The organism is Tahibacter sp., from assembly GCF_032229445.1.
GTDB lineage: Bacteria > Pseudomonadota > Gammaproteobacteria > Xanthomonadales > Rhodanobacteraceae > Tahibacter.
The window spans coordinates 1-57203 of record NZ_JAVTWC010000017.1 but is presented as its reverse complement, the minus strand read 5'-3'; the positions used below and the strand labels follow the sequence as shown (position 1 = coordinate 57203).

Sequence of the window (57203 nt, the reverse complement as noted above, 5' to 3'; positions counted from 1 at the left end):
TGTTCGGGTTGGCCGGGTTGTTCGGATTCAACGGGCTGTTCGGGTTGGCCGGGTTATTCGGATTCAACGGATTGTTCGGGTTGCTCGGATTATTCGGATTCAGCGGGCTGTTCGGGTTGTTCGGATTGTTCGGGTTGCTGAGGCTGTTCGGATCGCGCCCCCTCTGATTTGCCGACGGGTTCGTCGGCAGGCCAACCGGAGGTGCGGCCGGGGCGCTGTTCTGCGCCGGGTTCGGTGTGCTCAGGGTCGACGGACGCGCGGGCGGTGAATCCGTGGTCACCGGCGGAGCCGGAGCGGGTTCTACCGGAGTCGCGGAGGTGGCCGGCGCCAGCGTCGACGGTGCGGCGGCCGGTGCTGCCGGCGCAGCGCCACCGGCCGGTGGCGCAGCACCGCCCTGGGCGTGGACAGTGGCGATGCCCAGCGCGAGCTGCAGGGCGAAGAACAACGGTACAGTGCGGCGGATGCTCATGATGGGGTCCTCGTCAGGGGCTGGCAGCGCGTCGTGGCGCTGCAGTCAGAAATCCTCGTCGTATTCGATGGCGACCTCGCGATCACGCGCGAGCGCCTCGGCGACGCTGCGGACGCGATCATTCGCGAGTGCGTTGGGCACACGTATCTCGATCTGGTGGAAGCCTTCTGCCTTGTCGTCGGGCAGGCCGGCAGAACTCGAGTCCTCGTCGTCCATATGCGGCATGAGATCGCCGATCTCTTCGACATGCTCGACCCCTTCGATGGCGGTGAGCAGATTGATGAGTTCGTTCGCGACGTCGTCGTTGCCGGTGAGCTGGAGCCGGATCATGGGCATGGCTCAGCGCGCTCCGTCGGCCGAAATGTTGAGGTCGTAGCGACCGGGCATGCGCTTCCACGCCGCGCGCACCGGCGGCGGACCCTGCGGCGGATCCGGCTGCGGCGGCTCGGGCGAAGGCGTTTCACCGGGCGGCTGCGGTGTCGGATCGCCCGGCGTCACCGGGCGGTGGAAGCGGATATCGAGAGTGCTGCTCATGTGCGGCTCCTGCTGGATGGCTTGCACGTCTCCCGCAAGCGGCGTGCCATGGCGAAATCCTTTCCGATCCGGCCTGTTGCGGAAACCTTGGCGTGCAGCACGCGGCCGCAGGGCGCACGCGCGTTGCGATCTGCAAGGGCTTAGGCCCGGTGCGCGCTGCCAATGCGGCTCATGGCGGTGTCATGCTCGCGCTCGCCAGAAATATAAAAAGATCTACATATGCATATTGAAGCGCAGGCGGCATGGCGGGCTCGGGCATGCGGGAGGCGGGCGGCTTGATGTCTTACATGCCGCGAAGCGCCTGTTTCGCCCGGAGGACGCGGAGGGCGTTGCCAGCGGCCGGGCGTTGACTGCGACCGGTGGTGGGCGATTCATCGATTCCGGGGTGCGCGGAACGGCCGGCAACGTGCACTGGGCGCATCGCGCCTGGCATCGCTCGGGGATCGCACGTTCTCGAGCGGATGCCAGATGAATCCCGCGCGCGACGGGCGCCGCTCCGGCGCTGTACCGCGACCGCAGGCCTCGGGTGCGCATCGCCTCGTGTTCCGCCGGCGGTGACGCTGAGCGTTTCAGCGTTTCAGCGCGTCTGCGCGAAGACCGTGATTTCCTCGCGGTCGTGGTAGAGCTGCTTGGCGCGGATTTCCAGCTCGCGTCCGGCCGCCGCGACCGTTTCGCGCATCGCGTCGAAGGCTTGCTGTACCTCGGCGTAGCGCTTTTTCATGGGCAGCTTGAGATTGAACACACTGCGTTGGCACCAGCCCTCGGCGAGCCAGTCGGCCATGCGCGCGGCGACGCGGCGCGGCTGCTCGACCATGTCGCAGACCATCCAGTCCACGCGCTGGCGCGGCTGGAAGCGAAAGCCGTCCTCACGCTTGTGCGCGACGAGGCCGGAGGCCATCAGCTGTTCGTCCATCGGGCCGTTGTCGACCGCGGTGACGTGCAGGCCGCGGCGTACCAGCTGCCAGGTCCAGCCGCCCGGCGCCGCACCGAGATCGACGGCGGTCATGCCGGGCTTGAACCAGCGCTCGCGTTCGCCCGTGCCGATCAGCACCTGCAGTGCTTCATCGAGCTTGAGGGTGGAACGGCTCGGCGCCTCGCGCGGAAACTTCAGCCGCGGTATGCCCTGCGGCCATGGCGCGGCGTGATCGATCAGCGCCAGCGCGAGCAGGCAGCGCTCGCCGCTCGGGAACAAGGCGTGCAGACGCCAGGGACTGGCGGGATCCAGGCCACCGTCGCGGCGCAGGTGCTGCACGAACGCGTTGTTGAAGCTGCGGCAGAACGCAGTCAGCGGCTTGGCGTCGTCGCTATCGGGCGTTTCCACCCAGACGTCACGGACGCCGAAGCCCGGCGGCAGTGCGGCGAGCAGTGGCGTGAGACGGTCTTCGCGCGGCAGTCCCTTGAACTGGCCGATCACCGCGAGCGTCTGGCGCGCAAAGATCAGGCGCGACCAGCTCAGCAACCTCAGCAGCGCATCCGGCGCGCCCTGCTGGGTCAGGACGAATTCGGCAAAGCCCGCATTGCGCTCCGTGCGCGCAAAACCGGCGACACCGGCGTGGGCTGCCGTGGCATCGAGTTCCTGCGCGGCTTCGCTTTCGAAACCGGCCCGGCAGTAGACCACCACGCCGCTGGCGAAAGGAGCGCTCGTGATGATCTTGGACATGGCGGGACCTCGTATTTTTTTGAAAACGCCGACACCGTCGGATGCACGTTTGGTTCGCTGCGCGCCCTTCGATCAAAGGGCAGGCCGAACGCAAGGCGTCGAGCCCGGATTCGCAAGGGCCTGCCGCGGATGTGGCACGGTCCGCCCGGGCCTGCTCAGTACATCAATCCACCACGCGCGCTGTACGCGGCCAGGGCGCTGCGCGCCTCGTCGCGCAGGATGTCGCGCCGCACCTGCACGCCGCGGCGCTCGAGTTCGCCGATCCAGTCCGCCGGCAGCGGGCCTTCGTCGAACTCGGTCAGTTCTTCCACATCCTCGCTGCGCGCGCCGATCAGCAATTCGTCGATGCCGGCCCAGACGCTGGCGCCATAGCACTGGCAGCACGGCTGCGCGCTGGTGGCGAGGGCGTAGCGCTGGCCGTCCTCGTTGAGACGGAAGCGCTGGGTACGGGCCTGGGCAGTCATGAACGCCATCATCTCCGCATGCGCCACCGAGCAATTGTGCGGCACCACACGATTGACGCCGACGGCGATCAGCCGTCCCTCGCCGTCGAAAACGGCCGCGCCGAACGGTCCGCCCGTGTCGAGTTCGACATTGCGCCGCGACAGGCGGATCGCGAGCCCGACCTTGTCCGCGTCGCTGACATAGCGCGCGGCGGTATCGACTTCGTCGTTGATCCAGGCGGGCAGGGTGAGATGGACTTGGGCGTAGAGCATTGAGATTTCCCGCGCTGGTCTGACAAATCCCTGCCTTGCTGGCGGAGGGCGGATCTGACGATGTTGTTTTTCTTGTGCCGGCTCGGTAGCAAGCCCACACCGGCGCAGCCACATCCTTGCGTGCCTTTCCGGACGATCAGCCCTTCGCCTTCGCCCACGAATCCCGCAACGTCACCGCGCGATTGAACACGGGCTTGTCCGCAGCGTGGTCGTAGCGATCAGCGACGAAGAAACCCAGCCTTTCGAACTGGAACGCGGTCTCCGGCGCGGCGTCGGCAGCGGCCGGTTCGAGCCAGCCCTGCACGACACGCCGGGAGTCCGGGTTCAGATGATCGCGATAGGCCTTGCCGTCGCTGTCGTCATCCGGATTGGCGACGTTGAACAGGCGATCATAGAGGCGGATTTCCGCCGCAACCGCGTGCTTCGCGCTGACCCAGTGGATCGTGCCCTTGACCTTGCGCTCCGCGCCCGGCAGTCCTGGCCGCGTATCTGGATCCAGCGTGCAATGCACGGTGTGGACGTTGCCGTCGGCGTCCTTGTCCAGCGATTCGCACTTGATGATGCCGACGCCACGCAGACGCACTTCGCCGCCGGGCACGAGGCGATGGAAGCCTTTCGGCGGCACTTCCATGAAGTCCTCGCGCTCGATCCACAGTTCGCGCGAAAACGGCACTTCGCGTTTGCCGAAGCTTTCGTTTTTCGGGTGATTGGAGAACGCCAGCGTTTCCGCATGGCCGTCCGCGAGATTGCCGATGACGAGCCTGAGCGGATCGATCACGGCGAGGCGGCGCGCGGCGTTCGTATCGAGTTCCTCGCGCACGCAGCCTTCGAGCACGGAAAATTCGATGACGCTGTTCTGCTTGGTGACGCCGACGCGGTCGCACAGCAGGCGCAGCGCGGCCGGCGGAAAGCCGCGCCGGCGCACGCCCGACAGCGTCGGCATGCGCGGGTCGTCCCAGCCGGCGACCAGGTTTTCGTCGACCAGTGTCATGAGCTTGCGCTTGCTCATGACTGTGTAGTCGAGATTCAGGCGCGAGAACTCGATCTGCTGCGGTGTGCTGGCCGGGGCCTGCAGACCGCGTGCGGCCAGCGAGGCGGCGAGCTGCGGATGCCGCGGCAGGTCGATCTCGCGCAGGCACCAGTCGTACAGCGGCCGGTGATCTTCGAACTCCAGCGTGCACAGCGAATGGGTGATGCCTTCGATCGCGTCGGAGATACAGTGTGCGTAGTCATACATCGGATAGATGCACCACGCGTTGCCGGTGTTCTGGTGCTCGACGTGGCGGATGCGGTAGATCGCCGGGTCGCGCAGGTTGATGTTGCCCGAACTCATGTCGATCTTGACGCGCAGGGTGCGTGCGCCGTCGGCGAACTCGCCGGCGCGCATGCGCCGGAACAGGTCGAGGTTTTCTTCGACGGCGCGCTCGCGGAACGGCGAATTGCGGCCGGGTTCGGTGAGCGTGCCGCGATACGCGCGCACCTCGTCGGCGGACAGGTCGCAGACGAAGGCCTTGCCGTCGCCAATCAATTTTTCCGCGCACTGGTAGAACACGTCGAAATAGTCCGAGGCATGGCGCAGCTCGTCCCATTCGAAACCCAGCCAGCGCACGTCCTGCTGGATCGACTCGACGTACTCGATGTCTTCCTTGGTCGGATTGGTGTCGTCGAAGCGCAGATTGCAGCGGCCGCCGAATTCGCGCGCGATGCCGAAATTCAGGCAGATCGACTTGGCGTGGCCGATATGCAGATAGCCGTTGGGCTCGGGCGGAAAGCGGGTTGCGACGCGGCCGGCGTGCTTGCCGGAGGCCTGGTCGTCGATGACGATCTGGCGGATGAAGTGATTGTGCAGCGGGGCTTCGTTGGTCATGGAGTCGCGGCTGCGGGCCGCCAGTGTCTCGGGTAAGACCGGCAAGTCTAACCCGCCCGGCCCGCTGGCCGCACGGCGTGGGGAGCCGGATCTACCGGCCGCGGTAGTGCAGGCGCACCGGGCCGCGCGCGTCGAGAATGTTGACATGTTCGCCGTTCTGCAGAATCTCCAGCAGCCCTTCGCGCGCCAGTTCGACCGCGACGAGGCGCACCGGACGCATGAGTTCGCGCCATTCCATGCACAGGCTATCGGCCAGGAGGCGTGCCGCATCGGTCGGGCAGAGGCCGCCGCCGCCGTCGGCGCGCAGCAGTTCCAGCAGGCACTCGCGCGTGCGCACCGCGAGCGAATCGTCGTAACGAAAGCGCGAAGCGAACGGAGGCCAGTTTGTGTCAACGGCCATAGGAGCTCAGGGTGGAAACCGAAGTGAGGATGGCGCTACGTACGCGGAGCAGTTGTGCTCGGGATCACGCTGCGTGGAGCTTGTGCGCCGGCAGCGCGATGAGGAAGTAGGGCAGGTCCATGACCGGTGCCTCGCGCCCGAGATGCAGCAGCGCGATCGACGCCTGGCCACGGTGGTGGGTGGCATGGTTGAACACATGCAATAACAGCGACGCGTACGGCAGCGTGAACGCCGTGCCCTGCAGGTTGCGATAGGTCAGATCCCCCGCGACCGTGGCGGCATCCAGCGCGTCGACGAACGGGCGCCAGCCGCGCGCGAACGCGACGAGACGCTGTTTCAGGTGATGGCGCTCGGGTTCCAGCTCCTGGTCCAGCCCGGTGGCCGGAAACACGCTGTGCTGCAGGCGCGACTGCCACAGGTGCTCGACCAGCAGCAAATGATTCAAGGTGCCGTGCACGCTGCCGAAGAACTGGCCGCTGTCGCGGAAGTAGTCGATGTCGTCGAGCGCGTCGACTTGCGTATACAGCCGCTCCAGCGCCCAGGCATGGTAGTCGGCCATCAGGCGCAGATGCTGGTGCAGATCCATAGGCGGCCGCTGATGAACAAAGGCCGCAGGATACGCGCTTTGACCGGGCCGGGGCCGACAGATAGCGTTGGACCATGCAACCGGAGGGTACGCATGCGTATTGTCTATCGGGCGGAGAACATCATCGACGCGCACCTCGTGCGCAATGTCCTCGAAGGCGCCGGCATCCCCGCGCACGTCGGCGGCGAATACCTGACCGGCGCCATGGGCGAACTGCCGGTCATGGGTCTGGTCAGCGTGCTGGTGGCCGAGCACGACTGGCCCGCAGCGAGCCGGCTCGCTGCGGAAATCGATGCGGAACTCAGCGAACGGCGCAGCGCGACCGACTTCGACAGCGATCCGCTGGCCGACCCGGCCTGAAGCCATAGCCCGCCGCCATAAGCTCAATCACACGCGTGCGGGTGATCCGGGCCGGAAGCAGTTGACGACACTTATGCTCATCCCTAGCATAAGCGGCCCATATATGCTCACTCGGAGCATAAGAGGTCGTGATGGCAACTCTCTCGGTTCTTCCCGGTGTCGTCCCGGAACTCACCCCGGCCCTCCTCGATCGCTACGCCCCGCTGTACCAGCGCGTCCGCGGCGTGATTCCTGAACTGGAATGGCAAACCCACCTCCCCTGGATCGATGCGATCCACAGCCTGAAGAAGCAGCGCAACGCGGTCATCCTTGCGCACAACTACCAGGCTCCCGAAATCTTTCACACCGTCGCCGACATCACCGGCGATTCGCTCGCGCTGGCGCAACAGGCCGCGCGCGTGGACGCGAAGGTGCTGGTCCAGTGCGGCGTGCATTTCATGGCCGAGACCTCGAAGATTCTCTGCCCGGAAAAAACCGTACTGATACCTGACACCGAGGCGGGCTGCTCGCTGGCCGAGTCGATCACCGCGCAGGACGTGCGGCTGCTCAAGGCGAAATACCCGGGCGTGCCGGTGGTGACCTACGTCAATACCTCGGCCGACGTCAAAGCCGAGTCCGATGTCTGCTGCACCTCGGCCAACGCGGTACATATCGTCGAATCGCTCGGCGTGGACAAGGTCATCTTCCTGCCCGACAAGTACCTCGGCCAGTACGTGGCCTCCAAGACCCGGGTCAAGGTCATCCTCTGGGAAGGCGCCTGCGAAGTGCATGAGCGCTTCAGCGGCGAAGAACTGCGTTCGTATCGGCGCGCCCACGGCAACGTGCGCATCCTCGCGCATCCGGAATGCCCGCCCGACGTATTGCTCGAAGCCGACTTCGTCGGCTCGACGGCGGCGATGGTCACGCACCTCGCCGAGCGCCGGCCGCACCGCGTCGTCATGATCACCGAGTGCTCGATGAGCGATAACGTCTCCGTGCAATTCCCCGACATCGAGTTCACGCGCCCGTGCAACCTCTGCCCGCACATGCGCCGCATCACCCTGCCGCGCATCCACGACGCGCTGCTGCACATGCGTCACGAAGTGCAGGTCGACCCGGCCATCGCGGTGCGCGCGCGGCAGGCGGTGGAACGCATGCTGGCGTTCGGGCGCAGGGAGGCGGCGTGAGTGCAGCGGAAGACACCGTGGTGCTGTATCGGCCCACCGGTCCGCGGGAACTGGAGCTGGTGCGTGCGAGTGGAAACACACGCTGGCCGCCACGTCTGCCGGATCAGCCGATCTTCTATCCGGTGACCAACGAGGATTACGCGATCCAGATCGCGCGCGACTGGAACGTGCCCGCAAGCGGCAGCGGCTACGTCACCCGTTTCCGGGTCCGCTCCGCGTTCATGCAGCGCTACGCGCTGCAGAAGGTCGGCGGCCGCGAACACACGGAATGGTGGGTGCCAGCGGAAGATCTCGAAGAACTCAACGACAACATCGTCGGGATCATCGACGTGATTCACGAGTTTTACGCGTGAACGCATCGCGGGGAAGGCCATGCACTTCGACGTAATCGTCATCGGCTCCGGCATCGCCGGTCTTTCGACCGCGCTGGCCGCGGCGCCCAAGCGCGTCGCGCTGATCACGCGCGGCGCGCTCGCGTGCGACGGCGCGAGCCGCTGGGCGCAGGGTGGCATCGCCGCGGCGCTCGCCGCCGGCGACAGCGCCGCTGCGCACGCGCGCGACACCTTGACGGCAGGCAATGGGCTGAACGACGTGGCGGCCGTCGAGGTGTTGACGCGCGGCGCGGCCGGGGCGATCGACTGGCTCTCGGCCTGCGGTGTTGGCTTCGACGGATCCGGTGACCATTACAGCCTCGGTCGCGAGGCAGCCCACTCGCAGGCCCGCATCGTGCACGCCAGCGGGGACGCGACCGGTGCCGTCGTCATGCAGGCCCTGGCGCTTGCCGCGGGTGCGGCCGCGCATGTGCACTGTTTCGAACACCATTGCGCGAACGCACTGCTGCGCGACGGCGCGCGTATCGCCGGCGTCGCCGCGCACGGTCCGCAGGGCGTGCTTGCGCTGACCGCCGACGCGGTTGTCCTCGCGACCGGCGGCATCGGCGCGCTGTACCGGTATACGACCAATCCGGATACCGCTGATGCCTCGGGGCTCGCGCTCGCACTCGACGCCGGTGCCGCAGTGTCGGACATGGAATTCGTGCAGTTTCATCCGACCGCGCTGCGTACGCGCGACGAGCGCGGCGGCCAGTTGCCGCTGCTGACCGAAGCCTTGCGTGGTGCCGGTGCGGTGCTGGTCAACAGCGCGGGCCGGCGCTTCATGGCGGCGGTCGCGCGCGACGCCGAACTCGCGCCGCGTGACGTCGTCGCCCGCGCGGTCTGGGCCGAACTGGAGCGCGGACAGCGCGTATGGCTCGATGCGACGCGCGCGGTCGGCGCGGATTTCCCACAGCGCTTTCCGACCGTGTTCGCCAGTTGCGCGTCCGAAGGCCTGGACCCTCGCCGCGAAGCGATTCCGGTCGTGCCGGCGCAGCACTACCACATGGGTGGCGTGCGTGTGGATGCACAGGCGCGTAGCTCGCTGGAAGGCCTTTACGCGGTCGGTGAAGTCGCCTGCAGCGGTGTGCATGGCGCCAACCGGCTGGCGAGCAATTCACTGCTCGAAGGGCTGGTGTTCGGGCGCGCGCTCGGCCAGCGCCTCGCCGCGCAGCCGCGCCGGCGCGAAGCGTCGCCGATCGACGTGGGAGCACCGGAAACGGACGGCATAGCGCCCGCATTCGATGCCGCGATCCGCGACCTGTTGTGGCGCCACGTCGGCCTCGTACGCGACGCGCCGGGGCTGCAGCACGCGCAGCAGTCGCTACAATCCTTGCGCGCCAGCGCGCAGACACGCGCCGAGCGCCAGCGCCTTGCGGTCGCCGGGCAGATCGCCGCGGCGGCGCTGCACCGCCGCGACAGCATCGGCGCGCACTTCCGTCGCGATACGGCGCAGATGCGCGCCGGCTGAGCCGAGGTCGCGTCGCCGTTTGGGCTGGTCGGATCAGTGCGGGAACCGGGAACTCAGCCGTAACCCTGCCACTGCCGCGCCGGCGTGCTGCCCGCACTTCGCCAGGGACGGGTGCTAGGCTTGTGAGCTGCCCTCGCCGTAGCGACCAAGCCGCGGCGTGAACCCGCTGCGGCACTCGCGCCGCAGCATCCTGCCGCGAGCCGAATCCATGCCGAGCGCACCGCGTCCCACCCTGGTCATAGGCAACAAGAACTACTCCTCCTGGTCGCTGCGGCCGTGGCTGCTGCTGCGCCATCACGGTGTCGACTTCGAGGAAGTGCGGCTGCCGCTGGATACGCCAGAGTTCTATGCCGCGATCGGCACGTATTCGCCGACCGGCCGCGTGCCGGTGCTGCGCGTCGACGACCTCGTGGTGTGGGATTCGCTCGCGATCCTCGAATACAGCAACGAGCGCTGGCTGGACGGCGCCGGCTGGCCGCGCGACATGGCTGCACGCGCGCGTGCGCGCGCCGTCAGCGCGGAAATGCATTCGGGCTTCGCGAATTTGCGCACGCAATGTCCGATGGACTGCGTCAAGCGCAGCACGGCACCGGTCAGCGTCGACGTGCTGCGCGACATCGAACGCATCGGGGCGCTCTGGCGCGACTGCCGCGCGCGCCACGGCGCGAACGGTCCGTTCCTGTTCGGCGAATTCAGCATCGCCGACGCGATGTATGCGCCGGTCGCGCTGCGTATCGTCAGCTATGCCATTCCGGTCGGACCGGTCGAACGCGACTACATCGACGCGCTGCTTGCGCTGCCGGCACTGCGCGAATGGCTGTCGGACGCCGACGCAGAGCAGCGCGCGAGACGGGAATCGCGGTGAACGAGGCCGCGCGGCGGCCGGCGGTCGCGGCCATGGTCGCCGGCGCCGCGCTGATCTCCACGACCAGCATCTTCGTGAAATGGGCCGACGTCGAGCCCACTGTATCGGCCTTCTACCGCATGGCCTTCGGCGGCGGCATGCTGTTGCTGATGCTGCTCGTGCAGCGGCGCTTTAGCGGCGTGAGCCGGCGCGACGTCGCCTGGATGCTGTTTCCCGCGGTCGCGTTCGCCGTGGATCTCGTGCTGTGGCATCGCTGCATCCGCGATGTCGGTCCGGGCCTGGCCACGCTGCTCGGCAACTTCCAGGTCTTCGTCATGGCCCTGGCCGGCGTCTGGTTCTACCGCGAGCGGCTGGGCTGGCGCTTCGCGGCCGGACTCGCGCTCGCGTTCGCCGGCCTGTGGCTGCTGGTCGGACGGCACTGGCAGGCGGTCGACGCGCAATATCGCGAAGGCGTGTGGTTCGGCATTCTGACCGGCATCGCCTATGCGGCCTACATGCTGAGCTTCCGCCACGCGCAGAAGGAAAAGCTGGCGCGTTCGCCGGCCGAACTGCTGTGCCTGAATTCGCTGCTGTGCGCCGGGGTGCTCGCGCTGATCATCCTCGCGGAAGGCAACCGCTTCGTGATTCCGGATCTGAAATCGCTGTCCGCGCTGCTGAGCCTAGCGCTGTTCGGCCAGGTGCTGGGCTGGCTGCTGATCGTGCGCGCGATGCCGCAACTGCCGGCCTCGCTCGTCGGACTTCTGCTGCTGTTGCAGCCCGGCCTGTCGTTCGTGCTCGACGTGATCCTGTTCGGCCGCGCGACGGCGACGCTGGACTGGGTCGGACTCGCCGTGTCGCTGGCCGGCATCTTCCTGGCCGGTGCGTTCACGACCGGGAAGGCCGAGCCGGCCCGCGTCGCGTGACGGCGCTTGCGCGGCGCAGGGACGCCCCCATCTGCAGCGCATTCCATCGAAGGAGAACCCGCATGCTCGGTATCGGCGCCTGGAAGCAACGTCTTGTCGATCCGGCCGCGGCCTTGCCCGGCCGCGATCAGCCGCTGCCACTGGACAACCGTCACTACGTCACTGGCCAGCCCCTGCGCGGCGAATTCCCCGGCGCGCGCCGCGTGCTGTTCGGCATGGGCTGCTTCTGGGGAGCGGAGCGCAAGTTCTGGTCCATTCCCGGCGTGCTGACGACGGCGGTGGGTTATGCCGGTGGTTACACGCCAAACCCGACCTATGACGAAACCTGTTCCGGCGAGACCGGCCACAGCGAAGTCGTACTCGTGGTCTACGACCCGACGGTGGTGGCGTTCGAGGCGTTGCTGAAGGTGTTCTGGGAAAACCACGAGCCGACGCAGGGCATGCGCCAGGGTAACGACCGTGGCACGCAGTACCGCTCGGCGATCTATGTCGGCGACGACGACCAGCTCGCAATCGCGAACGGTTCGCGTGACCGGTTCCAGCAGGCGCTTTCCGCGGCCGGCCACGCCGGCACGATCACTACCGAAATCGCGCGCGATCAGCCGTTCTACTACGCCGAGGACTACCACCAGCAATACCTGGCGAAGAACCCGAACGGCTATTGCGGTCTCGGCGGAACTGGCGTCAGCTGTCCCGTCGGCCCCGCGGCCGGCGCCTGAGCCGGCGATTCTCCCGTCCCGTGCCCTGATTCGGACACAACTCCCGGTCTAAATACCCGACAGCCCGGACTGGCAACCGCTTGCCTGCGAACGGCGAAGCGGGAACCATTGCGGAGTGCGGGGCAAGCGAGACTTTCCCCGTCCGGTCGAGCAAGAGGCAGGAACCTCTTGCCCGACAGCGAGCGTGGAAACCTCTGATCAGGTCGATAACTGCTTTTGATTCCGGAGCCCCCTTGAGTCAAGGGGGTGAAGAGTGATCGCTTAGAACCGCAGGTTCTGATCATTCTGAGCGCCCAAGGGGCCGGACCGGCCAAATGCCTGCGTAGCAGGCGTTTGGCGGGGTTGTGGAGATCTGGTGCTGAGTACAAAAGCGATCGTGCCGGGACTTGTTCAGAGGTTTTCTTAGGGCGTTGCACTGCGGCGTACGTCACGCCGTCCACGACTGGGGAATTACATGGATCTGCTTCGCGCCTTGGCGCGCCTGCCGCTGCTGCTCGTCGCCTGGCATTTGCGGCTGCTGGCATTCGTATTGCGCATGCTTGGCATGCTGCTGGCCATCGTGGTCGGCCGCGTGTCCTGGCAGGCACCGGGCTGGATGCTCGCCGGCGAACGCGCCGGTCTTGCCGGCTGGGGCGCGATGCAGCGCAATCCGGGGCGCGTCGCGCTGGTGCTGGGTGGGATCGCGATCATCGGCGGCGGCGGATGGCTGGCGTACAAAGTGGAAAAGGAACGTCCGAAGCCTCCGCAGCCTGTCGCGGTGACGCTGCAGGTTGGCGCGCCGGCCCTGACCGACTACGAAGCCGAGCCGGTCACCGTGCACACGCTGGACCTGAATTTTTCCCAGTCGGTGGCGCCGCTCGCGCTGGTCGGCAAGGAAGCTGGCAACGGCGTGACCCTGAAGCCGGCACTGGCCGGCAGCTGGACCTGGGTCAACGACCGCCTGCTGCGTTTCACGCCGGCCGGTGACTGGCCGGTCGGCGAGAGCTTCAAGGGCAGCTTCGACAAGGCCGTGCTGTTCGCGCCGCAGGTGCGCGTCGCCGCCGACGGTTTCGAGTTCGCGACCGCGAGCTTCACCGTAGCGGCTGCCGGCAGCGAGTTCTACCAGGATCCGCAGGACGCGGCGCTCAAGAAGGGCATCGCCAACCTGCGCTTCAGCCATCCCGTCGACGTGGCCGCTTTCGAGAAGCATATCGAGGTGTATCTGCTCGGGCCGAAGAACAGCAAGACGCCGCAGAAATTCGTCGTCAACTACGACAAGACCAAGCTCAACGCCTGGGTACATACGGCACCGCTGGCTGGCCTGCCGAAAGATGCGACGACGCTGGAATACCGCATCGGCAAGGGCGTGGCCGCCGCCGCGGGCGGCAAGCCCAGCGACAGCGAGATCGCGACCAATGTCGGCGTGCCCGGCCTCTACAGTCTGGGCATCAGCGGCGTGGAGCCGACTCTCGTCGACAACAGCCAGTTCGAGCCCGAGCAGGTGCTGCTGGTGAACTTCTCCCACGCCGTGGGCGAAAAGCCCGCGAGCGGCGCGATCAAGGCCTGGCTGCTGCCGCTCACCAATCCGTACGCGCCGGAAGGCCAGCGCGAGCAGGTCTGGAGCTGGAGCGACGGCGCGATCGACGAGCGCGTGCTCAAGAGTGCCGAGCCGCTGGCGCTGGAACCGATCGCGGCGGAGCTGGATTTCTCCGAGCAGCAGAGCTTCAAGTTCCGCGCCGATCCGGGCCGTTATATCTATGTGCGCGTCGGCAAGGGACTCAGCGCATTCGGCGGCTATCTGCTGGCCGACAACGCCAACAACGTCGTGCAGGTGCCCGACTATCCGCGCATCCTGCGCTTCATGGCCGAAGGCTCGCTGCTGTCGCTGTCGGGCGAGAAGCGCGTCGCCGTCGTGTCGCGCAACGTGCCCGGCATGAAGCTCGAGATCGCGCGCGTGCTGCCCGACCAGTTGCAGCATCTGGTCAGCTTCAACAACGGCACCTTCGCCCAGCCCGATCTTGGCGCGCTGTCGCGCGACAAGATCACCGAACGCTTCGAGCAGAAGCTCGCGTTTTCGTCGGACGATCCGACCAAGGCGCATTACGAAGGTGTGGATCTTTCCCAATACCTGTCCAGCGGTCGCCGCGGCGTGTTCCTGCTGCGCCTCAACGACTACGATCCGGCGACCGAGCCAGCGCCCAAGCCGACGGGCGAAAACGCCGATGCGGGCGTGAGCGCACCGGAGCCCGGCGAATCCTACGACGGTGAGGGCGACTACGAAGGCGAGGGCGAGTACGGCGGCGGCTACGACGGCGACGGCAGCGAGTATTCCGAGATCAGCGACGCGCGTTTCATCGTCGTGACCGACCTGGGCCTCATCGTCAAGAAATCCCTCGACGCGAGTCTCGACGTCTACGTGCAGTCGATCGCGAGCGGTGCGCCAGTGGAAGGCGCGAGCGTGGAAATCCTCGGCGAGAACGGCCAGACCCTGCTGCGTGCGACCAGCGACGCGACCGGACATGCACACCTCGACTCGGTCGACGCGTTCACACGCGAAAAGACGCCGGCACTGTTCCTGGTCAGGAAAGGCGAGGATCTGTCGTTCCTGCCGATCGCCAAGCACGACCGGCGCCTGGACTTCTCGCGCTTCGACGTCGGCGGCATCAAGAACGCGCGCAGTGCCGGTCAGCTCACGGCCTACCTGTATTCCGACCGTGGCCTGTACCGGCCCGGCGATACTTTCCATATCGGCATGATCGTGCGCGCTGCGGACTGGTCGCGTGACCTGTCCGGTGTGCCGCTGCAGGCCGAGATCCTCGACGCGCGCGGCCTCAGCGTCGACAAGCGCCTGCTGCGCATGGGCGCAGTCGGCTTCGATGAACTCGCCTTCACCACGCAGGAAACCTCGCCGACTGGCAGCTGGACCGTGAACCTGTCGTTGATCGACAAGGACAACAACCCGCAGCTGATCGGCTCGACCACGGTGCAGATCAAGGAATTCCTGCCCGACCGCATGAAGGCGACCGCGCATCTGTCGCAGGAAGTGGTCGAGGGCTGGATCAAGCCCGACAATCTGAGTGCGCGCGTCAGCCTGCAGAACCTGTTCGGTACGCCGGCGCAGGATCGTCGAGTCGAGGCGACGCTGACCCTGTCACCGGTACTGCCGCTGTTCCGCAGCTGGCCCGAGCACGCGTTCTTCGATCCGCAGCGCGCCAAGGAAGGCTATAGCGAACCGCTCGGCGAGCAGACCACGAACGCCGAAGGCATCGCCGAATTCCCGCTGGATCTGTCCAAGTACGGCACGGCCAGCTATCGCCTGCATTTTCTCGCCAAGGGCTACGAGGCCGAAGGCGGCCGCGGCGTCGCGGCCGAGACGGCGAGCCTCGTGTCGTCGCTGGACTATCTCGTCGGCGTCAAGGTCAACGACAACCTCGACTATGTCGCGCGCAGTGCGGAACGCCAGGTCAACCTCATCGCGATCGACAACACCGCCAAGCGCATCGCGGTAGACGGGCTCAAGGCGGTGCTCGTGGAGCGCCGCTACGTCTCGGTGCTGACCAAGCAGGATTCGGGCGCCTACAAGTACCAGTCGCGGCTCAAGGAAGTCGCGGTGAAGGAAGAGCCGCTGAAGCTCGGCGCGAACGGCCTCGACTTCCGCCTCGCCACGGACAATCCCGGCGACTACGCGCTGCTCGTCAAGAACGCACGCGGCGACACCTTGAACCAGGTCAGCTATTCGGTGGCCGGCGAAGCCAACGTCGCGCGCTCGCTGGAACGCAACGCGGAACTGCAGCTCGCGCTGTCGAAGAAGGACTACGCGCCTGGCGAAGACGTGGAGATCGCGGTGCGCGCGCCGTATGCCGGCGCGGGCCTGATCACGATCGAGCGCGACAAGGTCTATGCGCACCAGTGGTTCACCTCGACGACGACGGCCTCGGTGCAGAAGATCCGCGTGCCCGCGGATTTCGAAGGCAACGGCTACATCAACGTGCAGTACGTGCGCGATCCGTCCTCGGCCGAGATCTTCATGAGCCCGCTGAGCTACGGCATCGCGCCGTTCTCGGTCAACCGCGATGCGCGCCGCAACACGCTCAGCGTGACGACGCCCGCGCTGATCAAGCCCGGCGAGACGCTGACGATGAAGGTCGCGACCGGTGGCCGCACGCGCGTAACACTGTTCGCCGTTGACGAAGGCATCCTGCAGGTCGCGCGCTACAAGCTCGGCGATCCGCTCGACCATTTCTTCCAGAAGCGCATGCTGGAAGTGTCGACGAGCCAGATCCTCGACCTGATCCTGCCGGAGTTCGCGCGCCTGACCGGCATGGCTGCGCCGGGCGGCGACGCCGACGGCCTGCTCGGCAAGAACCTCAACCCGTTCAAGAAAAAGCGCAAGCCGCCGGTCGCCTGGTGGTCCGGCATCGTCGACGTCGACGGCGAACGCGAATTCCGCTGGACCGTGCCCGACGATTTCAACGGCAAGCTGCGTGTGATGGCGGTAGCGGTGTCGGCCGATCGTATCGGCCGCTTCGAAGGTTCGACCACGGTGCGCGGCGACTTCGTGCTGTCGCCGAACGTTCCGGCCATGGTGGCGCCTGGCGACGAGTTTGACGTCAGTGTCGGCGTGGCGAACAACCTGACCGGCCTGAACGGCAAGACCTCGGCGATCGCGGTGAAGCTCGAACCCAGCGCGCAGATCGAGGCGGTCGGCGCCGCGGCGCAGGAACTCACCCTCGGCGAAATGCGCGAAGGCGTGGCCGTGTTCCGTTTGCGCGCGAAAGGCGAGCCCGGTGCGTCGACGCTGATCTTCAGCGCGAGCAGCGGCGACAAATCCGCGCGCCAGGCGGTGGATCTGTCGGTGCGGCCGGCGGTGCCGTTCCGTACCGAGGTCGCCATCGGCAACCTCGGCCGCGGTGACAAGAAGATCGAGCCGCTGCGCGACATGTTCGACGCGCACGCCAAGCGCGAGGCGAACGCCTCCTACGTGCCGCTGGTGCTGGCCCGCGGCCTGTCGGCGTATCTCTCCAGCTTCCCGCACCGCTGCACCGAGCAGTTGCTCAGCGCGGCCGTGCCGGCACTGGTGTTCGACACCAATCCGGAGTTCGGCAAGCTCGTGCGCGATCCGGGCGACCAGCGCACGACGAAGCAGGCCTTCGCCGAGCTGCTCGCGGTGCTGCGTTCGCGCCAGAACGATGCCGGCGGCTATGGCCTGTGGACTGCGACGCCGGAATCACAGCGCTACGTGTCGGTGTATGCGACGCAGTATCTGCTCGAGGCGAAGGAGCGCGGCTGGGACGTGCCGCAGGACATGCTCGACAAGTCCAACGCCTATCTCAACCAGCTCGCCGCGGACGAAAGTGACGGTTCGCTGCCGGGCTTGCGCGAGCGCGCGTTCGCGATCTACCTGCTGACGCGCCAGGGCAAGGTCACGACGAATACGCTGGCGTCGGTGCGCCAGCGCCTGCAGGAACGTCATGCGGATACATGGATGCAGGATCCCGTTGCGGCGTACATCGCATCGAGCCTGCAGCTCATGAAGCAGCAGGGCGAGGCGCTCAAGCTCATCGTCGGACCGGAGAAGGTGCTCACGCGCACGGCCATCGAAAGCGGCTGGCGCTACGAGCGCTACTTCGATCCGCTCGTGCGCGATTCGGCGACGTTGTATTTGCTGGCCAGGCATTTCCCCGAACGCGCCAAGGCGCTGCCGGCGGCAGCGCTGGAGAACGTCGTACGGCCGCTGTCGCGCGGCCTGTTCAACACCTTGTCCTCGGCCACGACAATCCTTGCGCTGGACGCCTATGCCAAGCAGATCGGGACGATGACCGAGGACAAGCTGCATGTGTTTGAACTGGCCAAGGACGGCGTGGCCAAGTCCATCGCCAAGGCCGACGGGCTCGTGCTCAGTGCCAACTTCAGCGCCACCGCGGCCGGCGTGCGCATCACCAACGAAGCCGATCTGAACGCCTGGTACAGCGTTTCACAGGGCGGCTTCGACCGCGGCGCTCCGGCGCAGGAAATCAGGAACGGCCTGGAAATCGTGCGCGAGTACACCGATGCCGACGGCAAGGCCATCGCCGAAGTCGAACTCGGCCAGGAAATCCTCGTCAGGCTCAAGATCCGGTCCACGCGTGCCGACGGCGTCGGCGACACGGCCATCATCGACCTGCTGCCGGGCGGGTTCGAAGTGGTGCAGGAAATCCCGGCCGCGCCGGCACCCGAATCGGAAGATGGAAGCGCACCCGCGCCCGCAGCGACGACCTGGCGCAGCACGGTAGGCCTGCCGAATTCGACCTGGATGCCGGACTACGCCGATGTGCGTGACGATCGGGTCGTGATCTACGGCACGGCCACGCCCGACGTGCGCGAGTTCATCTATCGCATCAAGGCGACCAACGTCGGTCAGTTCGTCGTGCCGCCCGCCTATGCCGAATCGATGTACGAACGCTCGGTACAGGCGCAGTCGCTCGGCGGCAGGATCACGGTGGCCAAGTCGAAGTGACGGTTTAGCCGGCAGACCGCATCGTGAGTCTGGCCATGCAAGCGGTGCAGACAGTCTGGCGACTGATCCTGCGCTGGCAGAACGCGCTGGTCGCGATCGCGCTGCTCGCATTCGTGCTGACCGGCATCCGCCTGTATCCGCATGCGCCGCTGTCGGCGCATGCGGATTCGTCCACGGCCGTCCTCGGCGCGAACGGCGAACTGTTGCGCCTGACCCTGAGCGCCGACGACAAGTACCGCCAGTGGATACCGCTGCGCGAGATGCCGCCGGCACTGGTGCAGGGCGTGCTGCTGCACGAGGACGCCTGGTTCCGCTGGCATCCGGGCTTCAATCCCGTGAGCCTGCTGCGCGGTGCCTGGATCAGCTACGTTCGCGGCGGCAGCCGGCAGGGTGGTTCGACCCTGACCATGCAGCTGGCGCGGCTCATGTACCGGCTCAACACGCGCAGCCCGAGCGGCAAGGCCGAGCAGGTCGCGCGTGCGATCTGGCTGGAGTTGCGTTATTCCAAAGATGAAATACTGGAAGCGTATTTGAACTACGCGCCCTACGGCCGCAACGTCGAAGGCGTCGCCGCGGCCAGCCTGGTCTATTTCGGCAAGCGGCCGCAGGACCTGTCCCTGCCCGAAGCGCTGACCCTCGCGGTGATTCCGCAGGATCCGACGCGGCGCCTGCGCGACGCGGCGGAAGGCGGCGAGGATCGGCTCAACCGCGGCCTGCGCGCCGCGCGCGACCGGCTCTATGCGCGCTGGCGCGAGGCGCACGCGGCCGATGCGCTGACCGATGCGCTCATGAGTCTGCCGCTGGATCTGCGCTCCCCGGCACAGTTGCCGTTCGTCGCGCCGCATGCGGTGGAACAGGTGCTGCGCGAGGCGCAATGGGAACACCACCTGCCACCGCGGCTGGAGACGACCCTCGACGCCGGCCTGCAGCGCACGCTCGAGCGGCAGCTGCGCGAGACCCTGCAGCGCGAAGGCGCGCGCGGCCTCGACAACGCCGCGGCCATCCTTGTCGATACGCGCGACATGGGCATCAAGGCACTGGTCGGTTCGGCCGACTACACGAATGCGGCGATCGCCGGCCAGGTCAACGGCACGACGGCGAAGCGTTCACCGGGCTCCACGCTCAAGCCGTTCATCTATGCGCTGGGCATGGACCAGGGCGTGCTGCATCCGCGCACGGTGCTGCGCGACGTGCCCAGTTCGTTCGGGCCGTTCACGCCGGAAAACTACGACGGCCGCTTTCTCGGACCGGTCACCGCGACCGATGCGCTGATCCGCAGCCGCAACATTCCAGCGGTATGGGTCGCCTCGCAACTGGCCGAACCGAATCTCTACGAGTTCCTCCGGCGCGCCGGCATCACGCGTATGGCCAGCGAGCGCCACTACGGTCTCGCGCTCGTGCTCGGTGGCGGCGAAGTGACGATGCAGGAACTCGCCACGCTGTACGCGATGCTTGCCAACCATGGTGTGCTCAAGCCCTTGCGCCTGCGCGCCGATTCGCCACAGACCGACGGCGTACGCCTGCTCAGTGAGGAAGCGAGCTTCATGACGCTGGACATGCTGCGGCAGAACCCGCGTCCCGATGAGGCGACCACGGCCACGCCGGCGCGGCTGCCGATTCACTGGAAGACCGGCACGTCCTGGGGTTTTCGCGATGCATGGACGGCGGGCAGCTTCGGACCCTACGTGCTGATCGTCTGGATGGGCAATTTCGACGGGGCAGGCAATCCGGCGCTGATCGGTGTAGAGACCGCGGCGCCGCTGTTCTTCCGTATGGCCGACGCGATTCTGGCGCAGGATCGCGGCCTGGCCGAGCCGGCCTGGACCGTTCCTGCACAATTGCGCAAGGTGGAAGTGTGCCTGGCCAGCGGCGACCTGCCCAATGCCTGGTGCCCGCAGCGCGGCACGACCTGGTTCATCCCTGGCAAGTCGCCGATCCGCGTCAGCAGCGTGCACCGGCCCGTGACGATCGACGTGCGCAGCGGCAAGGCCGCGTGTCCGCCGTTCGATCCGGCGACGACGCGTACCGAGGTCTACGAGTTCTGGCCGTCGGATCTCGCCCGCGTGTTCGCCCAGGCGGGCATCCCGCGGCGCAGGCCGCCGCCCGACGCTGACTGCGGGATTGCCGGCAGCGGCGATCCGCCACGCATCACCTCGCCGCTGCGCGGCGCGGCGTATACGGTCCGCGCGCGGCGCAGCGAGGATTCGGCCGAGGCGCGCGTCGCGTTCAGCGCCACGGTCGATGCGGGCGTGCGCGAGCTGTACTGGTTCGTCGACGACGACTACGTCGGCGCTGCCGGCAGCGGCGAGACCGTGTTCTGGCAAGCACGCCGCGCGGGCCGTCACACCGCCCGCGTCGTCGACGACCACGGCCGCAGCGATACGCGCGAACTGCGCGTCGTCGCCGTCGATTGACGAACCTACAGCAGGCCTTTTGTCAGCTTCCTGAGCTCGTCCGCGAGCGAGGCGAGAAAGCCATGCATCGCCGAGGATTTGCGCCAGACCAGCGCGATGCGCCGGCTCGGTGCCTCGCCGCGGAAAGGCAGCATATGGATCGCTTCGGACTGGACCACGGGCGGGCGCACGGCCAGCAGCGGCAGCAGCGTGATGCCGACATTGGCCGCGACCATCTGGCGCAGTGTCTCCAGGCTGGTGGCACGGAAACCGTCGCGTTCGTTGGCGCCGGCGAGCTGGCACACGTCGAGCGCCTGATCGCGCAGGCAGTGACCGTCTTCGAGCAGCAGCAGGCTTTCGCTTTCGAGATCGTCGAGACTCAGCGCGTCGCGCTCGGACAGACGATGCAGGGTCGGCACCGCGAGCAGGAACGGTTCGTCGAACAGCACGTCGGCGTGCAGCTGGTCGTCGTGCAGCGGCAGCGCGAGCAGGGTCGCATCGAGGCGCCCTTCGCGCAGGCGCTGCAGCAGAATCTCGCTCTTTTCCTCGATGAGCAGCAGTTCCAGGCGCGGAAAGCGTGCGCGCAGGCCGGGCACCACATGCGGCAGCAGATACGGCCCGAGGGTCGGGAACAGGCCCAGGCGAAGCGTGCCGGATTCCGGATCCTTGGTGCGTCGCGCGATCGACCTGATCTGGTCGACCTCGTCCAGCACATGGCGGGCGCGTGCCGCAATCTCGCGCCCGACCTCGGTCAGCAGTATCTTGCGCGGGGTGCGTTCGACCAGAGCTACGTCGAGCTCGTCTTCGAGCTTCCTGATCTGGGTCGACAAGGTCGGCTGGCTCACGAAGCTGGCGTCCGCCGCGCGGCCGAAGTGCTTGTGTTCGGCCAGCGCGACCAGATAACGCAAGTCACGTAGGTTCATGGCAACCTCATAGCCGGGATCTATCGTTGCGATGGTATCAATTGATTGGCTAGATGAGAATGCGGGCCGTATTCTGCGGTCCGTGCGTTACCCCTCCCTTCGCACGAAGGGAATCGCTTTCAAACCCCCTAAGGAGTGAACCATGCTCAGCGTTGGTGAAAAGTTCCCCCAGTTCAACGTCAAGGCCACCGTTTCCACCGATCTCAAGAACGCCTTCGTCGACATCAACAACGACACCTACAAGGGCAAGTGGCTGGTCGTGTTCTTTTATCCGAAGGATTTCACCTTTGTCTGCCCGACCGAGATCACCGGCTTCGCCAAGCACAACCAGGCTTTCCTGGACCGCGACGCGCAGCTGCTGACCGGCTCGACCGATTCGGAGTTCGTGCATCACGCCTGGCGTACGCACCACAAGGACCTCAGCACGCTGCCGTTTCCGATGCTGGCCGACATCAAGCGCGAGCTGACCTCGGCGCTGGGCATCCTCGACAAGGACGCCGGCGTGGCCCAGCGTGCGACGTTCATCGTGGACCCGCAGGGCATCATCCGCTTCGTCTACGTGACCGACCTGTCGGTCGGCCGCAACCCGGAAGAAGTGCTGCGTGTGCTCGACGCGCTGCAGACCGACGAACTGTGCCCGTGCAACTGGCACCAGGGCGAAGACGTCATCAAGGTCGCCTGATTGACACGTAAAGCATGAAGCGGAGTGAGAAACGAGAGGGCGGCCCGTCTTCTCGTTTCTCCCCTTCGCTCCCGGTTCGACCAGGCCATTACGGCGGGCCGCGGCCTGGCCCGCTTGCCCCCTCGCTTCTCACTCCGTTTTCCCTCTTTCCCGCAAAAATGCGCGTATCGCGCAGGAATCTAGGGAAATAATCCATTTGTACCCATTGTTCTGCGCGCGGACCCGCTTCGCGGCTGGACGTAAAGGAGCGCCCCATGAGTGTTGCCGAACTGAAATCGCAGATCCCGGACTATGCGAAGGACCTGCGTCTGAATCTGGACTCCGTGCTCAGCGAAGGCGGAGCACCGGGCCTGAGCCGCAAGCAGATCGCGCTGATCGCGCTGTCCTCGGCGATCGCCTCGCGGCACGAGCCGCTGGTCGCCGCTCTGGCCGCCGAAGGTGCCGAGCATGCGAGCGAGGCCGAACTCAACGGTGCGCGAACGGCGGCGGCGATCATGGCCATGAACAATGTCTACTACCGCTTCACGCATCTGGTCAGTGACACGGACTATGCCTCCCTGCGCGCCGGCCTGCGCATGAACGCGATGGCCAATCCGGGTTGCGACAAGGTGGACTTCGAACTGTGCTCGCTCGCGGTCTCGGCCATCAACGGTTGCGGCATGTGCATGGATTCGCATGAGAAGACCCTGCGCAAGCACGAACTGACTACGCAGGCGGTGCAGAGCGCCGTGCGTATCGCCGCGGTGGTACACGCCGTGGCGGTGACGCTGGAACAGCGCGGCTAGCGCAATTGACCGGCCTGCAAACAAGAAACGCGCCTCGAAGGCGCGTTTCTTGTTTGCAGGCCTACCGGATGCCTGGCTCGCCAGCGGCACCTCGCGGTGCCGGTCGGGTCACAAGGGCAGGGTAGTCGTGGGTGCTCAGGCGAACTCGAGATTCTTCTCGAAGCTCTTGAGTTCGTGGCGCGACAGCGCGAGGTTGGACTTGGAGCGGTCGAGCACGACATAGAGGAACAGCTTGTCGTTGCGTTCCAGCGGGCGGATCAGGTGGTACTGGCGTTCGAGGCTGATGAGGATGTCCTCGATCGTGTCGTTGAGCTTCAGCGATGCGGCTACGCGTCGCTTGGCCTTGACCACCTCGGCGTTGCCGCTGGCGGCGAGATCCAGGTCGACGCCACCGCCGCCCTGCTTGGCCAGCGCCATGCCGCTGTCGCCATCGACGAGGGCTGCGCCGACGAAACCGTCCATGTTGGAAAGGGGAGAGAGATCGAGCTTTGCCATGATGTTCCTCGTTGCATTGGGTTGCCCGCGGCCGGCGGGCTACGGTTCATCAGGTGACGGCCGCTGCCGCCGCGGCGGCTTGGTAGCGGTCGAGCCATTCGTCCAGCGCGCGGCCGATCTCGGCCGCGGTCGTGCGGGTTTCGTGCAGGAGAATGCCGAGGTTGGTCGTCGGCCTCGCCAGCGTGGAGACGACGAACAACTCCTTGCGGCTGGGTACGCGCTGCGCAAGCAGCGTGCCGTTGAGTGCGCTCACGACGACGTATTGCGACCGGTCGATACGGACTTCGCGGCCGATAGTCTCGCCGAGCGCGACCATGGAGCCGATCATCGCGGCGATGCGCGGTGGATCGGCTTCGTTGTCGACGACGTGCGAAACCAGGCGCCCGTCCACCGTGGCGATGACACAGCCGATCGCCGCCGGGATGCGCTGATGCAGAGAGCGAACGGCCGCGTCGATGGTCGTCTTCAGGGCCAGTGGCAGGTTGCGGGAGATCTGTGTCATTGCGCCCTTGCTCCTTGCACCAGCTGCAGCCATTCGTCCGCGTCGCCTGCGGAATTGACGCGGTCCACGGACTGGATCTGTTCGAACAGGACATCCAGCACGCCGATCACGTCGTCGCGCCGGCGCACGTCGGCATCGATCACGGGCAGGAATTGCCCGCGTGAGGCGACGGCGTTCAAGTAGTCGTCAAGGCTGGGATGCGGATGGCTGTCCAGACGCCCGACCGCGACGACGATGCGGCCAGTGCCGATCTGGCTGCCGAACGCGGTGAGGAAGTCGGCCAGGTCGGCCAATGGATCAGGACGCGAGTTGTCCAGCAGCACGACCACGCCCAGTGCGCCCTCGGCCAGCAGCGGCCACATGAATTCGAAGCGGCGCTGGCCCGGAGAGCCGTAGAGGCGCAGCTTGTGTCCGGTGTCGAGCGTCAGCTCGCCGTAGTCCATCGCGACCGTGGTCTCGGCCTTGTTCGATTCACCGAAGTCGGTGTTTTCGACTTCGGTGCTGATCGGCTCGATCTCGCTGATCGAGCGGATCGCCGTGGTCTTGCCTGCACCCATCGGGCCGGCGAACAGCAGCTTGATCTCGCTCATGGCCGACCCATGCCCAGCGTGCGCCGGATCGCCGAAATGATTGCCTGTTCGTCGCCGCCGCCGGCGACGGAGGCGGTCCGCGCGGTCGTCGGCTCGGGTGGGGGCGTTGCCGCTACCGCGACGCCGCCCTCGTGGAAGAACTCGCAGGCCAGGCAGGCGTTGAGGAAACCGTCGACCACGGCACGTGGCGCGAGCGCCAAGGTCTGCAGTGTCGCGCGATTGTTGCCGCCGCTGCGCAGATGCTTGATGAGTTCCGCGAAACTCTTGTGGCCACCGGCGGCGAGATACGGCCAGCCCTTGAGTCGCAGGGCGTTGGGCGAGCGCAGGGCCGGCAGTGCGCCGAGGGTTCCCGACTGCAGGCCCAACTGCCATAGCAGCGGCTTGAGCGATACCGCGGCCGCCGCCGGCACCGCGGCCACCGGTGACGGATTCAGCGACCAGCCGTCGCGCAGCATGGCTGCAATCAATTGCTCCGGCGTCGTTGCCTTGCTGCGTTCGGCAAGTTGCATGCTGGCATGTCGCGCATTGAGCAGCGCGACGACGCTGCCACCGATATTCAATTCCACGGGCGGCGGACTGGCCTGCGCGCGCAGCTCGCACCAGCGCTGCAACCACTGCAGGGCCATAGTCGACTTTTCCTGCGCCGGGCGTGCGCGCAGCAGATCCGCGATGCGCACCAGCGCCGATGCCATCGCGCCGGTGCGCCAGGGACCTTCTATCGTGACCATGTCGACTGTGCCGTCGCTACGGCGCACCTCCGCGAGCAGGTTCGGCGATATACCCTGGCTGCCGTCGCCGAGAATGCGCACGGTCACGTCCGCGTTGGCGGTATCGCTCAGATACCACTGCAGACCTTGTGCCTGCTGCTCGTGCAGCACGCCTTGCAGCATGCGTTCGACCAGGGACTTCAGATACGTCGGTAACGCAACCGCAATCGAGAACGGCGCAGCGTCGTGCATTTTCATCATGGTGAAGGCCACTGTTGCGACAACCCCTGTTGCATCGTTCGGGCGAACGCGTCCGTCGGAGAGCGCCTCGCGCGTCCGAGCCCGGTCCGGTGATTTCAACTGCCTTGCCATGCAGGTATTTCGCGCGGAACAGCCTGGCGATATCCCTGCGGATAATGGCGATCAATCATTTCCGTCGGGCGGCATACGACGCCCCGACGATTTCATTGTGTACCGTCCAGATCAGAAACGGCTCACATAAAAATGTAAACAAATGAGAAGGTGGGTGCGTCTGCATGCCTAAGCGCGGGACGGCAGGCAGGCCTTCGTTGTACCTTGGTCCAATTGCGGACGGGCCTACTCAAACGCCAAGGGCGTTTGAATAATTGAGGCTATTTCCGGGGTTTTCGGAACGAAGCGACGGAAAACGCCGCAGGGTCGGGCTATTCGCCCGGACTGCGGGGCCTCGCGCGTTAACCGGTGTTCGCCGTATTACCCGCGCTGCGCGCGCCAGATCAGATGCCGTGAACCCTTGTTTCCATGCGCGCGCACCGGGATTTCCTCGACCGCGAAGCCGCATTTGCGCAAACGCGCGCTGAAAGCCGGGTCCGGACCGGCCGACCAGATCGTCACGACGCCCCCGGCGCGTAGCGCCGTCCGGATGCTGCCGAGGCCGTTGGCGCTGTAGATCCACGCATTGCCGGGGTGAGTCAGGCCGTCCGGGCCGTTGTCCACGTCGAGCAGGATCGCGTCGTAGGCATTGCGCTCGCGGCGCAGCAGTTGCGCCACGTCGGTTTCGCGCACGACCGTGCGGGCATCGGCCAGCGGATGTCCGGCGTGCGCGCCGAGCACCTCGCGGTTCCAGGCAATCACGCCGGGCACGAGTTCGGCCACGACGACCTCGGCGTCGTCGCGCAGTTGCCGCAGCGCGGCGGCGAGAGTAAAGCCCAGGCCCAGCCCGCCGACCAGGACGCGCGCCTTGGGCCGCGCGGCGATGCGGGTGCAGGCCAGCTCGGCCAAGGCGTCCTCGGAGCCGTGCATGCGCGTGGACATGAGATCGCCCGTGCCGGCGATCTTGATCGAGAAATGCTCGCCCTCCCGGAACAGGCGCAGTTCGCCGCCGCCGGGGATGGGTGCCGTGTCGATCAGTTGCAGGCGTTTGGCATTCATTGGACAGGACGGGCGATTGGGGGCGGCGATGATACGGGTGCCGGCAGGAGGGGGGCAGGCCAGGCTTAAACCTTTTGCGGTCCGCGATGCATCCGATCGCCTTGCGGATGTATCCGAAGCCCAGACCCTTGAAGCCAGCGAGCGAGCCATGAAACGAATAACCCTGACCCACCGTGTCGCCGCCGTCCTTGTCACCGCGTTCAGCGCGAGCGCGTTCGCCGACGACTGCGCGTTCAATGCCAAGCGTGACCTGGACGTGCCTGCCGCCGGCCTGAGCCGCCTCACTCTGCAGACCCAGGCCGGCGACCTGCGCATCGTCGGCGTCGCCGGCCTGGCCACGATCGAACTGCGCGGCAAAGCCTGTGCATCGAGCGCCGAGCAGTTGGAGAAGCTGCAACTGCAGCACCGCAGCGGTGGCGACCGGCTCGAGGTGAACACCATCGCGCCGGAAGAGATGGAGATGAAACTGTTCGGGTCCAACTACGCCTACATCGATCTCGAGGTGCGGATGCCCCAGGCACTGGCGCTGGAGCTGACCGATTCGTCCGGTGACATCGAGATCAGCGATGCCGGCGCGATCGATCTCACCGACAGTTCCGGCGACATCACCATCCGCGACCCGCGCGGTGACGTGCGCGTTCGCGACACCTCCGGCGACATCGAGATCGACGAGGCCCAGGGCAACGTCGTCGTGGCCAGCGACAGCTCCGGCGATATTGAGATCGAGGGTGCGCGCCGTGACGTCACGGTGGAGGGGGACAGCTCCGGGGACATCGAGATCAGGAAAGTCGGGGGCAATGCCCGCGTCGGCCGGGACAGTTCCGGCGACATCCGCTTCCGCGGCATCGTCGGCGACGCGGAGGTCGGCATCGACAGCAGCGGCAGCATCTACGCCGACGGCGTCAAGGGCAATTTCAAGGTCGGCAGCAAGTCCGGCGGGCGCCGCGGCATCGAGTATTCGGATATCGGCGGCAAGGTCAGCCTTCCCGACCACGACTGACGCGCGACCCTCGCCGGCGCTTTGGCGCGGCCGCCGCCAGTGCTAGCCTCCGCCGGTCGCGTGGAGGGGTATCGATGGACGGATGGCGCCTGCTGGGTCGTGTCGTGTTGTTCGCCTGGGCGGCTGTGGCCAGCGCCGCGCCGCCGGGGCCTCCGCTCGGCAAGCTGCCGGATACGGCCGAGCCGCTGCACTATGCGCTGACCTTCCGCGTCGATCCGGCCGCGGAGGGGTTCAGCGCCACCGCGGATATCCGCATCGCGCTCAAGCAACCGGCCGATCACGTCTGGCTGCACGCGCAGGATCTGGACATCCAGCAGCTCGACTGGCGTGACGCGGAGGACCACGCGCACCCGGCGCGATTCCTGCCGGCATCGGATACCGGCCTGGCCCGGATCGACTTTGGCAGGACGCTGCCGGCGCAGGAGTTGCGCCTGCATTTCGCCTACCGCGCGCACTACAACAGCCGCCTCGAAGGGCTGTACCGGGCGCGCCGCGCGGACAAGCCTTACATCATCACGCAGATGGAACCGATCAGCGCGCGGCGCGCGTTTCCAGGCTTCGACGAGCCGCGCTTCAAGACGCCATTCGATGTGCGCATCGAGATCCCGCCGGGCCAGCAGGCCGTGGCGAACGCGGCACAGACCGGCGTTGAACCGCTCGCCGACGGCTGGCGCCGGTTCACGTTCCGCACCACGCCGAAGCTGCCGACGTATCTGCTCGCGCTCGCCGTCGGCCCCTGGGACATCGTCGACGGCAAGCCGATTGCGGCGACGGCCTGGCGCGAGCAGCCCATACCGCTGCGCGCGATCGCCCCGCAGGGCGAGGGTCACCGGCTTACCGAAGTGCTGGCCGCGACACCGGAGATCATCACCGCGCTGGAAGACTACTTCGGCTATCCGTACGCGTTCGGCAAGCTCGACCTGCTCGCCGCGCCGGATTTCAGCGCGGGCGCGATGGAGAATCCGGGGCTCGTCGTCTTCCGCGAGGCGCTGCTGCTGCTCGATGCCAATACGCCGGCTTCCCTGCGCCGTGCGTCGTTCGAGGTCAACGCCCACGAACTCGCGCATCAATGGTTCGGCGACACGGTGACCATGCCGTGGTGGGACGACCTCTGGCTCAACGAGGCCTTTGCGACCTGGATGGAGGGCCGCATCACACAGGTCCTGCGCCCGGCGCAGCGTGCGGACTTGCAGAGCATCGTCGCGGCGCAGGAGGCGATGGAGGCCGACAGCCTGGCGAGCGCACGCCGCGTGCGCCAACCGATTGGCGACAACGGCGATATCGAAGGCGCCTTCGACAGCCTGACCTACGGCAAGGGCGCGGCTGTCCTGGGCATGTTCGAAGCGTGGCTCGGCGAGAAGACCTTCCGCGACGGCTTGCGCCAGTACATGCGCAAGCACGCGTTCGCGAGTGCTACCTCGGACGATCTGATCGATGCACTGCAGGCGGCCGGTGACCAGGATGCGCGCACGGGCAAAGCCATGCGCAGTTTCCTCGACCAGCCGGGCGTGCCGCTCGTGCGCACTGAACTGGTCTGCGACGGCGGTAAGGCGCGTCTGAGGCTGCGCCAGCAGCGTTTCTTTCCGGCCGGTTCGAGCGGCGACGCGCAGGCGCAGCGCTGGGGCATTCCGTTCTGCGTACGCAGCGGCAAGGGCGATGTCGCGGTGACGCAGTGCCAGTTGCTCGACCAGCCCCGCGCGGAAATGGTGCTCGACGGCGGCGACTGCCCGGACTGGTACCTGCCCAACGCCGAAGCGCGCGGCTACTACCGTATCGCGCCGGCGCCGTCCGACCTGAAGGCGCTGACTCGCGTTGCCGGCAAGCTCAATGATCGCGAGCAGCTCGCCTTTGCCGATGCGATCAAGGCAGGTTTCGAGCAAGGCGATGTCGATGCGGCCAGCGTGCTGGAAGCGATCGACACCCTGGCCGTGGCAAAGACGCGGGAGGTCGCCATTGCGCTGCTGCCCGAACTGGTCTGGATACGCCGCAACCTCGCCGACGACCGCGCGCGCCAAGCGATCGACAGCCACGTGGAGCAGATCTACCTGCCGCGTCTCGTGCAACTCGGCTATGTGCGTCGTGCCGGCGAAAGCGAGGACGATGCGCTGCTGCGCGCGGATCTGGCCGAACTGCTGGCGCGCAAGGTCGACAGCAAGCGCGTGCGCGCCGCATTGCTGGAACAGGGCAGGTCGGTGCTTGAGGGCGACGGCAAAGGCCGCCTGCGTTTCGGCGCGGCCAACTACGACCTGCTCGGCACGGTGCTCGCGGTGACGGTGCAGGAGCTTGGCGCGACCGCGGTCGATGCGCTGATCGCCGAGCTGGCCAGGAACAGCGATGCCAACCTGCGCATGAGCATGGTCATGGCCCTGGGTGCCACCACCGATCCGGTACAGGGCGAACGCGTGCGTGAGTTCGCGATCGGTCCGGCCGCCAAGGTCAGCGAGACCGCTCGCCTGCTCGGCGTGCATCAGTACGATCCGCGCAATCGCGCGGCGCTGTGGACCTGGTTCCAGCGCCGTTATGCGCAGGTCGTTGCGCACACGCCGGTCTTCATCCACGGCGACCTGCCCGAACTCGTCAGCGAGGGCTGGTGCGACAAGGACCAGGCCGTGCGCGTGGCGCGCTTTTTTGGGCGCAACGCTGACACGGCCAGCGGCACGGCGCAGGGGCTGGCACGCGCGCAGGAGGCAATCACGCTCTGCGCGGCCCGGCTTGCCCGGCAGGGCACGGTCGGCCTTGCGCGATGGCTGGAGCGGTGAGCGGCGAACGACGGACTGCGGGGCGCGCGAAGACTTGCGGATGCGGTCGCAGTCTTTTGTGCGCGTCGCGTTCGCCGCACGCAGCCGCGCTCTACAATCGCCGCATCAGGTCCGGGGGATTGCGCCGATGAGCGAAGCCGACAGCAGCCGCAGCGTGTTCGCGCAGGTGCCCGAGCGCAACACCTCCGACAACATTCTGCGCACGGCGCAGCAGCACCATGTCCAGCTGTCGGCCATGGCGGACACCAAGGCCAACATCATCATCACGGTTTCGTCGATCGTGCTGACGCTGTCGTTGGGCAAGCTCACCGAGCCGGGCCTGCGCGTGGCGGTGCTGATCCTCATCGGCTTCACGCTGGTCGCGCTGCTGCTCGCGATTCTTGCGGTGCTGCCGAAATACCGGCCGCTGCGCCTGCACAGCGAAGAACTGCCGTCGCACTTCAATCTGCTGTTTTTCGGTCATTTCTCCGAGATTTCGCGCGAGCGCTTCCTGCAGGAAATGGCACGCACGCTGGAGCCCGGCGGCACGATCTACGAGACGCAGGCCAAGGATCTGTATTCGCTGGGCCTGTACCTCGCGCGGCACAAGTACCGCTACCTGCGCCTGAGCTACCTGTTCTTCCTCGCGGGCTTCGTATTCGCCTGCGGAGAGCAGGCGGTGCAGATGATGCTGGGATGAGCATGGACCGCCCGAAGGACGACAGGGACGATCAGGTCAGGCTGCTGGCCTTCGCGCTGTTTCAGATTCGGGTACTACTCGCGGGGCATGTGAGCTTCACTGGCGATCGGGAGCGGATGATTCCCGCCGACGAAGGGACGCGGGTCGCCGCCAATCTCGCCTACGCACTGCACAACCCGGCTCTGGCGATCATGGCTGGCGAATCGTTCGATCTCGATCTGGCGTTAAAGCAAATAGAGCGCGTGGACCGCCTTTTAGGCGCGGACACGATAGCGGCGCTGGAGCACGCGTTCCCGCATCTGCGGCGAAATGTGCGCTAACCCGTGATCGCTGCGATGCCTTCGGTTTAGCCGCTCCTGCGCGGTGAAACCCACATCGTGATGTCAGCGTCGAACACGGCCTCGTTCTGCGCGTCGCGCACTTCGACTTTCGCGTGCAGCTCCTGCGCCTGGGTCGGTTCGGTGATCAGCGGCACGAGCGCGGTGGCGGTCATCACCCCGCTGGCTTTTTTCAGATAGCGCACGCTCATGCCCTTGGGAATCCAGCGTGTGCCGGCGGGGATGGTCGCGTCGGTGGCGAGGCCGCCGGCCAGCTCTGCCATGTTGCACAGCGCGATCGCGTGCACCGTGCCGATGTGGTTCTGCACGCGGCGGCGCTGGCGGATGCGCACGACGCAACGCCCGGCCTCGAGCAGGTCGACGGTCGGCGAGATGCTGCCGAAGTAGGGTGCGCGCCAGCAGATCAGGCGTGAATACAGCCACCGGCCGGCGGCGGAACGCCCGAGTTTGTGGAACAGGCTTAGTGCTTCGGAGGCCATGGGCAGTGACAGTGGAGAGGCGAGAGGAGTGAGGAAACAGTGGGAGAAGCGGCGGCAAGTGCGTCTACTCGTCGCTCACTTCTCCCCACTCTTTCCTGCCTTCAGGCTACCGAGCGCAGCACGGTCTTGCCGTGTTTTACCGCTGCTTCGAGTTCACGCGGATCGAAATCATCCACGCTGATGAACTCGAACGTCGCCGTGCGCACGCGTTCCAGCAGCTTGCGCTCTTCGCTCGTGACACCGCCGCCGGCCTCGACTTCAGCCAGCTGGCCGTTGTAGTCGTAGGCTTTCACGTTGAGCGTCTTGACCGCCTTGAGGAACTTGCGCTCGACCGGTTCGGCCGCGATCACGTCGGCGAGCAGTGCGTTCATGCGGCCGATGGGATTGTTTGCATTCGGCGTAAGGTATACATCGCCAGCGAGGCGGTCGCGCGTCTCGTTCGGCGCGCACAGGATGGCTGCCACGCGCCGGCCGAGGCGATCCGACGGCGGCACTTCGCGCCGGCCCAGCGGAAAGATCAGCGTGCGCAGCAGCCACGCGATCGGACGCACCGGAAAATTGCGCAGCACGCCGTCGAGCGCCATCTGCATGCGCCAGACGCAATCGTGGAAGGCCCAGGCCAGCAAGGGCTGGTCGGCGACCGGGCGACCCTGGTCCTCATAGCGCTTGAGCATGGCCGAGGCGATATAGAGGTTCGACAGCACGTCGCCGAGGCGCGCGGAGATCTTCTCCTTGAACTTGAGCTTGCCGCCGAGTACCAGCATCGAGGTATCGGCCATCAGCGCGAGCGCAGCCGCGTAGCGATTGAGCTTGCGGTAGAAGCGGCGCGTGTACTTGTCGCCCGGGGCCGAGCCGATCTTCGCGTGAGTGACGCCGAGCACGAAGCTGCGCACGGCGTTGGAAATCGCAAACCCGATGTGGCCGAACAGCGCCTTGTCGAACGCCTTGATGCGCTCGGAATAGTCGCTGAGCTGGGCTGCCTGCATTTCCTTGAGTACGAACGGATGGCAGCGGATCGCGCCCTGGCCGAAGATCATCATGCTGCGCGTCAGGATGTTCGCACCTTCGACCGTGATCGCGATCGGCGCGCCCTGCCAGGCGCGGCCGGCGTAGTTGCGGGGGCCGAGGATGACGCCCTTGCCGCCGTGCACGTCCATGACGTCCTTGGCGATCTCGCGGCCGAGTTCGGTCGCGTGGTACTTGCCGATGGCCGAGGGCACCGACGGCTTCTCCCCGCGATCCACCGCGGCGGCGGTCGCGCGCGACAGCGCGCTGATCGCATACGTGTAGCCGCCGATGCGTGCGAGTGCTTCCTCGACGCCTTCGAAGCGGCCGATGGCCATGCCGAACTGCTTGCGGATGCGCGCATACGCGCCGGTCGCGATCGCACCGATGCGCGCGGCGCCGGTCGCATTCGACGGCAGCGAGATCGCCCGGCCTACCGACAGGCATTCGACCAGCATGCGCCAGCCTTCGCCGGCCATTTCCGGTCCGCCGATCAGCTGCGACAGCGGCACGAACACGTCCTTGCCGCGCACCGGACCGTTCTGGAACGGGATGTTCAGCGGCATGTGGCGGCGCCCGATCTCGAGGCCCTTGGTGTCGCGCGGCAGCAGCGCCAGCGTGATGCCGAGATCGTCGGTATCGCCGAGCAGCTGTTCCGGGTCGTACATGCGGAAGGCGAGGCCGACCACCGTCGCGATCGGCGCCAGCGTGATGTAGCGCTTGTCGAAGGTCAGGCGCACGCCGAGCACGTTGGCGCCGTTCCACTCGCCCTTGCAGACGATGCCGTAGTCCGGGATCGACGTCGCATCCGAACCCGCGTAGGGACCGGTCAACGCAAAGCACGGGATCTCCCGGCCGTCGGCCAGACGCGGCAGGTAGTAGTCCTTCTGGTCCTTGGTGCCGTAGTGCAGCAGCAGTTCGGCCGGACCCAGCGAATTCGGCACGGCCACGGTGGAGCCGATCGTCGTCGACACGCTCGCGAGCTTCTGCAGTACCACCGAATGCGCCAGTGCCGAGAACTGCAGGCCGCCGTATTCGCGCGGAATGATCATGCCGAAAAACTTGTTCTTCTTGAGAAATTCCCACACGGCCGGAGGCAGGTCGGCCAGTTCGTGAGTGATCTCCCAGTCGTTGGTCATGCGGCAGAGTTCTTCCACCGGGCCGTCGAGGAAGGCGCGTTCGTCAGCCGAGAGCGTCGGCACTGGCTCCCGCAGCAACTGGTTCCAGTTCGGCTTGCCGCTGAACAGTTCGCCTTCGAAACCGACGGTGCCGGCTTCAAGCGCGATTTTCTCTGTTGGTGACAGCTGTGGGGTTATCTTCTGGTAGATCGTGAGCAGCGGCGCGCTGAGCCGCGTGCGGCGCAGGTCGGGAAGATTCAGTGGCACCGCCACGAGCGCGAATACCAGCAGCGTGGCCGAGGTCGCCACCCAGTGCGCATCGGCGAGCACGCCGATCGCGACGATCGCGACTGCGGTCGCGATGCTCCAGGTGCGCAGGCTCGCGCGCCGATAGGAGCAGACCAGCGTCACGACGAGCGCGGCCAGCAGGGGAAGCCAGTGTTGCATGGTGAACTCCTCAGTAGATCAGTTCCGTCCCTGAGGCAGGGTCCGGACGAAGGAAAGCACAGCATCGGTGAACAGGTCATTGCGGTCGCCGGCGACCATGTGGGTGGCACGCGGCACGACGACGTGGCGCGCCTGCGGCACGAGGTCGAGAAATTCGGAAATGGTGGATTGCGAGACGACATCGCTGTCACTGCCCGAGAGCAGCAGCACGGGAACACGAATCTGGCGCGCCGCTTCGATCAGCGTGCTCTGGTGGCGTTCGCCGTTCTCGGCGATGCGCTCGAGCAGGGCCGGATCCCAATGCCAGCGATAGCGGCCGTCTTCGCGCTGTACCAGCAAGGACTGCAGGCGTTGCGGCGAACGCGGCTCCTGCCTGTGCGGCAGATACACCGCAATACTGGCGGCCGCTTCATCGAACGAGGCGAAACCATCGGGATGCGCACGCATGAAGGCGAGGATGCGCTCGACGCCGGCGGTTTCCCAGCGTGGCGTGATGTCGACGAGGACCAGGGCGCGGAACAGTTGCGGATTGCGCGCCTGGGCCAGCAGGCCAACCAGGCCGCCGAACGATGCGCCGACCAGCACCGGTAACGAGCCGGCGAAGCCGGCCATGAGGTTCAGATCGCTGACGAACTGGTCAATGGCGTACTCGCCGTCCGCGAGCCAGTCGCTGCTGCCGTGGCCGCGCGCATCGGCGCACAGGCAGAGAAAACCCTGCCCGGCGAGCTGGGTGGCGCTCGCATTCCACGCCTTACGGGTCTGGCCGAAGCCGTGGGTGAAGACCAGGGACTGATTACCGGCCATGCCGTGCAGATCGCACGAGAGGCGCAGGCCGTCTTCGGCGACCATGCTCAGTGCGGCCTTGTGATTCAACATCTTGGATGGGGTGAGTCGGGCTTCAAACATACGTTTGAGTATCCCCGGAGAACTAGAGTATTCAATCCGAGATACCTCGTCTTTTCATCAAATCTTTCTGAAAACAGGTGTCCATACGGTCGCATTCAGTAGGTTCGGGGCGTACCGCTGCCACGGCGGTCCTGCCGGAACCAATGCCATGAAACAAGCACGAACTGGCGTGATCCGCCTTGAGAATCGCGGCCGCCTCTCCCCGGTAGACTGGGAACACGCTGCGCTGGAGGCCATCGCCGAGCAGGGCATCGGTGCCGTTGCGATCGAGCCGCTGGCACGTCGCCTGGGGGTGACCAAGGGAAGCTTCTATTGGCACTTCCCTACTCGGGAAGCCCTGCTCAAGGCGGCGCTGCAACGCTGGGAGCGCATGGACGAGGAGGAATTCCGCGGCGTCGAGCCGATCAGGGACCCGCGCGAGCGCTTGCGTGTCCTGTTCCGCCGCACCAGCCGCGAAATGCAGTCACATGTCGTCTACTCCGCGCTGCTGCGCGCGCTCGACCATGCTTCAGTGCAGCCAGTGATGTCGCGCGTTTCGCAGAAGCGCATCGATTTCCTGAACGTCGCTTACCGCCCGTTGGGCCTGGAACGCTCCGCCGCGTCCTACCGCGCGCGTCTGGCCTACGCTGCTTACGCCGGATTCCCGCAGCTGTCGCTGCAGCTGGGCCTGCCGCGTCTGTCGCATGCGGTGTTCGACGGATACATCGATCACGCGATATCCACCCTGATCCCGGCGTGACCGCGTCGTCTTGACGCAACTCCTTGATAAGCCAAAGGGCTACCAGCCGATTTGTTGCAATGCTGGCGGCCCGCCGCTAACGTGGCCTGTCTCACTTCAGGCACGGGCCCTGGCGGGCTCAGGATCAGGACATGGCAAGCAAGCTCGACGCGTTGAACCGATGGGTGGATGAAGTCGCTCGTCTGACTCAACCGGATCGCATCCACTGGTGCGACGGCTCGGAAGCGGAGTACCAGGCCCTGGTCGAGCTCATGCTCGACACTGGCGATGTGAGCGAGCTGAATCCCGCTACGCACCCGAACTGCTACCTGCACCGGTCCAACCCCAGCGACGTCGCCCGCGTCGAGCATCTGACCTTCGTCTGTTCGCGCGATGCCGACGACGCCGGCCCCAACAACCATTGGATGGAACCCGCCGAGGCGCACCAGAAGATCGACGCGCTGTTCGCCGGCTGCATGAAAGGACGCACGCTGTATGTAGTCCCCTACTGCATGGGACCGATCGATTCCCCGCTCGCGCGCTGCGGCGTTGAGATCACCGACAGTCCCTACGTCGTCGCCAACATGCGGATCATGACGCGAATGGGCGCAGCGGCCCTGGCCCGTATCGAGCGCGAAGGCAGTTTCGTCAAGGGTCTGCATTCGACCGGCGATCTCGATCCGGCCAAGCGCTTCATCATGCATTTCCCGGAAGAACTCACGATCAAGTCGATCGGTTCGGGCTACGGCGGCAATGCCCTGCTCGGCAAGAAATGCCATGCGCTGCGCATCGCGTCCTGGCAGGCGAGACAGGAGGGCTGGCTGGCCGAGCACATGCTGATCGTCGGCCTGGAGAGCCCACAGGGCGAAACCCACTACGTCGCCGCCGCGTTTCCATCAGCCTGCGGCAAGACCAATCTGGCCATGCTGATCCCGCCGGCCGCCTATCCCGGCTGGAAGGTCTGGACCATCGGCGACGATATCTGCTGGATGCAGCCTGGCGCCGATGGCCGCCTCTGGGCGATCAACCCCGAAGCCGGGTTCTTCGGCGTCGCGCCGGGGACCAGCCGCTCGACGAATCCGAATGCGCTGGCCATGCTCGACCGCGACGCAATCTTCACCAACGTGGCCGAGACGTCCGATCAGCAGCCGTGGTGGGAAGGTCTGCCGGACGGCAAGCCGGTGCGGGACTGGCAGGGACGCGATTTCGATCCGGCAAACGGGCCGGCAGCGCACCCCAATTCCCGCTTCACCGTCAGCGCGAGGCAGTGCGCGAGCTGGTCGCCGCGTGCGGAAGATCCGCAGGGCGTACCCATCTCCGCGATCATCTTCGGCGGCCGGCGCGAATCGCTGGTGCCGCTGGTTTTTGAATCGCGCGACTGGAAGCACGGCGTACTCGTCGGCGCAGCGATGGGTTCGGAGACCACGGCCGCAGCGACCGGTGCGGTCGGTGTGCTGCGGCGCGACTCGATGGCCATGAAACCGTTCTGCGGCTACAACTTCGCCGACTACTTCGCGCATTGGCTTGGCTTCGACAAGCCGAATGCCAAGCTGCCGAAGATCTTTCACGTCAACTGGTTCCGCAAATCTGACGGCAAGTTCGTGTGGCCCGGTTTCGGCGACAACATGCGTGTGCTGGAATGGATCGTGGGCCGCTGCAAGGACACGGCCGGCGCCATCGAGACGCCGATCGGCAACGTGCCCCGGCGCGAAGACCTGAATCTGGCCGGCCTCAACCTGACTGACGCCGATCTCGATCTGCTGCTGAGCGTCGACCAGGAGGGCTGGGCCAGGGAATACGCCAGTATCGGCGAATACCTGGAATCCTTCGGGCCGCGCACGCCGGACGCGCTGAAGCGCGAGCACGCACGCGTCCGGGACGAGCTGGCCGAGCCCGCGCTGCAGCCCAAGGTTGCTGTCGGCTGATCCGGCTGCGGCCGGCGGACGTGGACACGTCGCCGCATCCGCGCGCCGCGGAGGGCGCCATGGTGTCTCGCGGCCGAACTCGTCCGCGCGTGATTCCGTGGTGAGGGCTTACTACTGCCATCGCTTCGTTCTGCCGCTGCCGCCGGAGCATCGCTTTCCGATGGCCAAGTACGCGCTGCTCCATGTGCGTGTCGCGGCGGTGGCCGACACGGCCGGGATCGAGCTGATCGAGCCCGGACCGGCCAGCGACGGCGACCTCTGCCGCGCGCACACGGCGGACTATGTCCGGCGCGCCTGCCAGGGCGAACTCGACGCGACCGAGCAACGCAAGATCGGGTTTCCGTGGTCGCCGGCGATGATCGAGCGCTCGCGACGGTCCAGCGGTGCGACGATGGCGGCGCTGGAACACGCGCTGCGTGGCGGCCGAGTCGCGGTGAATCTGGCCGGGGGAACGCATCACGCGTTTGCCGACCATGGTGCCGGCTACTGCGTGTTCAATGACTCCATCGTCGCCGCACGGCATGCACAGGCCGGTGGCCTGGCGCGGCGTGTGCTCGTCATCGATCTCGACGTGCACCAGGGCAACGGTACCGCGTCTATCGCGCGCGACGACGCGAGCATCTACACGTTTTCGTTGCATGGCGAGCGCAACTATCCGGCGCTCAAGGAACGCAGCGACCTCGACGTGGAACTGCCCGACGGCTGCGACGATGCGCACTATCTCCAGGCGCTGGCCCAGCACTTGCCGCAAGCGCTGGCTGCCGCCGATGCGGATGCGGCTATCTACCTCGCGGGTGCGGATCCGTATGTCGGCGACCGTCTAGGTCGGCTCGCCCTGAGCAAGGCTGGTCTCGCCGAGCGCGATCAGATGGTGCTGGATGCCTGCGTGCGGCATGATCTGCCGCTCGCGATCAGCATGGCGGGCGGCTATGCGGCGGACGTTGCCGACATCGTGGACATCCACTACGCCACCGTCCTGGCCGCCGCAGCCTGCGCGCGCCGTGTGGCAGCGGTTTAAACCCCGCGTCCGGTTCCGGCATCCAAGCCGGCACCATGAATACAGCCTGCCTACCCATGAGTCATGCGATGCCTGAGCCGGCGACCGCCCCTGCCGACGACGGCGTACTGGTGCGGCGATCGATGGACGGGGACATCCGCGCCTTCGAATTGCTGTATCGCAAGCACGTAGGCCGTGTGCACGGGGCCATCCTTCGCATCGTCGGCATGAACCACGCGCGCGCCGACGAGCTGACCCAGGACGCTTTCGTGCGCGCCTGGCAGAAGCTCGCCGGATTCCGCTTCGAAAGCGCATTCTCGACCTGGCTGTACCGGCTCGGCGTGAATGTGGCACTGATGGACCTGCGCGGCAGCGGCAAGGAACAGAATGTGGAAGACGATGTGCTCGAACTGGCGGCCGGCGGCGACGTGCCGTTCTGCGCCGGCGAGCGCGCCGACCTGGAGCAGGCAGTGGCCAAACTGCCGCCGCGCGCCCGCGCCGTGCTGGTATTGCACGATGTGGAAGGGTGGAAACATGAAGAAATTGCACGCGAGCTCGGCATGGCCGTCGGCTCGAGCAAGGCACAACTGCACCGTGCCCGCGGGCTGGTACGCAAACTCCTCGGAGCAGCCGCATGAGCGAACATGACTTCCAGTGGCGACGCCAGCTGCGCGACCTTTCCGGTCCGGTGCAGCCGCAGCGCGACCTGTGGCTCGACATCGCCGGCCGCATCGCCGCCGAGGCGCAGCAGCCGCCGACCATCGCGCCGCGTTCGCGGCGCTGGATCGTCAGCCTGGCCGCCGCGGCCAGCGTCGCGCTCGCCGTGCTCGTCGCCGGCCTTATGCAGCAGCCGTCGACGACGGAGGCGCCGCGCGTGGCGCAGCCTTCGCGCAAAGTCGATCCGGCTACGGCCATCGCCAACGTCGACAGCCAGTTCAAGCAGGTGCGCACGCAGGATCCGCGCCTGGCCGCAGCGTCCGTCGAACTTGACGCCGCCGCGGACGAGATCCGCCAGATGCTGCAACAACAACCCGATGCGGTATTTCTCGTCGGACTGCTCAACCGTACCAACGAACGACGGCTGAAACTTGCGCGCATGGGGCAAGCGTCGAGCTGATCCCGTCCCCGGAGAAGACATGAAAACGAAATTGCTGGTCCTGAGCGTGCTGCTTGCCCCCGGCCTTGTGCTCGCCGGCACGCCCATCAACGAAACCCGCCAGGTCGATGCGCGCGTGCGCATCGATGTCAGCAACGTCAAGGGCGCGGTCAACGTCAGCGCGTGGGACAAGAACGAGGTCGGCATCACCGGCACCCTCGGCGAAGGCGCCAAGCGCCTGGCCATCGAAGGCGGCGGAGGCCAGCTGACCGTCCGCGTCGAAGGCCCCGACAAGTCCGGCGGCTGGCTCGGCTGGGGCTCGGACTCCTCGATGCAGGAGTCCATCCTCAACCTCAAGGTGCCGCGGGCCGCGTCTCTAGAGGTCGGCGTGGTCAGCGCCGAAGTCGCGGTCGCCGACCTGTCCGGCGGCGAACTGCAGATCGATTCGGTATCCGGGCGCATCCGGCTGTCGGCGGTGCAGAGTCCCCGGCTGCGGCTGGAAAGCGTCAGCGGCGACGTGGAGTTCGACGGCAAGGCCGACGACGCGTCGATCGAAACCGTCAGCGGCGATGTCATCGCTCGCGGCGTCGGTAGCCGCATGCGGATGGAAACCGTCTCCGGCAACCTTCGTGCCGCGGCCGCCGCGCCGCTGAAGCAGACCGAGGCAAGCAGCGTATCGGGCGACATCGAGATCACCGGCGGCCTTGAAAAAGGCGGCCGCATCGAGATCGAGACCATGAGCGGCGACGTGCGTCTGAACTTGCCCGCCAGTGTCTCGGCCAAGATCGAAGCGGAAAGTTTCAGCGGCACGCTGCGCTCGGACTTCGGCACCGTGCAGAAACCCGAACACGGCCCGGGCTCCAGCCTGAACGCGAAAGCCGGCGACGGCGACGGCGATATCTCGGTCGACAGCTTCAGCGGCGATGTGACGATACGGCGCGAGTAGCGCCGATGGATTGCGCGCCGGGGCGATACGCCGATGGCGCGCGCCCCCGCCTTGGCCGCTTCACTCACTCCCCCGAGGGCCCAACGGGCTGGAGAGGGCCTGTCGCACTGTCTCGCGATGCGCGTTTGCGGAGCGGCTGGTTCTATTGTCGGTAACGCGGCTAGAACAAAAGATAAGTCGACAAGATGTACTTGTCGCCCGAGCGCGGCGGCGGTGCCTCGTGCTGGTACATCCAGTACGGCGGAAACATCAGCAGGCGCCCGGCGCGTGGCTGCACGCTGACGCCGAGATCCGGGAAACAGGTCTCGCCGCCGTCGGCGACGTCGTTCAGATACCACAGGAACACCAGATAGCGGTTCGCCACGGCGTCGATCGAGTCAAAGTGCAGTTGGAATCGCTCCGCGCCGCCGGGACGGTAGCGCTTGATCACCAGTTCGCTGATGCGCCGCGCCGGTGGGATGGCGATGCGCAGCCCGATGTCGCGGTTGTAGCGCGCGAGGTTGGCGTCGATGTGCGCGAGCAGGAATCCGCGGAACGCCTGGTCCGACAGGGGTGAGATGTCGAGTTCGGTCCAGGCGCTGTCCTCCAGGCCGGCGCGCTGTTGGCCGCCGTTGCCGCGCTGGAAGCGCGCAAGACCGTTGAACGAACCGACGAGCCGTGTGCAGGTGGCCGTGTCCAGGTCGTCTTCGTAGCAGCGCAGATAGTGTCGCAGCGTGCCGCGGTCCTCGTTCACCAGCGATAGCCCCAGCGCTGCAGGTAGGGATCGAGCACGGAACGCAACGGCGCGATCCAGTCGGCATAGGCACGCCATCGGTCGATCGCGCGTGTGTTCACCGGTTCGGCAACCTGAGCGTAGCTTGGCGTGGAGATGTAGCCGCGCTCGTGCGCACGCGCCTCCGGCCGCAGCAACGCGTCGTCCCAGGGCAGTTGCAGGAAATCGGTCAGCGCGCGCGCGCGCTGCGGCAGGTCGGCGACCAGGTCCTCGTAGCGCGAGACGAAGACGTCACCGCCGAGCACGGCGTGCTGATCCAGCCAGAAGTCCATCGCGGTCGCATAGCCGCGCGCGGTCGACTCCAGCGTTGCGCACAGCGCAACGAACACCGGCGAGCGGAAGTTCTGCATGTAATTGCTGAGCACCACATCGGCCGGGTGGCGCAGCGCAAGCACGATGCGGGCGTGCGGATAGAGGCGGCGCAGCAGCGGCAGCTTCAGCAGGTTCAGCGGATTCTTGTCGACGAGCTGCGTGGCTTCGCTCCAGTCGACGTGGTGCGCGACGCGTTCGCGATAGATCGCGCGCATGGCAGCGCATTGGCCGGCGCTGAGTCGGCCGAGATCTTCGGGATAGCGCAGTCCGCTGCTCTGCATGTACTCGATGAGATCCTGCAGATACGGGCGCTCGTCCATGCACGCCAGCGCCGGGTGTGCATCGAGCATGGTTTCCAGCAGCGTCGTGCCCGATCGCGGGAACCCTACGACGAAGATCGGGCTTGCCGTTGCGTCCGGCGCCGCCGGGTCGGGCGGCCAGGCGGAATACTGCTGCGCAGCGAGCCGGTGCCGCGCGATCGCGAACGGTCCGCCGGCGTGGTCGAGCAGGTCCGGCGCGCGCGCGCGGGTCTGTGCGCAGCGGACCGCGTGGGCGTGTTGTAGCGCGCGCATTGCGGCGGCCGGATCACCGTCGCGATCGCACGCGCGCGCCAATGAAAAATACAGGTTCGCGTTATGCGCCGATGCACCGCCGTCGCGCAGCAGCGCCTCGTGCTGCGCCCGCGTGGCCTGCACATCCTGTCCGCGCGAGGCCAGTGCCGCGTGCAGCAGAGCCAGATCTTCCGCCATCGCCGCGCCCAGATCGTCGCGGGCCGCCAGTGCCTCGGCTATGGCCGCCGCTTCGGGCAGGCGGTTGCAGCGCTCATGCACGGCGGCCGCGCGCAATAGCACGCGCGGATGCTGCGGATCGCGCGCATAGGCCAGCTGCAGCAGATTCTGCGCCGCGGCGGGGGCGTCGAGCCGGAACAGCAGCCAGGCCGCTTCTGCCAGCAGCGCGCCGTCTGCCTCGTGCCAGCGCAGGTCATGGTTCAGCAGCTCGCGTGCCTTGCGCGGCTCGCCGGCGTCAAAAGCCGCGACGGCCGCGTAGGTGCGGATTTCCGCGTCCTGCGGCGCCTGCAGCAGCGCGCGCTCGAGCCACCGCGTCGCCGCGACCGGCTCGGACGCATCGAGCGCGTTGAGGCCGAGATTCAGCAGCACCCCGGCGCGTTCGCCGCCGCGTCGCAGCGCTTCGCGCAGTGCGGTGTCGGCCTCGTCGTTGCAGCCGGCGTCGCGTAGCGCGTTGCCGAGGTTGTTGCAGGCTTCGAAGCCGGCGCCGGGCAGGGCGGCCTGGGTACGCAACAGCGGTATGGCCTCGTCGAAACGCTGCTGCGCCTGCAGGCTCAGTGCGAGCAGGGTGCTGGCTGCGGCGTCGGTCGCATCCGTCGCGAGCGCCTGCAGGCAGACCTGCTCGGCTTCGCGATAGCGGCCGTTTTCGATATGAGTGAGCGCGTCTGCGAGCATGTGGGGACCGGCGTGGCGGGACGATCCCAGTATCTGCGGGGCCGTTCCGCGACGGCAATCGATACGGGACCGCAGCGGGCCATTCGCGCAGTTGCGGCAACGCACCGCGTGCCATCTCGGCGCGACGCCTGCTATGCGACAATCCCGATTTCCTGCGGGCGCCTGTGCTGCGCCGTGACGAGCCGTCTGCCGTGATCATTTCGCACAAGTACCGTTACATCTTCTTCGCCGTGCCCAAGACCGGCACACATTCGATCCGCCAGGCGCTGCGTCCCTACATGGACGAGGCCGATCAGGAACAGGTCGGCCTGTTCGTGCAGAAGCGCTTCACGATGCCGGAACTCGGTGCGATCGGCCACGGCCATCTCAGCGTGCGCCAGGTCGAGCCGGTGCTGGGCGAGGTGTTCCGCGACTATTTCAAGTTCGCGTTCGTGCGCAATCCCTACGACCGCTTCGTTTCGTACTGCGCATTCATGACGCGCGAGAGCGGCCAGTTCGAGCAGAATCCGCGCGCGGTCATGCGCCATTTCATCCGTGATCGACCACCGCTGGAGCACATCCTGTTCCGGCCGCAATACCAGATGCTGGTGGATGCGCAGGACCGTCTCGCGATGGATTTCGTCGGCAGGAGCGAGCATGCGCAGGCCGACTACGAACGGATCTGCGCGCGCCTGGGTTTTCCGGCGGAAACGCTGGGCCAGGCCAACAGCTCGAAGCATCGCCCGTATGCGGAGTACTACGACGACGAGCTGCGCGCGCTCGTCGGCAATTTCTACAGTCGGGATCTCGAACTGTTCGGCTACGAGTTCGCCGGCCCGGTCGACTGAACCGCACGGCGCGATCCGCGGCGCAGGGCGGCGGCCAGCGCTGCGGCGATACTGCCGGCGGCGACAGACGTGATGTCGAACACATCCAGCCGTGCCCAGGCGATGGCACCGGCCAGTTCGAAGCCGATGTTGCCGAGGATGTCGGACAGGCGCATGCCCAGCAGCATGGCGACGCGGCCACTCGCGATCATCCACAGCGCGTAGCCCGAAGCGAGCAGCGCGAATGTCGCGGCGCACAGCGCGGCCAATGCGGTACTGCGTGGTCCGTTGCCGGCCAGTACACGGCCGATGAACAGGCCCAGCGGCAGGGCCAGGAAACTTAGTTCATCCTGCCGCCACAAGGCCGCGAGCGCCCACACCGCGCCGCCAGCCAGTGCGACCATCAGCGCGGTGGCGAGGCCGAACAGGTTCAGCGTTGGCAGCCGCCGCTCAGCGCCCATCGTGGTGATCGTGAGTGCGCGGAACGTTCGGCATCGGCATGAGGCGTTTTCGGCGGCGAAGGACCGCGCATCATAGCCGCGCCGCCAGGCGGGCGTCTGCCGCCTGCTACGTATCCGGGTCCAGCAGCCAGGCCTGCGGATGGTGTCGAAAACCGATGTGTGGGTAGTAGTCGACGGCCGCGGGCGCGGCGAGCAGCACGATCTTGGCCTGTGGCGCCGTAAGTTGAGTTCGACGTATGAGTTCGCGGCCGATGCCGCGGCGCTGATGCGCCTCGTGCACGGCGAGATCGGCCAGATACGTCGTGAAGCCGAAGTCGCTGAGGCTGCGCGCGATGCCGATGAGCTGCGCGCCGTCCCATGCCGTTATGGTCAGGTTCGCATGGGCGAGCATTGCGCCGAAGCGAGCGTCGTCGCCGATTGGTCGGCGCGCGCCGAGCGAGCAACTGGCATACAGCGCGCGCGCCGTGGCGAGGTCCGGCACGCAGTCGTCGCGATAGTCGATCATGTGCCGGCACCGTCATTGGCGATCACGCGCCGCACCGACGCGGGCAGCGCCACTGTGCAATCGTCGGCGGGAATCGGTGCTGCATAGCGCGTCTGCAGCGGCACCACGCCGGCCCAGAGAGCGAGGTCGCGGTCGGCCGGATCGTCGCGCGGTCCGCCTTCGCGGACTTTCGCGCTCGCATCGTCGATGGTGAAGCGCAGCAGCAGGGTCGCGGCCAGCTCGTTGCGGTCCGATGGCCGCGACTCCGCCGCGCGTCCCGGCAGGATCGCATCGACGAAGCGCGCGAGCGCGTCGGCCTTTTGCGCCGGGTCATCCACGACGCGCGCGGTGCCGAAGCACACGACCGAGCGGTAGTTGGCCGAATGGTGGAAGTGCGAGCGCGCCAGCACCAGTGCATCGACGTGGCTGACACTGACGCAGGCCGGAATGCCGTCCGCCAGGCCGCGCATGAGCCGGCTTGCTATGGAGCCGTGCAGCAGCACGCCATCGCCGTCGCGCGCATATAGCATGGGAATGACGAAGGGCTGGCCGTCGACACAGAACCCTACGTGGGCGAGAAATCCGGCATCAAGCACGGCGTGGACATCTGCCCTGTCGTAGCGGGCGCGGTCTTTGCTGCGGCGGACCTGATGGCGGGCGATGGGGGGCATACGCGGCTCCGGCTCTTGACGTGGCCAGTATCTGGTTCAGAATTGGCTCCACCAAGAACCGCAATCGCTGCGTGCGAAAGGGCCAATCGTGTACCTGGAACTGGATGGCAACGGCGCGCTCTACGCGCAACTCACGCGGGCCCTGAAGGCGGCCATCCTGGCCGGACGGGTCGCTGCCGGCGCACGCCTGCCGGCTACCCGCGTACTTTCTAGAGAAATGGATCTTTCCCGAAATACTGTCCTGGCCGCTTACGAACAGCTGCATGCGGAAGGTTTTCTCGTCGGCAAGGTCGGTTCCGGCAGCTACGTTGCGGAGATCGAGGCGGCGCGCCAGCCGCGCGCGGCGCCGCGCGTCGTGCCGACCAGTCCAGTGGCGCGCTATGCCAAGCGTGCGCGAGAAGTCTTCGACGACATCATTCCCGGACGGCAGTACAAGGGCCTGCGCTACAACCTGCAATACGGCCTGCCGCTGACCAACCCCACCCTGACCAGCGCCTGGCGCCGCGCGCTGGCCCAGGCCTCGGCGCATGCCGAACTGGACTATCCCGACCCGCAGGGACTGCAAAGCCTGCGCGAGCAGATCTGCGACTACCTGGCACGGCGCCGCGGCATCGTCTGCGCCGCCGACGACCTGCTCGTTGTTTCGGGCACACAGCAGGCGTTCTTTCTCGCCGCGACCGTGCTGGTCGAGGCAGCCGACGGCGTGATTCTCGAAGATCCGCACTACCGCGGCGCCCGCCAGGTATTCCAGGCCCACGGCGCGCGCGTCGAAGCCGTACCGGTGGACGCGGACGGCCTGCGCACCGATGCGCTGCCCGAGCGCGGCGCGCGTCTGATCGTCGTGACGCCGTCGCACCAGTTCCCCGCCGGCGCGGTGATGTCGCTGGCGCGACGGCTGGAACTCATCGAATACGCCGCTCGCCAGCGTGCCTGGGTCATCGAGGACGATTACGACGGCGAGTTCCGCTACGACGCGCACCCGCTCGCGGCGATGCAGTCGCTCGACCGCCACGGCCGCGTGATCTACATCGGCAGCTTCTCCAAGACCCTGTTCCCCAGCCTGCGCCTGGGCTACATGGTGCTGCCCCCGGGGCTGCGTAAAGCATTCGTCGCGGCGAAATGGTTCTGTGACCGCGGTTGTCCGGCGATCGAGCAGGGCGCGCTGGCCCGCTTCATGGCCGACGGCAGCTTCGAGCGGCACCTGCGCGACGCGGCCAAGACCCTCAAGCAGCGCCGCACCGCGATGCTCAACGGCCTGCGCCGTCACGCGCCCGCCGTCGAGGTCGCTGATACCCACGCCGGCATGCATCTGGTCGCCTGGTTGCCCGGCATCAGCCGCAGCCAATGCGAGAAGCTGATTGCGCTGGCAGCCGATCGTGGCCTTGGGCTTTACGCCATCGAACCCTATTTCCTCGGGCAGCCCTCGCGCAACGGCCTGCTGTTGGGCTACGCGAGCCTGCCGCCGGCCGATATCGAGGCAGCCATGAAACTGTTTGGCGCTTGCCTCACCGAACTGGGCCTGGGGCGGCGTCAGGCCGCATAATCCGCGTTTTGCCGGCCGTGCCGGACAGGAATCGAACCGTCACATGTCCGGCTATAGTCATTCTTCCGAACCGATCAAGCTCGAGCGCGACTGCGCCGCCGTCATGGTGCCGCAAGGCGAGGTCGTCACGCTGCCGGCGGGTCAGATCGGCTACATCACCCAGGCGCTGGGCGGCAGTTTCACGGTCTACGTCGAAGGCAACCTGTTCCGCATCCGCGGCGATGACGCCGACGCGATCGGCAAGGAACCGCCGGCGACGATAGAGCTCGACGAGGGCGCCAGTGACGACGAGGTCGAGAAACTGGTCTGGCAGCAACTGCGCACCTGCTTCGATCCGGAAATCCCGGTCAACATCGTCGACCTCGGCCTGGTCTACGAATGTGATCTGGTGCGTGGCGAAAGCGGCGAACGGGAAGTGCGCGTCCGCATGACCCTGACCGCGCCGGGCTGCGGCATGGGCGACATCCTCGTCGACGACGTGCGGGCCAAGGTTGAAGCGATTCCGACGATTGCCGGGGCTGATGTCGAGCTGACCTTTGATCCGCCGTGGACGCACGCGATGATGTCGGATGTGGCGAAGTTGGAAACGGGGATGATGTAGTAGCGTCTGCTACGACGGCCTCAGTCAGTTCTCTGCGGGAGCGCCGGTCGGCGCCAGATTGACGGCGACAGGAAGGCATAGCGCGCCAATCCCCAGAACAGCGCCAGGTTCAGCACGGCGAGCGTGATCGCTAAGTATACTAAGGGATTATGTTGCGACGGCGCGTCCGTCGCATTCAGTATCGCGACAAGACCTTTGACGCCGCTGCTCAGCAGCGCCAGGCCTGCTGCCAGGCACACGACCCACACGGACGGATGGAACAACGCGCGGCGCAGCCTCCAGGCGGCCAGGCCGACGGCTCCAAGACCGTAAATCACCACATAGGCGACATCGATGGCAGGCATCGTGTCGCGGATTGCTGCCTGTACCAGCCCGACGATAACCATGAGGCACAGGTATCCAATGTAGATCCACCACAGCGCATTCCATCGACCGGCGCTTTGCGGCGCAGGAGGCGAAGCGGAGCGCACACTGTCCGGCGCGCGCGGCGCCTGATAGGGATTGCGGTCGAATTCGTCGGGAGAAAACTCCAGTTCAGCGTCGACGGTCGGCGCGGGAGCAGACCTGCCGATCGCGTCAGGCGAGATGCCACGCTGCGCGAGTTCGTCCAGCGCGACCTCGTGTGCCAGTTCGGTCAGCGCGCCGGAACGCGCGCGGCGCAGCAATTCCGCGTCGGCGAGGTCTGAATAGCGCTGTTGCAGGGATTCGCGGGTGATTTCCAATTTGGCTTCGCAATGGTTTGTGCCGAGCGTAGCGCTGTAACGCTGCGAGTTGCCAGATCGGGGCTTGGTGAAATGCGTAGGCGGGTATGTGTTTAGCGGTTTGGCGCGATGTGCTCAGGGGATCTGGAGCGCGGCGCCGCGGGCGCTTCCCAGAAAAACCGCCGCATGCGATGCCGCCGGCATCGCATGGGCGCGAGGTGTGTTTGCAGTAAAGATCAGGAACGCGCCGCCGTTGGCGTCGCGTAGGTGTATCTCCCGCCGGTCGGCGCCGCGGGCGCCTCCCAGAAAAACCGCCGCATGCGATGCCCCCGGCATCGCATGAGCGCGGAGTGTGTCTTGCAGTAAAGATCAGGAACGCGCCGCCGTTGGCGTCGCGTAGGTGTATCTCCCGCCGGTCGGCGCCGCGGGCGCCTCCCAGAAAAACCGCCGCATGCGATGCCCCCGGCATCGCATGAGCGCGGAGTGTGTCTTGCAGTAAAGATCAGGAACGCGCCGCCGTTGGCGTCGCGTAGGTGTATCTCCCGCCGGTCGGCGCCGCGGGCGCCTCCCAGAAAAACCGCCGCATGCGATGCCCCCGGCATCGCATGAGCGCGGAGTGTGTCTTGCAGTAAAGATCAGGAACGCGCCGCCGTTGGCGTCGCGTAGGTGTATTTGCCGCCAGTCGGCGCCGCGGGCGCCTCCTCGAAAAACCGTCGCATGCGATGCCCCCGGCATCGCATGAGCGCGACGGTTTTTCACCACAGCGGTCTGTTGAAATCGAATTCGGGAGTGGCGGTCGGGCGCGCGAAGGCCGGGCCGACGCCGTAGTCGACGCCCAGGCGCAGCAGCAGGTGGGCGCGGTTGATTGAATCGACTTCGGGGGCGATGACGGCGCAGCCGGCCGCGTGGGCCTTGCGCACCAGCGCGAGCAGGGTGTCGCTCATGGACTTCGCGGTGCCGAGTTCGGACACCAGGCCGGCGGACAGGCGCACGAAATCCACGGTCAGGTTCTTCAGCGCGTGTACGGCGGCCCAGTCACGGCCGAAGTCCACCAGGCAGACGCGCACGCCGCTCTGGTGCAGGAACTTCAGGCGTTCGGCAGCGCGTGCACCGGCGTCGATGAGTTCGGAACAGGGCAGCTCGAGCGTCAGGCCGGTGCCTGACAGGTGCCGCTCCTTGAGCTCGCGCGCGAGCCAGTACGGGATGTCCGGATCGAGCAGCGTCGCGACCGATTGCGGCACGAACAGGCGCAGCTGTCGCCCGCGCTTGAGCTGTTCCTCGCGCACGCTGAGCGAGCGCTCGAGCAGCCAGCGGTCCAGCGTCGTCAGCTGGTTGCATTCGGCCGCGACCGGCGCGAGGTCGGCATAGGCGATGGCGACGCCGGCCTGGGTCGTGCTCTTGACCTTGAAGCCGAGCTCGAACTGGCCGCTGAGCTTGCCGGTCAGTGCGACGATGGGCTGAAACTCGAACTGGGTCTGTTCCGGCGTCAGCGGGCGGCTCAGCACTGCGCGCACGGCCAGCATCGGATCCGACGGGAGCAGCGCGGCTTCCTTTGCCTCGAACCACAGCACGCGGTTGCCGCCGAGATGCGCCGCGGCGATCTGTGCGGCCTCGGCGTTCGTCACGACGGCATCGACGCTGCTGTGTTCACCGCCGAGCAGCGCCATGCCGATGCTCGCGCTGACCGGGTGGCTCTGACCCTGGTAGATGAAGGGTTGGCCGGCCAGGGCGAAGCGCAGGCGTTCGGCGATACCGGTGATGTCGCTGCGCGAGCGTCGGTGCAGTAATACGAAATAGTGGAAATCGTTATATTGTGCCGGAAGATCGAGTTCGTCGAGCTGGCTGCGCAGCAGGTTGCCGACATGGGCATCGATCGCGGCAAGGCCAGTCAGGCCGATGCGTTCGCGCAGCTCGCCGGCACGGTCCAGCGCGATCGTCAGCAGCGCCGCGGAACGGTCGCCGAGCGCGGCTCCGAGTTTCTCGATCAGCACGTTGCGCGAATACAGGCCGGTGCGTGCATCGCGGCCGTCCGGATTGCCGATGATCTCGCGCAACCAGTGTGCGCGGCGCACGCGTGAAGTGACCGCGCTGAGCAGGTGCCGCGTCTTCAGCGGCTTGACCAGGAATTCGTCGCCGCCCGCGGCGATCGCGTCGAAACGCAGATTCACCGCGGAGGCATCGGCGGCCAGGATGATGGGCATCGCCGCGTATTCGGGCTGTTGCCGGATCATCTGGGTCAGCTCGATGCCGCCGACATCGGGTAGGTTGCAGTCGATCACGACCACGTCGGGACGGAACTCGGCCAGCGCGGTCAGGGTGCCCTGGCCGTTGCCGACGATGCGTGCGGTCATTCCGCGTTCGGCCAGTGCCCGTGCCGCCTCGATGGCGTTGTGCCGGTCCGGCGCAACCAGCAGAACGCGCCAGGCCGGCGCATCGTTGTGGGCGAGCAGTTCGTCGATCTTGGCCAGCACGCGCAGGCTGTCCACCGGCGCCTGGAAAAAACCTGCGGCGCCGGCACGCATCGCGAGCAGACGGTGACCGAGATCGGCATCGGGCGAGACAACGATGAGGCTGGGCAGCGCTTCGCCATCGGCTGCGAGCTTGTCGTAGATTGCGCGCACCCGGCCGTAGATGCGTAGCTTGCGCGCATCGAGGATGAGCGCACCGGGTACGGCATTCTCAAGAAAGCTCAGCAGATCCTCGGATTGTGCCGACACACGGGTATCGAAGCCGCGTTCGCGCAGGGCGCTGAGCAGGCCCGGCGCGACGCTGTCGTCGATGCCGTGCAGCGCGATCGTGCGCGGCAGACGCATGAGCGTGTCGCCGCTGGCGATCATCGCGGCGGGCCGCGTGACCGGAATCGTGTGCAGTACGCGGGGCGCGTCCGGTGTAGGGACGTCATCTGCCTGCGGGACGCTTTCGATCGGGCGTGACGCGGGCGCGGATCGATCAGCCTGCGGGACGGTCTGCTGGCCGATGGGCGGCACGGATGGTCGTGCTGCGGATGCTGCAACCGTCGGCGGCGCGGCTGCGGCGGGAGCGGTCGGAGCCGGACGCACGACCGGAATCTCGGCACTGATGCGTGCGCTCGGCAAGGTATGTACGGCTGCCTTGGTCGTGGCCGACAGGTCGGTGAGATCGGCGCCGAGCGCCTGGACCATTTCGGCCAGGCGCTGCAGGTTGCGTGTGTTCGGCACCAGTGCATCGTCGATGAAGGAGCAGAGGTAGGCTGCCAGCTCCAGCGCGTCGGTATTGAGCTGATCCAGGCCCAGGCGCTCGCTGGTGTCGGCGACCTGGTCGAGTTCGTCGCCTAGCTGGCGCGCCGCGTTGCGGTCCCAGCCGCCCTGAGCCAGCGGTTGCCAGCGTCGCACCAGCGACAGGCAGCGCTGACGCAGCTCGTCGCGTGCGGCGGCATCGGTGCGCATGCTGCCCTGGTTGCTCACAAGGGCGCTCCGCAGGCGGCGGTAAAAATGGACGGTATTCGCAGCTGGTCGCCCGCCGCTGTCGTCCGTGCTTCGATGACCCGCTTAGCCATCCGATTGCCCTGTATCGGTCCTGTAGGCGCGCGACGGCCTGCGCCCTGGGACGCAGCATGCAGCGTGCCGTTGCGGTCTTGCGTGCGTGCAATCACAGTTTGGTCCAAGAATCTGGCGGCCCAGTCATGGCCATAGAACGCAATTCGGGCGTCGATACCGTCATCGCTGGCGCCCGGTTGACCTCGCCTGCGCCGGTCGCCAAGCTTCGATGCCGGGCGATCGCCATGCCTTCAGGCACTGTGGAGAAGTCGACAATGCGCAAGTATCTGCACCTGATCGCAACGGCGTTGTTCGTTCTTGCCCTGCTCTGGCAGTGCCTGTTCTGGGGTGGCGCGAGCACCCTGCCGGAAACCGGTCCTATTGTGCGCCGTTCGGCCTTGCGCGAGGCGCCACTCGTCGCAGGCCTGCTCGTCGTCGGCGAGTTGCTCGGCAAAGCAGTTCCGGCGCTCGGCGATCTGGGCCGCGGTTGGGCCGACAAGGCGCTGAGCCCTGCTGCCGAGCGGCTCAAGGCGGACCCTGATGTCGCAATGGACCTCATCTTCGGCGAGTCCCTGAATTCGACCCAGCGCGTCGCCACGCGCGGTGTCTATGCTTTGCCGGTATTGCTGTTGCTGGCGGTGATCGCCTGGCTGCGCCGCCCGCGCCAGGTGCGCATGCTCGGTAGCAGGCGGCGCTGAGGCGCTGTCGGACCGTCACTGCATCCCTCGTGCCGCTCTTCAGGGAATCGGCACTTTCTTTCTCCGCCTCTGGCCCGAGCGCGATCGTGTGTCCCGCCCGCTGTGCGGAGGAGTCCGCCTCGAAGCACCAGTGCAGCGGCGATTGAGCCATCTGCGCAGTTGCTGGCCTGAGGCGTGCTGAACACGCGCGTACAGTTGTTTTCGATCCGGTCACCAAAGCGTCGCTTTCTGACAAATTGGGTCACTTTTTCGTCGTGCGCCAAGGGGCCTCTGGACCAGCAATGGGGCGGGCTCGAGCACATCCGAAGCATTTCGTAGAAATGTTAATTTGTCCGTACAAATTTGTTGCGATGCAATACAAATGCTGGTGGATCAACTACTTAGCGGCGACATTTGGTTGACGGACGGTTGCAGCCGCTGCTAGTTTGCCTCGCGTTTTCGAGGCCGGGGGGTTTCGGATGCACGCTCGCAAGAACCGGTGATCAGCGCCTGGAGCAGGCTCTGCGGTTCATCAGCACAGTAAGTACCCGCGACTGCCCGCTACGGGCGGCAGTGGCGACGGGACGTGCGCAGCGAGCGAACAGGAGCGATGTACGGGGCTGTTCAGGCAGCCGCTCATTCCTAGTTCCGGTGGGGGTTGAATCGTGAAAGTAGTTTCGAATAGCGGTATTCGTCGTAGCGCGCTGGCGCTGGCTTTGCTCGGTGCAGCGGTTTCGGCGCAGGCCGCGGGCGTCACCGCAGCCGAGCGCTCGGCCAATGCCGATCGCGTGAACTTCGCCGTGGCGGCGCCCGGCGAGAAGATCGACAGCTTCATCGTTTACTACAACGGCCAGGAATCGAGCCTGTCGCGCAGCGAGTCTGCATCCGCCCAGGCGCTGAGCCTCGCGACGCAGGACGCTGCGCGCGTCGGCAAAAGCCTGGGTCTGAGCCTGAGTATCGAGCGTGAACTCGCCACCGGCGGCGTGCTGATCCGCGCCGAAAGCGCGACCGGGGCGCGCCCGTCCAGCGGTGCCATCGATGCCGAGCGCGTGATGGTCGAGATCGCGAAGAATCCGAATGTCAGCAAGGTGGAGCCCAACAAGCGGGTACACGCCTTCTTCGTGCCCAACGACACGCGCTACGGCGAACAGTGGGACATGTTCAACGCGGTCGGTGGCATGAATGTGCAGTCGGCCTGGGACGTGGCGACCGGCAGCGGCGTCGTCGTCGCCGTGATCGACACTGGCATCGCCCCGCACTCCGACCTCGCCGGCCAGACCGTGGCGGGTTACGACTTCATCTCGTCGTCGGCAACGGCGCGCGACGGCAATGGCCGCGACTCCAACCCGAATGACGAGGGCGACTGGTTCGCCGCCAACGAATGCGGCGTGTCGTATTCGTCGGGTTCGAGCTGGCACGGTACGCATGTGGCCGGCACGGTCGCGGCGATCGCGAACAACAGCAAGGGCGTCGCCGGCGTGGCGTTCAACGCCAAGGTCCAGCCGGTGCGCGTGCTCGGCAAGTGCGGCGGCTCGATCGCCGACATCGCCGACGCCATCATCTGGTCCTCGGGCGGCACGGTCTCCGGCGTGCCGGCCAATGCGACCCCCGCCAAGGTCATCAACCTGAGCCTCGGTGGCCAGGGCGCCTGCTCCTCGACCGAGCAGAGCGCGATCAACTCGGCGCGTTCGCGCGGCACGGTGCTCGCCATCGCGGCCGGCAACGACAATGCCAACGTGTCCGGCTTCGATCCCGGCAACTGCGCCGGCGTGATCTCGATCGCCGCAACCACCAAGGCCGGCAGCCGCGCGAGCTATTCCAATTACGGCGCACTGATCGACGTGTCCGCTCCGGGCGGCGACGGCGGCGGTGGCGCGGGCGACATCCTGTCCACGCTGAATTCGGGCAGCAGCACGCAGAGCACCGAGTCCTACGCGTTCTACGCCGGTACCTCGATGGCGGCCCCGCACGTCGCGGGTCTGGCGGCACTGATGCTGTCGAAGAACCCGGCGCTGACGCCCGACCAGATCGAGACGCTGATCAAGAACAACGCCAAGGCGCTGCCGGGCACCTGCTCCGGTGGTTGCGGCACCGGCATCATCGATGCGGCCAAGACCCTGACCGCGGTCGGCGGCGGTGGCGGCGGCAACGTCGCTCCGGTGGCCAACTTCGGCGTGACCACCAGCGGCCTGACGGCGAGCTTCACCGATACCTCCACCGACAGCGACGGCAGTATCGCTTCGCGCGCCTGGAACTTCGGCGACAGCACGACATCGACCGCGGCAAATCCGAGCAAGACCTATGCGGCGGCCGGCACCTACACGGTCACCCTGACCGTGACCGACAACGGCGGCGCGACCAACACCCGGACCCAGTCGGTCACGGTGTCGGCGGGCGGCGGTGGCGGCAACGTACTGACCAACGGGGTGGCCAAGACCGGCCTGTCCGGCGCGGCCAACGCGGAAACGACTTACACGATGGTCGTTCCGGCCGGCGCGACGGGCCTGAAGTTCGTCATGGCCGGCGGTACTGGTGATGCCGACATGTACGTGAAGTTCGGCTCGGCGCCGACGACGACCAGCTACGACTGCCGTCCCTACCTCGGCGGCAATGCGGAAACCTGCACCATCGCAACGGCCCAGGCCGGCACCTACTACGTCAAGCTGCGCGGCTACAGCGCGTACACCGGCGTCAGCCTGACAGGCAGCTACACCACGGGCGGCGGCGGTGGCGGTGGTCCCTTCACCAACACGACCGACTACAACATCCCGGACTCGAGCAACGTGTCCAGCCCGATCACGGTCAGCGGTCAGAGCGGCAACGGTTCGACCACGACCCAGGTGGCGGTCAACATTGTCCACACGTATCGTGGTGATCTTCAGATCGACCTGATTGCGCCGAACGGTACGAGCACGCGCCTCAAGAGTGCCAGTTCCAGCGACGGCGCGGACAACGTGATCGCTACCTACAGCGTCAACACCTCGGGTTCGCCGCGCAACGGGACCTGGCAGCTCAGGGTCAGCGACCTGTATTCGGGCGATACCGGTTACATCAACCAGTGGTCGATCCAGTTCTGAGCGCAATTACGAGTAATAGAGTTCGGCGCCGGGCATGAAGCCCGGTGCCGATCCGCCCGCGGGATTGCTGGCGGTGGAGCACGGATGCCCAACGGGACGTTCCATAGCCGTGGCCCAGGCCGCGGCTATGGTTTCGCACCAGCCCGGCGCAGACCGCGCCGGAATCGGATTACGAGTGCGACGACACGATCGGTTTCGTCGCCTCACGCATCGCGCCGGCAGCCACGTTTGCCGCGCACCCGTCCTCGGAGGGGAGGAGCCCGGTTCACACGCAGTATCCCTGCGTGCCGTTCCGGTCTGGCTTGGTTCGTTACGACCAACGCCTTGCAACGTCGCCGGCGCACGGGCCGGCGTCAGTAACGGAGAACCCCTGTCCGCCCCCTGCGGGCAGGGGTTGCTTCGCTGCACGGGTCTACAAGATTTGGCAGCAACGCTTTTGCGGTCGACACCAGATCTCCACAATCTCGCCGAACGCCGCTGCAACCGAATGCGTTGTCGCCCTTGGGCCGAGCACCAGATCTCCAGAACCCTGGCCGAACGCTGCGCGTCCGGCCCGTTGGGCGTTCAGAGTGATCAGAACCTGTGGTTCTGAGCGATCACTCTTCACCCGGCCCGTTGGGCGTTCAGAGTGATCAGAACCAGTGGTTCTGAGCGATCACTCT

The 57203-nt window shown here is 66.6% G+C and carries 49 protein-coding genes and 2 pseudogenes; 27 read left to right on the top strand and 24 right to left on the bottom strand.

What is annotated here, in order from left to right:
- The 8 genes and pseudogenes from RUU78_RS03675 to RUU78_RS03640 form a co-directional block, all read right to left on the bottom strand.
- A pseudogene (locus tag RUU78_RS03675) lies at nucleotides 1-469 on the bottom strand (hypothetical protein); the annotation flags it as partial.
- A 45-nt stretch (nucleotides 470-514) separates the two neighbouring features.
- The gene (locus RUU78_RS03670; RefSeq protein ID WP_313913787.1) at nucleotides 515-805 is read right to left on the bottom strand and encodes a hypothetical protein; all 291 of its coding nucleotides are present in this window, start codon (nucleotides 803-805) and stop codon (nucleotides 515-517) included.
- A 3-nt stretch (nucleotides 806-808) separates the two neighbouring features.
- The gene (locus RUU78_RS03665; RefSeq protein ID WP_313913785.1) at nucleotides 809-1003 is read right to left on the bottom strand and encodes a hypothetical protein; all 195 of its coding nucleotides are present in this window, start codon (nucleotides 1001-1003) and stop codon (nucleotides 809-811) included.
- A gap of 577 nt (nucleotides 1004-1580) precedes the next feature.
- Entirely contained in the window at nucleotides 1581-2663 is a 1083-nt protein-coding gene (gene rlmM / locus RUU78_RS03660; RefSeq protein WP_313913783.1) for a 23S rRNA (cytidine(2498)-2'-O)-methyltransferase RlmM, read from the bottom strand.
- 155 nt (nucleotides 2664-2818) lie between these two features.
- Nucleotides 2819-3379, bottom strand: coding sequence for a nucleoside deaminase (locus RUU78_RS03655; protein WP_313913782.1), 561 nt, complete (start codon nucleotides 3377-3379; stop codon nucleotides 2819-2821).
- Between the two features lie 136 nt (nucleotides 3380-3515).
- Complete coding sequence (locus RUU78_RS03650; protein WP_313913780.1) at nucleotides 3516-5246, bottom strand: glutamine--tRNA ligase/YqeY domain fusion protein; 1731 nt, start codon at nucleotides 5244-5246, stop codon at nucleotides 3516-3518.
- A 91-nt stretch (nucleotides 5247-5337) separates the two neighbouring features.
- The gene (locus tag RUU78_RS03645; protein WP_313913778.1) at nucleotides 5338-5646 is read right to left on the bottom strand and encodes a DUF3253 domain-containing protein; all 309 of its coding nucleotides are present in this window, start codon (nucleotides 5644-5646) and stop codon (nucleotides 5338-5340) included.
- 64 nt (nucleotides 5647-5710) lie between these two features.
- Entirely contained in the window at nucleotides 5711-6232 is a 522-nt protein-coding gene (locus RUU78_RS03640) for a DinB family protein (RefSeq protein WP_313913776.1), read from the bottom strand.
- Between the two features lie 93 nt (nucleotides 6233-6325).
- Between RUU78_RS03640 and RUU78_RS03635 the strand changes: the two genes are divergently transcribed.
- From RUU78_RS03635 to pbpC, 9 genes are all read left to right on the top strand, one after another.
- On the top strand, nucleotides 6326-6592 hold the full coding sequence (locus tag RUU78_RS03635) for a DUF2007 domain-containing protein (RefSeq protein ID WP_313913774.1): 267 nt from the start codon (nucleotides 6326-6328) through the stop codon (nucleotides 6590-6592).
- A gap of 131 nt (nucleotides 6593-6723) precedes the next feature.
- The gene (gene nadA / locus RUU78_RS03630) at nucleotides 6724-7758 is read left to right on the top strand and encodes a quinolinate synthase NadA (RefSeq protein ID WP_313913772.1); all 1035 of its coding nucleotides are present in this window, start codon (nucleotides 6724-6726) and stop codon (nucleotides 7756-7758) included.
- Nucleotides 7755-8111, top strand: coding sequence for an ADP-ribosylation/crystallin J1 (locus RUU78_RS03625; protein WP_313913770.1), 357 nt, complete (start codon nucleotides 7755-7757; stop codon nucleotides 8109-8111). Before nadA ends, RUU78_RS03625 begins: the two co-directional genes overlap by 4 nt.
- A 19-nt stretch (nucleotides 8112-8130) precedes the next feature.
- Nucleotides 8131-9600, top strand: coding sequence for an L-aspartate oxidase (locus tag RUU78_RS03620; RefSeq protein ID WP_313913768.1), 1470 nt, complete (start codon nucleotides 8131-8133; stop codon nucleotides 9598-9600).
- Between the two features lie 208 nt (nucleotides 9601-9808).
- A complete protein-coding gene (locus RUU78_RS03615) occupies nucleotides 9809-10465 on the top strand; it encodes a glutathione S-transferase family protein (protein WP_313913767.1) in 657 nt (218 codons plus the stop codon).
- The gene (locus RUU78_RS03610; protein WP_313913764.1) at nucleotides 10462-11367 is read left to right on the top strand and encodes a DMT family transporter; all 906 of its coding nucleotides are present in this window, start codon (nucleotides 10462-10464) and stop codon (nucleotides 11365-11367) included. The genes RUU78_RS03615 and RUU78_RS03610 overlap by 4 nt, the downstream gene beginning before the upstream one ends.
- 62 nt (nucleotides 11368-11429) lie before the next feature.
- Nucleotides 11430-12086, top strand: coding sequence for a peptide-methionine (S)-S-oxide reductase MsrA (gene msrA / locus RUU78_RS03605; RefSeq protein ID WP_313913762.1), 657 nt, complete (start codon nucleotides 11430-11432; stop codon nucleotides 12084-12086).
- 454 nt (nucleotides 12087-12540) lie between these two features.
- Nucleotides 12541-18561, top strand: a complete 6021-nt coding sequence (locus tag RUU78_RS03600; protein ID WP_313913760.1) for an alpha-2-macroglobulin — start codon at nucleotides 12541-12543, stop codon at nucleotides 18559-18561.
- A gap of 35 nt (nucleotides 18562-18596) precedes the next feature.
- Nucleotides 18597-20975, top strand: a complete 2379-nt coding sequence (pbpC, locus tag RUU78_RS03595) for a penicillin-binding protein 1C (RefSeq protein WP_313913758.1) — start codon at nucleotides 18597-18599, stop codon at nucleotides 20973-20975.
- Nucleotides 20976-20980: 5 nt separating this feature from the next.
- On the opposite strand, the gene oxyR is transcribed toward pbpC, so the two are convergent.
- Nucleotides 20981-21877, bottom strand: coding sequence for a DNA-binding transcriptional regulator OxyR (oxyR, locus tag RUU78_RS03590; RefSeq protein WP_313913756.1), 897 nt, complete (start codon nucleotides 21875-21877; stop codon nucleotides 20981-20983).
- Nucleotides 21878-22019: 142 nt separating this feature from the next.
- On the opposite strand from oxyR, the gene RUU78_RS03585 reads away from it, so the two are divergent.
- A complete protein-coding gene (locus RUU78_RS03585) occupies nucleotides 22020-22559 on the top strand; it encodes a peroxiredoxin (RefSeq protein WP_313913754.1) in 540 nt (179 codons plus the stop codon).
- Between the two features lie 254 nt (nucleotides 22560-22813).
- Complete coding sequence (locus RUU78_RS03580) at nucleotides 22814-23344, top strand: carboxymuconolactone decarboxylase family protein (RefSeq protein WP_313913752.1); 531 nt, start codon at nucleotides 22814-22816, stop codon at nucleotides 23342-23344.
- A gap of 135 nt (nucleotides 23345-23479) precedes the next feature.
- Here the strand turns inward: RUU78_RS03580 and RUU78_RS03575 are convergent, their stop codons facing one another.
- From RUU78_RS03575 to RUU78_RS03555, 5 genes are all read right to left on the bottom strand, one after another.
- Nucleotides 23480-23839, bottom strand: coding sequence for a roadblock/LC7 domain-containing protein (locus RUU78_RS03575; RefSeq protein WP_313913750.1), 360 nt, complete (start codon nucleotides 23837-23839; stop codon nucleotides 23480-23482).
- A 49-nt stretch (nucleotides 23840-23888) separates the two neighbouring features.
- On the bottom strand, nucleotides 23889-24341 hold the full coding sequence (locus tag RUU78_RS03570; RefSeq protein ID WP_313913748.1) for a hypothetical protein: 453 nt from the start codon (nucleotides 24339-24341) through the stop codon (nucleotides 23889-23891).
- Nucleotides 24338-24931 carry an ATP/GTP-binding protein gene (locus RUU78_RS03565; protein WP_313913746.1) on the bottom strand — a complete coding sequence of 198 codons (594 nt, stop codon included), beginning with the start codon at nucleotides 24929-24931 and terminating at the stop codon, nucleotides 24338-24340. The genes RUU78_RS03570 and RUU78_RS03565 overlap by 4 nt, the downstream gene beginning before the upstream one ends.
- Nucleotides 24928-25899, bottom strand: a complete 972-nt coding sequence (locus tag RUU78_RS03560) for a hypothetical protein (RefSeq protein WP_313913744.1) — start codon at nucleotides 25897-25899, stop codon at nucleotides 24928-24930. Before RUU78_RS03560 ends, RUU78_RS03565 begins: the two co-directional genes overlap by 4 nt.
- Nucleotides 25900-26370: 471 nt before the next feature.
- A complete protein-coding gene (locus tag RUU78_RS03555; protein WP_313913742.1) occupies nucleotides 26371-27048 on the bottom strand; it encodes a hypothetical protein in 678 nt (225 codons plus the stop codon).
- 148 nt (nucleotides 27049-27196) lie between these two features.
- On the opposite strand from RUU78_RS03555, the gene RUU78_RS03550 reads away from it, so the two are divergent.
- The 4 genes from RUU78_RS03550 to RUU78_RS03535 all read left to right on the top strand — a co-directional run bounded on the left by RUU78_RS03550 (nucleotide 27197) and on the right by RUU78_RS03535 (nucleotide 31806).
- A complete protein-coding gene (locus RUU78_RS03550) occupies nucleotides 27197-28048 on the top strand; it encodes a DUF4097 family beta strand repeat-containing protein (protein ID WP_313913740.1) in 852 nt (283 codons plus the stop codon).
- A 74-nt stretch (nucleotides 28049-28122) separates the two neighbouring features.
- Nucleotides 28123-30807, top strand: a complete 2685-nt coding sequence (locus RUU78_RS03545; protein WP_313913738.1) for a M1 family metallopeptidase — start codon at nucleotides 28123-28125, stop codon at nucleotides 30805-30807.
- Nucleotides 30808-30934: 127 nt separating this feature from the next.
- Nucleotides 30935-31486 carry a Pycsar system effector family protein gene (locus tag RUU78_RS03540; protein ID WP_313913736.1) on the top strand — a complete coding sequence of 184 codons (552 nt, stop codon included), beginning with the start codon at nucleotides 30935-30937 and terminating at the stop codon, nucleotides 31484-31486.
- Nucleotides 31483-31806, top strand: a complete 324-nt coding sequence (locus RUU78_RS03535; RefSeq protein ID WP_313913734.1) for a hypothetical protein — start codon at nucleotides 31483-31485, stop codon at nucleotides 31804-31806. The genes RUU78_RS03540 and RUU78_RS03535 overlap by 4 nt, the downstream gene beginning before the upstream one ends.
- Before the next feature lie 26 nt (nucleotides 31807-31832).
- Here RUU78_RS03535 and RUU78_RS03530 read toward each other — a convergent pair whose 3' ends face one another.
- The 3 genes from RUU78_RS03530 to RUU78_RS03520 all read right to left on the bottom strand — a co-directional run bounded on the left by RUU78_RS03530 (nucleotide 31833) and on the right by RUU78_RS03520 (nucleotide 35779).
- Entirely contained in the window at nucleotides 31833-32303 is a 471-nt protein-coding gene (locus RUU78_RS03530; protein WP_313913732.1) for a hotdog fold domain-containing protein, read from the bottom strand.
- Nucleotides 32304-32404: 101 nt separating this feature from the next.
- On the bottom strand, nucleotides 32405-34873 hold the full coding sequence (locus tag RUU78_RS03525; RefSeq protein ID WP_313913730.1) for an acyl-CoA dehydrogenase: 2469 nt from the start codon (nucleotides 34871-34873) through the stop codon (nucleotides 32405-32407).
- 18 nt (nucleotides 34874-34891) lie between these two features.
- On the bottom strand, nucleotides 34892-35779 hold the full coding sequence (locus tag RUU78_RS03520; protein WP_313913727.1) for an alpha/beta hydrolase: 888 nt from the start codon (nucleotides 35777-35779) through the stop codon (nucleotides 34892-34894).
- 148 nt (nucleotides 35780-35927) lie between these two features.
- Here RUU78_RS03520 and RUU78_RS03515 point away from each other — a divergent pair, with 148 nt between their 5' ends.
- From RUU78_RS03515 to RUU78_RS03490, 6 genes are all read left to right on the top strand, one after another.
- Entirely contained in the window at nucleotides 35928-36518 is a 591-nt protein-coding gene (locus RUU78_RS03515; protein ID WP_313913725.1) for a helix-turn-helix domain-containing protein, read from the top strand.
- A 131-nt stretch (nucleotides 36519-36649) separates the two neighbouring features.
- Nucleotides 36650-38422 carry a phosphoenolpyruvate carboxykinase (GTP) gene (locus RUU78_RS03510; RefSeq protein WP_313913723.1) on the top strand — a complete coding sequence of 591 codons (1773 nt, stop codon included), beginning with the start codon at nucleotides 36650-36652 and terminating at the stop codon, nucleotides 38420-38422.
- 100 nt (nucleotides 38423-38522) lie between these two features.
- Complete coding sequence (locus RUU78_RS03505; RefSeq protein ID WP_313913721.1) at nucleotides 38523-39440, top strand: histone deacetylase; 918 nt, start codon at nucleotides 38523-38525, stop codon at nucleotides 39438-39440.
- Between the two features lie 68 nt (nucleotides 39441-39508).
- Nucleotides 39509-40057 carry a sigma-70 family RNA polymerase sigma factor gene (locus RUU78_RS03500; protein ID WP_313913720.1) on the top strand — a complete coding sequence of 183 codons (549 nt, stop codon included), beginning with the start codon at nucleotides 39509-39511 and terminating at the stop codon, nucleotides 40055-40057.
- Nucleotides 40054-40536 (top strand): hypothetical protein, encoded by a 483-nt coding sequence (locus tag RUU78_RS03495; RefSeq protein ID WP_313913718.1) that lies wholly within the window; start codon nucleotides 40054-40056, stop codon nucleotides 40534-40536. Before RUU78_RS03500 ends, RUU78_RS03495 begins: the two co-directional genes overlap by 4 nt.
- Nucleotides 40537-40555: 19 nt before the next feature.
- Nucleotides 40556-41461, top strand: a complete 906-nt coding sequence (locus RUU78_RS03490; protein WP_313913716.1) for a DUF4097 family beta strand repeat-containing protein — start codon at nucleotides 40556-40558, stop codon at nucleotides 41459-41461.
- Between the two features lie 160 nt (nucleotides 41462-41621).
- On the opposite strand, the gene RUU78_RS03485 is transcribed toward RUU78_RS03490, so the two are convergent.
- Together RUU78_RS03485 and RUU78_RS03480 are read right to left on the bottom strand one after the other, a co-directional pair.
- A complete protein-coding gene (locus RUU78_RS03485; protein WP_313913714.1) occupies nucleotides 41622-42194 on the bottom strand; it encodes a 2OG-Fe(II) oxygenase in 573 nt (190 codons plus the stop codon).
- The gene (locus RUU78_RS03480; protein ID WP_313913712.1) at nucleotides 42191-44005 is read right to left on the bottom strand and encodes a sulfotransferase; all 1815 of its coding nucleotides are present in this window, start codon (nucleotides 44003-44005) and stop codon (nucleotides 42191-42193) included. The genes RUU78_RS03485 and RUU78_RS03480 overlap by 4 nt, the downstream gene beginning before the upstream one ends.
- Nucleotides 44006-44196: 191 nt before the next feature.
- Here RUU78_RS03480 and RUU78_RS03475 point away from each other — a divergent pair, with 191 nt between their 5' ends.
- A complete protein-coding gene (locus tag RUU78_RS03475; RefSeq protein ID WP_313913710.1) occupies nucleotides 44197-44832 on the top strand; it encodes a sulfotransferase family 2 domain-containing protein in 636 nt (211 codons plus the stop codon).
- On the opposite strand, the gene RUU78_RS03470 is transcribed toward RUU78_RS03475, so the two are convergent.
- From RUU78_RS03470 to RUU78_RS03460, 3 genes are all read right to left on the bottom strand, one after another.
- Nucleotides 44805-45272, bottom strand: a complete 468-nt coding sequence (locus RUU78_RS03470) for a hypothetical protein (RefSeq protein ID WP_313913708.1) — start codon at nucleotides 45270-45272, stop codon at nucleotides 44805-44807. The genes RUU78_RS03475 and RUU78_RS03470 overlap by 28 nt on opposite strands.
- 106 nt (nucleotides 45273-45378) lie before the next feature.
- Nucleotides 45379-45777, bottom strand: coding sequence for a GNAT family N-acetyltransferase (locus RUU78_RS03465; protein ID WP_313913707.1), 399 nt, complete (start codon nucleotides 45775-45777; stop codon nucleotides 45379-45381).
- Nucleotides 45774-46427, bottom strand: coding sequence for a pyridoxamine 5'-phosphate oxidase family protein (locus RUU78_RS03460; protein ID WP_313913705.1), 654 nt, complete (start codon nucleotides 46425-46427; stop codon nucleotides 45774-45776). Before RUU78_RS03460 ends, RUU78_RS03465 begins: the two co-directional genes overlap by 4 nt.
- A gap of 88 nt (nucleotides 46428-46515) precedes the next feature.
- Here RUU78_RS03460 and RUU78_RS03455 point away from each other — a divergent pair, with 88 nt between their 5' ends.
- Both RUU78_RS03455 and sufT read left to right on the top strand, forming a co-directional pair.
- Nucleotides 46516-47970, top strand: coding sequence for a PLP-dependent aminotransferase family protein (locus RUU78_RS03455; RefSeq protein ID WP_313913703.1), 1455 nt, complete (start codon nucleotides 46516-46518; stop codon nucleotides 47968-47970).
- Nucleotides 47971-48013: 43 nt separating this feature from the next.
- Nucleotides 48014-48571: a putative Fe-S cluster assembly protein SufT gene (sufT, locus tag RUU78_RS03450; RefSeq protein WP_313913701.1), complete on the top strand. Its 558-nt coding sequence runs from the start codon at nucleotides 48014-48016 to the stop codon at nucleotides 48569-48571.
- A 20-nt stretch (nucleotides 48572-48591) separates the two neighbouring features.
- Here the strand turns inward: sufT and RUU78_RS03445 are convergent, their stop codons facing one another.
- Together RUU78_RS03445 and RUU78_RS03440 are read right to left on the bottom strand one after the other, a co-directional pair.
- Complete coding sequence (locus tag RUU78_RS03445; protein WP_313913699.1) at nucleotides 48592-49293, bottom strand: hypothetical protein; 702 nt, start codon at nucleotides 49291-49293, stop codon at nucleotides 48592-48594.
- A 734-nt stretch (nucleotides 49294-50027) separates the two neighbouring features.
- The gene (locus tag RUU78_RS03440) at nucleotides 50028-52715 is read right to left on the bottom strand and encodes an EAL domain-containing protein (RefSeq protein ID WP_313913697.1); all 2688 of its coding nucleotides are present in this window, start codon (nucleotides 52713-52715) and stop codon (nucleotides 50028-50030) included.
- A gap of 347 nt (nucleotides 52716-53062) precedes the next feature.
- Between RUU78_RS03440 and RUU78_RS03435 the strand changes: the two genes are divergently transcribed.
- The 3 genes and pseudogenes from RUU78_RS03435 (at nucleotide 53063) to RUU78_RS03425 (ending at nucleotide 56541) form a co-directional block, all read left to right on the top strand.
- Nucleotides 53063-53485 carry a hypothetical protein gene (locus RUU78_RS03435; RefSeq protein WP_313913695.1) on the top strand — a complete coding sequence of 141 codons (423 nt, stop codon included), beginning with the start codon at nucleotides 53063-53065 and terminating at the stop codon, nucleotides 53483-53485.
- Between the two features lie 644 nt (nucleotides 53486-54129).
- Nucleotides 54130-55839 (top strand): annotated as a pseudogene (locus tag RUU78_RS03430) (S8 family serine peptidase); the annotation flags it as partial.
- A gap of 102 nt (nucleotides 55840-55941) precedes the next feature.
- A complete protein-coding gene (locus RUU78_RS03425; protein WP_313913859.1) occupies nucleotides 55942-56541 on the top strand; it encodes a proprotein convertase P-domain-containing protein in 600 nt (199 codons plus the stop codon).
- Nucleotides 56542-57203 lie beyond the last annotated feature (662 nt).

Bases quoted from the DNA above. Each gene is read 5' to 3' on its own strand.
- RUU78_RS03670 (WP_313913787.1), bottom strand. From the start codon at position 805: ATGCCCATGATCCGGCTCCAGCTCACCGGCAACGACGACGTCGCGAAC.
- RUU78_RS03665 (WP_313913785.1), bottom strand. From the start codon at position 1,003: ATGAGCAGCACTCTCGATATCCGCTTCCACCGCCCGGTGACGCCGGGC.
- rlmM (WP_313913783.1), bottom strand. From the start codon at position 2,663: ATGTCCAAGATCATCACGAGCGCTCCTTTCGCCAGCGGCGTGGTGGTC.
- RUU78_RS03655 (WP_313913782.1), bottom strand. From the start codon at position 3,379: ATGCTCTACGCCCAAGTCCATCTCACCCTGCCCGCCTGGATCAACGAC.
- RUU78_RS03650 (WP_313913780.1), bottom strand. From the start codon at position 5,246: ATGACCAACGAAGCCCCGCTGCACAATCACTTCATCCGCCAGATCGTC.
- RUU78_RS03645 (WP_313913778.1), bottom strand. From the start codon at position 5,646: ATGGCCGTTGACACAAACTGGCCTCCGTTCGCTTCGCGCTTTCGTTAC.
- RUU78_RS03640 (WP_313913776.1), bottom strand. From the start codon at position 6,232: ATGGATCTGCACCAGCATCTGCGCCTGATGGCCGACTACCATGCCTGG.
- RUU78_RS03635 (WP_313913774.1), top strand. From the start codon at position 6,326: ATGCGTATTGTCTATCGGGCGGAGAACATCATCGACGCGCACCTCGTG.
- nadA (WP_313913772.1), top strand. From the start codon at position 6,724: ATGGCAACTCTCTCGGTTCTTCCCGGTGTCGTCCCGGAACTCACCCCG.
- RUU78_RS03620 (WP_313913768.1), top strand. From the start codon at position 8,131: ATGCACTTCGACGTAATCGTCATCGGCTCCGGCATCGCCGGTCTTTCG.
- RUU78_RS03615 (WP_313913767.1), top strand. From the start codon at position 9,809: ATGCCGAGCGCACCGCGTCCCACCCTGGTCATAGGCAACAAGAACTAC.
- msrA (WP_313913762.1), top strand. From the start codon at position 11,430: ATGCTCGGTATCGGCGCCTGGAAGCAACGTCTTGTCGATCCGGCCGCG.
- RUU78_RS03600 (WP_313913760.1), top strand. From the start codon at position 12,541: ATGGATCTGCTTCGCGCCTTGGCGCGCCTGCCGCTGCTGCTCGTCGCC.
- pbpC (WP_313913758.1), top strand. From the start codon at position 18,597: ATGCAAGCGGTGCAGACAGTCTGGCGACTGATCCTGCGCTGGCAGAAC.
- oxyR (WP_313913756.1), bottom strand. From the start codon at position 21,877: ATGAACCTACGTGACTTGCGTTATCTGGTCGCGCTGGCCGAACACAAG.
- RUU78_RS03585 (WP_313913754.1), top strand. From the start codon at position 22,020: ATGCTCAGCGTTGGTGAAAAGTTCCCCCAGTTCAACGTCAAGGCCACC.
- RUU78_RS03580 (WP_313913752.1), top strand. From the start codon at position 22,814: ATGAGTGTTGCCGAACTGAAATCGCAGATCCCGGACTATGCGAAGGAC.
- RUU78_RS03575 (WP_313913750.1), bottom strand. From the start codon at position 23,839: ATGGCAAAGCTCGATCTCTCTCCCCTTTCCAACATGGACGGTTTCGTC.
- RUU78_RS03570 (WP_313913748.1), bottom strand. From the start codon at position 24,341: ATGACACAGATCTCCCGCAACCTGCCACTGGCCCTGAAGACGACCATC.
- RUU78_RS03565 (WP_313913746.1), bottom strand. From the start codon at position 24,931: ATGAGCGAGATCAAGCTGCTGTTCGCCGGCCCGATGGGTGCAGGCAAG.
- RUU78_RS03560 (WP_313913744.1), bottom strand. From the start codon at position 25,899: ATGATGAAAATGCACGACGCTGCGCCGTTCTCGATTGCGGTTGCGTTA.
- RUU78_RS03555 (WP_313913742.1), bottom strand. From the start codon at position 27,048: ATGAATGCCAAACGCCTGCAACTGATCGACACGGCACCCATCCCCGGC.
- RUU78_RS03550 (WP_313913740.1), top strand. From the start codon at position 27,197: ATGAAACGAATAACCCTGACCCACCGTGTCGCCGCCGTCCTTGTCACC.
- RUU78_RS03545 (WP_313913738.1), top strand. From the start codon at position 28,123: ATGGACGGATGGCGCCTGCTGGGTCGTGTCGTGTTGTTCGCCTGGGCG.
- RUU78_RS03540 (WP_313913736.1), top strand. From the start codon at position 30,935: ATGAGCGAAGCCGACAGCAGCCGCAGCGTGTTCGCGCAGGTGCCCGAG.
- RUU78_RS03535 (WP_313913734.1), top strand. From the start codon at position 31,483: ATGAGCATGGACCGCCCGAAGGACGACAGGGACGATCAGGTCAGGCTG.
- RUU78_RS03530 (WP_313913732.1), bottom strand. From the start codon at position 32,303: ATGGCCTCCGAAGCACTAAGCCTGTTCCACAAACTCGGGCGTTCCGCC.
- RUU78_RS03525 (WP_313913730.1), bottom strand. From the start codon at position 34,873: ATGCAACACTGGCTTCCCCTGCTGGCCGCGCTCGTCGTGACGCTGGTC.
- RUU78_RS03520 (WP_313913727.1), bottom strand. From the start codon at position 35,779: ATGTTTGAAGCCCGACTCACCCCATCCAAGATGTTGAATCACAAGGCC.
- RUU78_RS03515 (WP_313913725.1), top strand. From the start codon at position 35,928: ATGAAACAAGCACGAACTGGCGTGATCCGCCTTGAGAATCGCGGCCGC.
- RUU78_RS03510 (WP_313913723.1), top strand. From the start codon at position 36,650: ATGGCAAGCAAGCTCGACGCGTTGAACCGATGGGTGGATGAAGTCGCT.
- RUU78_RS03500 (WP_313913720.1), top strand. From the start codon at position 39,509: ATGCCTGAGCCGGCGACCGCCCCTGCCGACGACGGCGTACTGGTGCGG.
- RUU78_RS03495 (WP_313913718.1), top strand. From the start codon at position 40,054: ATGAGCGAACATGACTTCCAGTGGCGACGCCAGCTGCGCGACCTTTCC.
- RUU78_RS03490 (WP_313913716.1), top strand. From the start codon at position 40,556: ATGAAAACGAAATTGCTGGTCCTGAGCGTGCTGCTTGCCCCCGGCCTT.
- RUU78_RS03480 (WP_313913712.1), bottom strand. From the start codon at position 44,005: ATGCTCGCAGACGCGCTCACTCATATCGAAAACGGCCGCTATCGCGAA.
- RUU78_RS03470 (WP_313913708.1), bottom strand. From the start codon at position 45,272: ATGGGCGCTGAGCGGCGGCTGCCAACGCTGAACCTGTTCGGCCTCGCC.
- RUU78_RS03465 (WP_313913707.1), bottom strand. From the start codon at position 45,777: ATGATCGACTATCGCGACGACTGCGTGCCGGACCTCGCCACGGCGCGC.
- RUU78_RS03460 (WP_313913705.1), bottom strand. From the start codon at position 46,427: ATGCCCCCCATCGCCCGCCATCAGGTCCGCCGCAGCAAAGACCGCGCC.
- sufT (WP_313913701.1), top strand. From the start codon at position 48,014: ATGTCCGGCTATAGTCATTCTTCCGAACCGATCAAGCTCGAGCGCGAC.
- RUU78_RS03435 (WP_313913695.1), top strand. From the start codon at position 53,063: ATGCGCAAGTATCTGCACCTGATCGCAACGGCGTTGTTCGTTCTTGCC.
- RUU78_RS03425 (WP_313913859.1), top strand. From the start codon at position 55,942: ATGGTCGTTCCGGCCGGCGCGACGGGCCTGAAGTTCGTCATGGCCGGC.